Origin of the sequence: Celerinatantimonas yamalensis, assembly GCF_046054155.1 — a bacterium.
GTDB classification, from domain to species: domain Bacteria; phylum Pseudomonadota; class Gammaproteobacteria; order Enterobacterales; family Celerinatantimonadaceae; genus Celerinatantimonas; species Celerinatantimonas yamalensis.
This window is the reverse complement of the sequence record NZ_JBEQCT010000013.1, coordinates 1-57671: the sequence shown is the minus strand read 5'-3', so window position 1 is coordinate 57671 and position 57671 is coordinate 1. Positions and strand designations below refer to the sequence as shown.

The 57671-nt window shown below is 45.9% G+C and carries 50 protein-coding genes and 1 pseudogene; 20 read left to right on the top strand and 31 right to left on the bottom strand.

Annotated elements, in window-relative coordinates; genetic code table 11:
- Positions 1–38: 38 nt before the first annotated feature.
- The 4 genes from ABUE30_RS18090 to ABUE30_RS18075 all read right to left on the bottom strand — a co-directional run bounded on the left by ABUE30_RS18090 (position 39) and on the right by ABUE30_RS18075 (position 4527).
- Complete coding sequence (locus ABUE30_RS18090; RefSeq protein WP_408625245.1) at positions 39–1211, bottom strand: mandelate racemase/muconate lactonizing enzyme family protein; 1173 nt, start codon at positions 1209–1211, stop codon at positions 39–41.
- 12 nt (positions 1212–1223) lie between these two features.
- Complete coding sequence (locus ABUE30_RS18085; protein ID WP_408625244.1) at positions 1224–1529, bottom strand: PTS sugar transporter subunit IIB; 306 nt, start codon at positions 1527–1529, stop codon at positions 1224–1226.
- A gap of 64 nt (positions 1530–1593) precedes the next feature.
- A complete protein-coding gene (gene celB / locus ABUE30_RS18080; protein ID WP_408625243.1) occupies positions 1594–2937 on the bottom strand; it encodes a PTS cellobiose transporter subunit IIC in 1344 nt (447 codons plus the stop codon).
- Between the two features lie 267 nt (positions 2938–3204).
- On the bottom strand, positions 3205–4527 hold the full coding sequence (locus ABUE30_RS18075; RefSeq protein ID WP_408625242.1) for a 6-phospho-beta-glucosidase: 1323 nt from the start codon (positions 4525–4527) through the stop codon (positions 3205–3207).
- A gap of 109 nt (positions 4528–4636) precedes the next feature.
- Here ABUE30_RS18075 and ABUE30_RS18070 point away from each other — a divergent pair, with 109 nt between their 5' ends.
- Complete coding sequence (locus tag ABUE30_RS18070; protein WP_408625241.1) at positions 4637–5539, top strand: LysR substrate-binding domain-containing protein; 903 nt, start codon at positions 4637–4639, stop codon at positions 5537–5539.
- Positions 5540–5664: 125 nt separating this feature from the next.
- Here ABUE30_RS18070 and ABUE30_RS18065 read toward each other — a convergent pair.
- The 8 genes and pseudogenes from ABUE30_RS18065 to pepT all read right to left on the bottom strand — a co-directional run.
- Positions 5665–5833 (bottom strand): annotated as a pseudogene (locus ABUE30_RS18065) (IS481 family transposase); the annotation flags it as partial.
- A 296-nt stretch (positions 5834–6129) separates the two neighbouring features.
- Positions 6130–7083 carry a GGDEF domain-containing response regulator gene (locus tag ABUE30_RS18060; RefSeq protein ID WP_408625240.1) on the bottom strand — a complete coding sequence of 318 codons (954 nt, stop codon included), beginning with the start codon at positions 7081–7083 and terminating at the stop codon, positions 6130–6132.
- 4 nt (positions 7084–7087) lie between these two features.
- Complete coding sequence (locus ABUE30_RS18055; protein WP_408625239.1) at positions 7088–11860, bottom strand: CHASE domain-containing protein; 4773 nt, start codon at positions 11858–11860, stop codon at positions 7088–7090.
- A gap of 35 nt (positions 11861–11895) precedes the next feature.
- Positions 11896–13977, bottom strand: coding sequence for a two-component system response regulator (locus ABUE30_RS18050; RefSeq protein ID WP_408625238.1), 2082 nt, complete (start codon positions 13975–13977; stop codon positions 11896–11898).
- Positions 13978–14512: 535 nt separating this feature from the next.
- Complete coding sequence (locus ABUE30_RS18045) at positions 14513–15823, bottom strand: MATE family efflux transporter (protein ID WP_408625237.1); 1311 nt, start codon at positions 15821–15823, stop codon at positions 14513–14515.
- Positions 15824–16106: 283 nt separating this feature from the next.
- Positions 16107–16895 carry a cyclase family protein gene (locus tag ABUE30_RS18040; RefSeq protein ID WP_408625236.1) on the bottom strand — a complete coding sequence of 263 codons (789 nt, stop codon included), beginning with the start codon at positions 16893–16895 and terminating at the stop codon, positions 16107–16109.
- Positions 16896–16913: 18 nt separating this feature from the next.
- Positions 16914–18806 carry an ATP-binding protein gene (locus tag ABUE30_RS18035; RefSeq protein ID WP_408625235.1) on the bottom strand — a complete coding sequence of 631 codons (1893 nt, stop codon included), beginning with the start codon at positions 18804–18806 and terminating at the stop codon, positions 16914–16916.
- Between the two features lie 161 nt (positions 18807–18967).
- Positions 18968–20197, bottom strand: coding sequence for a peptidase T (gene pepT, locus ABUE30_RS18030; protein ID WP_408625234.1), 1230 nt, complete (start codon positions 20195–20197; stop codon positions 18968–18970).
- A 256-nt stretch (positions 20198–20453) separates the two neighbouring features.
- Between pepT and ABUE30_RS18025 the strand changes: the two genes are divergently transcribed.
- Both ABUE30_RS18025 and ABUE30_RS18020 read left to right on the top strand, forming a co-directional pair.
- Complete coding sequence (locus tag ABUE30_RS18025; protein ID WP_408625233.1) at positions 20454–21491, top strand: NADP-dependent oxidoreductase; 1038 nt, start codon at positions 20454–20456, stop codon at positions 21489–21491.
- Between the two features lie 244 nt (positions 21492–21735).
- The gene (locus ABUE30_RS18020; RefSeq protein ID WP_408625232.1) at positions 21736–22884 is read left to right on the top strand and encodes an esterase-like activity of phytase family protein; all 1149 of its coding nucleotides are present in this window, start codon (positions 21736–21738) and stop codon (positions 22882–22884) included.
- Between the two features lie 126 nt (positions 22885–23010).
- Here the strand turns inward: ABUE30_RS18020 and nadA are convergent, their stop codons facing one another.
- Genes nadA through nadB form a run of 3 tightly spaced genes read right to left on the bottom strand, consistent with a single transcriptional unit; the run spans position 23011 to position 26514 of the window.
- The gene (gene nadA, locus ABUE30_RS18015; protein WP_408625231.1) at positions 23011–24111 is read right to left on the bottom strand and encodes a quinolinate synthase NadA; all 1101 of its coding nucleotides are present in this window, start codon (positions 24109–24111) and stop codon (positions 23011–23013) included.
- Positions 24112–24121: 10 nt separating this feature from the next.
- Positions 24122–24952, bottom strand: coding sequence for a carboxylating nicotinate-nucleotide diphosphorylase (gene nadC / locus ABUE30_RS18010; protein ID WP_408625230.1), 831 nt, complete (start codon positions 24950–24952; stop codon positions 24122–24124).
- Positions 24934–26514, bottom strand: coding sequence for an L-aspartate oxidase (nadB, locus tag ABUE30_RS18005; protein WP_408625229.1), 1581 nt, complete (start codon positions 26512–26514; stop codon positions 24934–24936). The genes nadC and nadB overlap by 19 nt, the downstream gene beginning before the upstream one ends.
- Before the next feature lie 95 nt (positions 26515–26609).
- Between nadB and ABUE30_RS18000 the strand changes: the two genes are divergently transcribed.
- Both ABUE30_RS18000 and ABUE30_RS17995 read left to right on the top strand, forming a co-directional pair.
- A complete protein-coding gene (locus ABUE30_RS18000; RefSeq protein WP_408625228.1) occupies positions 26610–27749 on the top strand; it encodes an IscS subfamily cysteine desulfurase in 1140 nt (379 codons plus the stop codon).
- Positions 27750–27759: 10 nt separating this feature from the next.
- A complete protein-coding gene (locus ABUE30_RS17995) occupies positions 27760–28296 on the top strand; it encodes a transcription repressor NadR (protein ID WP_408625227.1) in 537 nt (178 codons plus the stop codon).
- Between the two features lie 145 nt (positions 28297–28441).
- Here the strand turns inward: ABUE30_RS17995 and ABUE30_RS17990 are convergent, their stop codons facing one another.
- Positions 28442–29149: a glycerophosphoryl diester phosphodiesterase gene (locus ABUE30_RS17990; protein ID WP_408625226.1), complete on the bottom strand. Its 708-nt coding sequence runs from the start codon at positions 29147–29149 to the stop codon at positions 28442–28444.
- Positions 29150–29355: 206 nt separating this feature from the next.
- Between ABUE30_RS17990 and ugpB the strand changes: the two genes are divergently transcribed.
- Genes ugpB through ABUE30_RS17970 form a run of 4 tightly spaced genes read left to right on the top strand, consistent with a single transcriptional unit; the run spans position 29356 to position 33531 of the window.
- Positions 29356–30660: a sn-glycerol-3-phosphate ABC transporter substrate-binding protein UgpB gene (gene ugpB / locus ABUE30_RS17985; RefSeq protein ID WP_408625225.1), complete on the top strand. Its 1305-nt coding sequence runs from the start codon at positions 29356–29358 to the stop codon at positions 30658–30660.
- A gap of 43 nt (positions 30661–30703) precedes the next feature.
- A complete protein-coding gene (gene ugpA, locus ABUE30_RS17980; protein WP_408625224.1) occupies positions 30704–31591 on the top strand; it encodes a sn-glycerol-3-phosphate ABC transporter permease UgpA in 888 nt (295 codons plus the stop codon).
- On the top strand, positions 31591–32436 hold the full coding sequence (gene ugpE / locus ABUE30_RS17975) for a sn-glycerol-3-phosphate ABC transporter permease UgpE (RefSeq protein WP_408625223.1): 846 nt from the start codon (positions 31591–31593) through the stop codon (positions 32434–32436). The genes ugpA and ugpE overlap by 1 nt, the downstream gene beginning before the upstream one ends.
- 3 nt (positions 32437–32439) lie before the next feature.
- Positions 32440–33531, top strand: coding sequence for a sn-glycerol-3-phosphate import ATP-binding protein UgpC (locus tag ABUE30_RS17970; RefSeq protein ID WP_408625222.1), 1092 nt, complete (start codon positions 32440–32442; stop codon positions 33529–33531).
- Here the strand turns inward: ABUE30_RS17970 and thiM are convergent.
- The 7 genes from thiM to ABUE30_RS17935 all read right to left on the bottom strand — a co-directional run bounded on the left by thiM (position 33509) and on the right by ABUE30_RS17935 (position 38454).
- Entirely contained in the window at positions 33509–34321 is an 813-nt protein-coding gene (gene thiM, locus ABUE30_RS17965) for a hydroxyethylthiazole kinase (RefSeq protein WP_408625221.1), read from the bottom strand. The genes ABUE30_RS17970 and thiM overlap by 23 nt on opposite strands.
- Positions 34322–34689: 368 nt before the next feature.
- The gene (locus ABUE30_RS17960) at positions 34690–35514 is read right to left on the bottom strand and encodes a Cof-type HAD-IIB family hydrolase (RefSeq protein WP_408625220.1); all 825 of its coding nucleotides are present in this window, start codon (positions 35512–35514) and stop codon (positions 34690–34692) included.
- 91 nt (positions 35515–35605) lie between these two features.
- Positions 35606–36538, bottom strand: a complete 933-nt coding sequence (locus ABUE30_RS17955; RefSeq protein ID WP_408625219.1) for an alpha/beta fold hydrolase — start codon at positions 36536–36538, stop codon at positions 35606–35608.
- Between the two features lie 116 nt (positions 36539–36654).
- Complete coding sequence (locus ABUE30_RS17950) at positions 36655–36972, bottom strand: hypothetical protein (RefSeq protein WP_408625218.1); 318 nt, start codon at positions 36970–36972, stop codon at positions 36655–36657.
- A complete protein-coding gene (locus tag ABUE30_RS17945; protein ID WP_408625217.1) occupies positions 36972–37295 on the bottom strand; it encodes a DUF1820 family protein in 324 nt (107 codons plus the stop codon). Before ABUE30_RS17945 ends, ABUE30_RS17950 begins: the two co-directional genes overlap by 1 nt.
- Before the next feature lie 186 nt (positions 37296–37481).
- Entirely contained in the window at positions 37482–38279 is a 798-nt protein-coding gene (locus ABUE30_RS17940) for a PhzF family phenazine biosynthesis protein (protein ID WP_408625216.1), read from the bottom strand.
- Positions 38280–38310: 31 nt separating this feature from the next.
- Entirely contained in the window at positions 38311–38454 is a 144-nt protein-coding gene (locus ABUE30_RS17935; RefSeq protein ID WP_408625215.1) for a hypothetical protein, read from the bottom strand.
- Between the two features lie 284 nt (positions 38455–38738).
- Between ABUE30_RS17935 and ABUE30_RS17930 the strand changes: the two genes are divergently transcribed.
- Positions 38739–39179, top strand: a complete 441-nt coding sequence (locus ABUE30_RS17930; protein WP_408625214.1) for an Rrf2 family transcriptional regulator — start codon at positions 38739–38741, stop codon at positions 39177–39179.
- Entirely contained in the window at positions 39166–39531 is a 366-nt protein-coding gene (locus ABUE30_RS17925) for a SirB2 family protein (protein WP_408625213.1), read from the top strand. Before ABUE30_RS17930 ends, ABUE30_RS17925 begins: the two co-directional genes overlap by 14 nt.
- Before the next feature lie 12 nt (positions 39532–39543).
- Here ABUE30_RS17925 and ABUE30_RS17920 read toward each other — a convergent pair whose 3' ends face one another.
- Genes ABUE30_RS17920 through def form a run of 5 tightly spaced genes read right to left on the bottom strand, consistent with a single transcriptional unit; the run spans position 39544 to position 45236 of the window.
- The gene (locus ABUE30_RS17920) at positions 39544–40992 is read right to left on the bottom strand and encodes a TrkH family potassium uptake protein (RefSeq protein WP_408625255.1); all 1449 of its coding nucleotides are present in this window, start codon (positions 40990–40992) and stop codon (positions 39544–39546) included.
- A 2-nt stretch (positions 40993–40994) separates the two neighbouring features.
- Complete coding sequence (gene trkA, locus ABUE30_RS17915; RefSeq protein WP_408625212.1) at positions 40995–42371, bottom strand: Trk system potassium transporter TrkA; 1377 nt, start codon at positions 42369–42371, stop codon at positions 40995–40997.
- 57 nt (positions 42372–42428) lie between these two features.
- Positions 42429–43727, bottom strand: a complete 1299-nt coding sequence (rsmB, locus tag ABUE30_RS17910) for a 16S rRNA (cytosine(967)-C(5))-methyltransferase RsmB (RefSeq protein WP_408625254.1) — start codon at positions 43725–43727, stop codon at positions 42429–42431.
- Between the two features lie 5 nt (positions 43728–43732).
- The gene (gene fmt / locus ABUE30_RS17905; RefSeq protein ID WP_408625211.1) at positions 43733–44686 is read right to left on the bottom strand and encodes a methionyl-tRNA formyltransferase; all 954 of its coding nucleotides are present in this window, start codon (positions 44684–44686) and stop codon (positions 43733–43735) included.
- Positions 44687–44723: 37 nt separating this feature from the next.
- Positions 44724–45236, bottom strand: a complete 513-nt coding sequence (gene def / locus ABUE30_RS17900) for a peptide deformylase (RefSeq protein WP_408625210.1) — start codon at positions 45234–45236, stop codon at positions 44724–44726.
- 255 nt (positions 45237–45491) lie between these two features.
- On the opposite strand from def, the gene dprA reads away from it, so the two are divergent.
- The 3 genes from dprA (at position 45492) to ABUE30_RS17885 (ending at position 47708) form a co-directional block, all read left to right on the top strand.
- Positions 45492–46592, top strand: a complete 1101-nt coding sequence (gene dprA, locus ABUE30_RS17895; RefSeq protein ID WP_408625209.1) for a DNA-processing protein DprA — start codon at positions 45492–45494, stop codon at positions 46590–46592.
- Positions 46592–47065: a DUF494 family protein gene (locus ABUE30_RS17890; RefSeq protein ID WP_408625208.1), complete on the top strand. Its 474-nt coding sequence runs from the start codon at positions 46592–46594 to the stop codon at positions 47063–47065. The genes dprA and ABUE30_RS17890 overlap by 1 nt, the downstream gene beginning before the upstream one ends.
- Before the next feature lie 61 nt (positions 47066–47126).
- Positions 47127–47708 carry a DNA topoisomerase family protein gene (locus ABUE30_RS17885; protein ID WP_408625207.1) on the top strand — a complete coding sequence of 194 codons (582 nt, stop codon included), beginning with the start codon at positions 47127–47129 and terminating at the stop codon, positions 47706–47708.
- On the opposite strand, the gene ABUE30_RS17880 is transcribed toward ABUE30_RS17885, so the two are convergent.
- The gene (locus ABUE30_RS17880) at positions 47709–48842 is read right to left on the bottom strand and encodes a 5-(carboxyamino)imidazole ribonucleotide synthase (RefSeq protein WP_408625206.1); all 1134 of its coding nucleotides are present in this window, start codon (positions 48840–48842) and stop codon (positions 47709–47711) included. It lies immediately after the preceding gene.
- A 2-nt stretch (positions 48843–48844) separates the two neighbouring features.
- Positions 48845–49330, bottom strand: a complete 486-nt coding sequence (gene purE / locus ABUE30_RS17875) for a 5-(carboxyamino)imidazole ribonucleotide mutase (protein ID WP_408625205.1) — start codon at positions 49328–49330, stop codon at positions 48845–48847.
- 355 nt (positions 49331–49685) lie between these two features.
- Between purE and ABUE30_RS17870 the strand changes: the two genes are divergently transcribed.
- From ABUE30_RS17870 to mdoH, 6 genes are all read left to right on the top strand, one after another.
- Entirely contained in the window at positions 49686–50243 is a 558-nt protein-coding gene (locus tag ABUE30_RS17870; RefSeq protein ID WP_408625204.1) for an L-threonylcarbamoyladenylate synthase, read from the top strand.
- An 18-nt stretch (positions 50244–50261) separates the two neighbouring features.
- Positions 50262–51188: an oxygen-dependent coproporphyrinogen oxidase gene (gene hemF / locus ABUE30_RS17865; protein WP_408625253.1), complete on the top strand. Its 927-nt coding sequence runs from the start codon at positions 50262–50264 to the stop codon at positions 51186–51188.
- 114 nt (positions 51189–51302) lie between these two features.
- Entirely contained in the window at positions 51303–51662 is a 360-nt protein-coding gene (maoP, locus tag ABUE30_RS17860; RefSeq protein ID WP_408625203.1) for a DUF413 domain-containing protein, read from the top strand.
- A 110-nt stretch (positions 51663–51772) separates the two neighbouring features.
- On the top strand, positions 51773–52591 hold the full coding sequence (gene aroE, locus ABUE30_RS17855) for a shikimate dehydrogenase (RefSeq protein WP_408625202.1): 819 nt from the start codon (positions 51773–51775) through the stop codon (positions 52589–52591).
- A 302-nt stretch (positions 52592–52893) separates the two neighbouring features.
- Positions 52894–54501 (top strand): glucan biosynthesis protein, encoded by a 1608-nt coding sequence (locus tag ABUE30_RS17850; protein WP_408625201.1) that lies wholly within the window; start codon positions 52894–52896, stop codon positions 54499–54501.
- 11 nt (positions 54502–54512) lie between these two features.
- Entirely contained in the window at positions 54513–56723 is a 2211-nt protein-coding gene (gene mdoH, locus ABUE30_RS17845; protein ID WP_408625200.1) for a glucans biosynthesis glucosyltransferase MdoH, read from the top strand.
- A 57-nt stretch (positions 56724–56780) separates the two neighbouring features.
- On the opposite strand, the gene ABUE30_RS17840 is transcribed toward mdoH, so the two are convergent.
- Entirely contained in the window at positions 56781–57314 is a 534-nt protein-coding gene (locus ABUE30_RS17840) for a gamma carbonic anhydrase family protein (protein ID WP_408625199.1), read from the bottom strand.
- Positions 57315–57671: the final 357 nt, after the last annotated feature.

Here is a 57671-nt window from a genome sequence, read left to right as displayed (position 1 = left end):
AAAATATAGGCTATATTAATTTAAAAGTAAGTTTGTAGTTAATTAACTGTAATTATATTGCACTTGTTCATAATGCCCTCTGGAATGTTTTGCCCAATTCCAGGCCCTTCTGGAACATCAATATAACCATTGATAGGTTGTATATCATGTTCGCCTAAATTTCTAGTGAAATCACTTAAATTACCTATATGGTGTTCATGTATACAAAAATTAGGAATGACTGCCTCTATTTGTAAGGCTGCTGCGTTGGATATAGGGCCACCACAAACATGCGGTTGAACTAAAACATCATATATTCTAGCCATATCGCATATTTTTTTAGCTTCAGATATACCACCACAAGTTGCTATATCTGGTTGAATTACATCTAATGAGCGATTTTCTAGGAATGGTTTAAAACCATATCGGGTATAAATTCTTTCACCCGCTGCTAAAGGAATATCTATCTTATTTTTCAACTCTTTAAATAGTTGAGGGTTAAGAGAACCACAAGGTTCTTCCATATAGTAAATGTTCAAATCATTAACTAAGCGACTAATTTGAAGTGCAGAATTAACATCTGTTTTAGCATGTAGCTCTAATATGATGTCAACGTCATCCCCAACAGACTCGCGAATTGCTACTAATCTATCTCTGCATAAATTTAATTTTTTTTGTGTTAAAAATCCATCATTTCTACGATTTTTATTACCATTTTCGTCTCTTTGTAATGGATCAACTTTAATAGCAGTATAACCTTCGTCGACAGCTTTTTTAGCAGCAATAGCTAATTTTTCAATCCCATCTAATGGTGTTTCTGTTTTGTCCCAACCGAACTGAATTTGACTTGCATATGCCCTGATTTTATCTCGAGTTTTTCCGCCTAATAATTCATAAACAGGAACATTTAACGCTTTGCCTTTTATATCCCATAGAGCAATGTCTATTGCACTCATAGCTGAAAATATAACTGTGCCACCACCTTGCCCCCAAAAAGTATCTCTATACAATTGGTCCCAAATTTTCTCGATGGTAAATGGATCTTGCCCAATAATTAGTTTTGAAAAATCTCTAAGTTGCCCAATTGCACCTTGTTTAGCTTTGCCGTATGCAACCCCAGCTTCACCAAAACCACTTATTCCACTATCAGTATTAATTTTAATGAAAATGGGCTCATTCGGCGACGATGGTTCAAAGTCAGCACAAAATATTTCTATATCAGTAATTTTCATATGAAATTTCCTTTATTTTGATATTTTTATGGCAAAATCTAAAACTTTTTTACCATTCATAGACCCATAGTCCATCATATTTATAACATCACAAGGAATGTTAACTTCATCACATATTTTTTTTATCTCTGGCAACTTATACTTAATTTGTGGCCCTAATAAAACTAAGGTGGTCCCATCTAAGTTAGATTTCAATTGATCTGCTGAAACTGCTTTTATTTCGCACTCTAAATTTATATCTTCAGCTGCTTTTTTCATTTTTGATACTAACATGCTGGTTGACATTCCAGCCATGCAACAAAGAACTATCTTTTTCATTTCATTTCACCTATATAAGCTAATGGTCTAAAGCTATTATTTATTTTTTTAAAAATTAAGTTTGTTAAGCTGTAATTTCATTTCCTTCTTTAACTTTATTCTCTTCTGTAACTTTTTGACGATCAAAAATTTTAAAGAATGGATAATAAATCGCTCCGATAATTGCTAAGTTAAACATAGTTAATGCAACCGCTAAAAAACTGCCATTTGTTGCTAAAAATCCGTATATCCCAATTGGTGTTGTCCAAGGTAATGTTACGCCTGTCAATCTAGGTACAAGATCTGTTGCCATAGCAAAATATGTGGTTGTTGTAGCAACAAGAGGAGCAATAATAAATGGAATTAATAACAATGGATTTAACACAATTGGTACACCAAATATAACTGGTTCATTAATATTAAAAATCCCAGGAATAATTGACAATTTACCAATTTCTTTTAAATGTTGTGATTTAGCTAAAAATGCCATAAAGAAAACTAACACTAGCGTTGAACCGGCTCCTCCCATTTTTGTTGAAAAATAAAAGAAGTCAAATGTCACGACATTAGGTATATGTTTGCCTGCTTCAAAAGCCACTCGGTTTTGATCCATAAGAGTAAGCCAAATAGGCATCATAACAGCTTGAACAATTGTAGAACCATGTAACCCTACAGCCCAGAGCAAACTGATAAATAGGGTTGTTAGCATGGCTCCCCAGTATGAACCACCAGCATGCAATAAAGGTTTTGATACAAATGTTTGAATTAAATTATGTAAATTTCCCCAAGGGGTTTGTTCGATTCCTACTCTTAACAATAATGAAAATAGTATGATAAAAAGAATTGGGATTAATGCAGTAAATGATTTTGCCACCGCTGGTGGGACACTATCAGGCATTTTTATTACTATGTTTTTTCTTATGAAGAATTTCATTATTTCTACTGAAATTACAGCCATAATAATAGCAACGAACATCCCTTTTGCACCCATATAGTCAAGGTTGATCCCTTTGACATCGACCGTTTTATCTAACCCTTTGATAAAAAATGGTATTTTATATGGGGACATAATCATAAGTGCAGCTACTGATGCCATAGAGGAAGTTATGGCATCAAGAGAATATTTTTCAGCTAAACGATAAGACACACCAATACATACAAAGAGCCCTAATAACCCGAAGGTTGCATCTACAGGGTATGATAATGCCTGTTTCCAGCCACTACCAAAAATAGAAGCCATAAAATTGAAATAACCTGGTATAGGAATATTTCCTATAATTAAAAATATCGATCCAATAATGATGAGCGGCATCGACATTATTAAGCCATCTCTTATTGCTTGTAAATGCCGTTGATTTGCAACTTTTGCTGCATATGGAACAAAGTATATATCCAAAAATGCAGTTAACTTATCCATGCTACTCGTCATAGCTTATTTCCTTATTAAAGGTGGTCGTTGTTTTATTTTATGTTATCGGGATTGTATATATATTTCTTTGATGAATATCTCATAAAGAATAAATTCATTTTAAAATATATCGATAATAAAAACTTTAAAAGTTCCATCAACAGAAAAAGGTGATATAAATATCACCAATTATTTTATAGATATAAAAATATTTTCATGTGTATATTACACAATAAAATTTAACTGTGCTATTAACTATAAAAATAGTCAGTAGATAACATGGGTTTGTTATTTAAACATCCATTTAAACTGAGGCATAAAATCTAAGTTTTCTTTGACGGTTTCTTTCAATGCTTCATCTAATATGGTGCCGGTGTTAACAATTGGATTCAAAATTAGTCCACGTTTTGCCACAACAAGATCACCCGTAACCGCAGCTTCAACTGTTAATGATTCAAATTCTTTCATCAATTGAATAAGGCGCAATGTGTCGGTTGGGAATGGTTCGACATTTAGAGGAAGCGGGCCACTTTTGGTAATAATAGAGCTAACTTCAACGGCACAGTCATCAGGTAATCCACTAATTGCGCCATTATTACGCGTGTTGACGTGCATAATAGTTCGCTTATCGTTGTGGATTGAAGCCATTAACTCACACGCTGCTTCTGAATAATATTGACCACCGCGTTTTTCTAATTCCTTCGGTTTTTCTGCTAAGTCTGGGTTTTTATAGATATCAAACAGGTTTTTTTCCATCGCTTTGACCACTTCACCACGAGTCCCTTCACCATCGGCTTCATGTTGTTCCTGCCGCATAATGTCATCGCTGGTATAGTAGTAACGCAAATACGCACATGGGATCATTCCCATATTCTGTAACAAATCTTTTGGCCAATCGAATGGAGGAATGTTTGATGGGACTAAAGGATCATTACCTTTAAGAATTTCGTTGATAACTAAATCGAGTTTATCTTTACCTTCATGTAAGATATGACGAGCCCAAATTAAATGATTTAATCCTGCCACCTGCATGATGAAATCATCTTCTTTAGCATTCAGTATTTTTGCAATACCCTTTTGCATAATAACGGGTACATTACATAAACCAACCGCTTTTACATTTGTGTGTTTGAGAATGGCTTCTGTCACAATACCCGATGGATTGGTGAAATTAAGTAACCATGCATCTGGGCATAATTCTTCCATATCTCGACAAATTTCCAATACAATTGGAATGGTTCGACACGCATTAGCAAAACCGCCTAAACCATTTGTTTCTTGCCCGATCATGCCATATTTCAAAGAAATACGTTCATCTCGAATACGCGCTTCTAAGCAACCTGCTCGAAACTGTGAACAAACAAAATCCGCCTTATCCAGAGCAGGGCGTCTATCAAGCGTGACTCTAACATCAATGTTTAATCCTGCTTTCTCGACCATCCGCCTTGTTAAGTTAGCAATAATGTTCACTTTTTCTAGGCCATCTTCAATATCTACTAACCAGAGTTCACCAATTGGCAGCTCATTTTTGCGTTTTAAGAGGCCTTCTATCAACTCTGGCGTGTAACTCGAGCCTCCGCCGATGACCGCAATTTTTAACTGTTTTTCCATTTCAATTCCCTCATTTGGATAAGCTGTGTTAATTTCACACTGAAATATGGGGGGGAACAAACCAAATGTTTCCTTTTATCTATTAGCCAAATTAATACATGGGCGCATTATGGACAATAAACAAAGCTTACTTGCTCAACTGTATACTTTTAGTGTGGTTGCTAAATTTCTGAGTTTTACCCTTGCAGCAGAAGAGTTGTGCCTAACGCAGGGCGCCGTTAGCCAAAGGATCAAAAAGCTGGAAGAAGAGCTAGGGTTTAAACTGTTTGTCCGTTTAACACGCAAGCTAGCATTAACAAAGGAAGGGCGGCGAATTTTGACCACTCTTACTGACTCACTCGACAGTGTGTTCTCAGAAATTGAAGATATTCGTTTTAACGAACTGCGCGGGGAATTATACATCGGTATTGCCCCTACTTTTGCCCACTTATGGTTAGTTCCTCGTCTTGCTAATTTCCAAACGATCTATCCATATCTTGATGTGAAAATTCGAGTCAAAGCCAGTAAGTTAGATTTTCAGAATCAACCTGTCGATCTCGCTATTTACTACGGAGATAACACCCACTCGGATTTTTATCATTATCGATTATTTGATGAATACTTATTACCTGTCTGCACCCCTGAATACGCTGAGCGTTTTGAGTTGTTAAAAGATGATACTAGGTTACATGAGACATGTTTTTTGCATTGTACCGAGTCGTTGGAGTTTCTTTCTCCTCAGACGGAATGGCTACAATGGCTAAAAGAGACTGGACGTGATACTAGTGTGTTGAAATACAAATATGTCTTTAACCATGAAGAATTGACGATGGTCGCGGCAAGACAATCAATAGGGATTGCTATGGGCCGTTATCAGTTGATTAAGCCCTATCTAGACAGTGGCGAGTTAGTCGCTCCATTTGAGCGTATCCCATCAGGATTAGGCTACGATCTAATTTGTCCGAAAGGGCATGAAACTCGTCCTAGATTTAGCGCTTTTTCTCAGTGGATTAAGCATAACCTTAAGACCTAACAGCATTCGGTTTGTCTAAACCGTACTCGCGTAGGTTTGATCGGACAGTCCCCTCATTTTGAACTGATCTATGTCAGTTTGAGCGGGGTTGAATTCTTTTCTGTCCAAAGCGTTTTGTTATCAAGTCATATTTCCTGTGGGGGCCTTCCACAACACATTTTGCCCTGATGAGTTGGGTCATTAGTGTTATAACCATCCTTTCGTCCAGATCTTTTGTAGAGCCGCTAAGTGAGCGTAGCGTGTCTTACGAAATGTCACCTGATAAAACTCATTCAACATCGTTTTATGGAATTGTAATGATCCAATAGAATGGGGGATTGATTAAGCCACGCTTTTCATCTGAATATATTGTTCGTGTGCAGTCAGGTCATATAGTCCGATGTGTCCGTCGTTTGTCATTGTAAAATGCAATGTCACTTTCATACGCTGATATCACCGTCTGGTGGTTGATAAACTTAAGCGCATCTCAGTATTCGAACTTCAATGTTCTAAATAACCTCCAGCGACTCATCTGTGTGACGCGGCAATGGGTCAGAAACATCGAATACCGTGTTGTGTTCGCTTGTCGCTATAAAAATTAAATTCACACTTCATTCGTTCGTCGTTAGTGTCGTTTCAAACATCTCATAGCGATGGCAGTTTCGTCCATTTTGTTTGGATTCTTCGAGTGCATGCTCAGCGACTTTGACAAGTGCCCACCAGTTATCAAAGTCGCTATCTGCTTGCGGATGGCTCAGAGTACTGTAGCCAATGGATAGCGTGACAAATTGCCTAGTTGCATTGGGTGCATGGGTAATTTTGAGCTGTTCGGCGCTGTTAAGCAGCGCTTGGAGCAGCTTCTCTGCGTCTTTTGCAGGGGTGTTCGGCAAAATAAGTGCAAACGTTGCCCCGCCATAGCGCGTGAGTCGATCCTCTGGTCGCTGGATACACTCCGCCAAGGCCGAAGCTATTCTTTTGATGCACTCATCTCCCTTGAGTGGTCCAAATTGATCGTTGTATTTCTTAAATTCATCGATGTCGATCACCGCGACCGTTAACGATTCTTGTCGTTGGCGGGCTTGCTTGAATTCAACTTGTAAGCGCTCAATAAAATCGCTTCGGTTAGCGAGGCCGGTCATCTTGTCTGTATGAACAAGCTCATCGAGTAACTGCTCGGCATGCTGATGCGCTAAATGCGTTTGTGTGCGAGCTAGAACGACTCTCGGGTGGAGTGGTTTAGTGATATAGTCACAGGCGCCGGCATTGAATACTTTCTCCTCAAAGCCATCTTCTGTGTGACTGGTGATGAAAATTACCGGGATGTCTGCCGTATCGGGATCCGCTTTTAACTGTGGGCATAACACCAAACCGTTCATATCTGGCAGTTCGACATCGAGTAATATTAAGTTTGGGCAATGTTCTTGGATTAACAAAAGCGCCTGTTTTGCATCGGATGCAAACCGGATCCGGCCAATTTTAGATAGTGCTTTATGTAAGGCCATAATTACTGCGCTGTCGTCATCAATAATCAAAATGTCAGGGCGCCCTGCATTGCTTGTTAGCATCTGTTTATCGCTCTCCAATCGTCTTTTTAAGAGGCTCCAGTAATGTGATGGCCTGCTGGTAGTTAAGCTTCATCAAGCAATCTTGGAGTTGATTAAAATCATCATCGCCTAGCGCTTCTCTAAATTCTGCACTATGTTTTTCTACTTCTTCCGGTGCATTTAAATCTTGCTCGGTGAGTAACTTCAAAATTTGCTGGAGAGTCTCAGCTTTAAGAGGCGTTGTATTTTGGCCCACTGTCGTTGCGACATGCTTCTCTTGTTGCCAAGTTGCTAACACTTCTTGGCTGGCTTGCTCTAATTCGTTGAGCGAGAGAGCAAGTTGGCTCAACAATTCCTTGGTGGGTGTATTTGGTGTTCGCAAGGCTTGTTCAGTTTGTGATGCAAGTTGTTGCATATTCTTAGCCCCAACCATTCCGGCATTACTTCGCAGTTTATGCACTTGAGCGGCGAGGCTTAGTCGCAAAGCTTCTGATTCAGGTGCATCGATATTCGACGTTGGCAGCTCTGCGAGGTTGGCGTGTTCTTGTAACAAGCCCTCTAATGTTCTTAGAAATAGCTCTTTATCGCCAAGCAACAGATTTTTAGCTTGAGTGTTATTTAGCCCTGTAATCGTTGGCCAGTTGTCGTTTGCAGTATCGACGGCATTGTCCGCATCTGCTGGGTCGATAGCCTCTAATGGGATCTCTTTGCCTCGGTATGCTTCATAAGAGGTTCGCAGCACATTAATGAGTTGTGACGCATTGATAGGTTTGGTGAGAAAATAGTTCATGCCAGAATCGAGGGCGCGTTTTTTCTCTTCTAACAGAGCGCCAGCGGTCAGCGCAATAATGGGTAACTCGGTTAAACCCAGTGAGTGACGAATCAGGCGGGTTGTTTCAAGACCGTCCATTCCAGGCATTTGTACATCCATCAAGACCGCATCATAGTCAGCAGCTCCCTCTTTGAGCCGTTCAAGCGCTTCTTGGCCGCTCGTGGCCGCATCGGTTATGGCCCCATTTCGCTCTAAAATGCTGCAAACTACTTCGAGGTTGATCGAGCTGTCGTCTACCACCAGCAAATTCATGTTTGGCAACCATTTTGCTAAGATCGTCTCGGTATTGGTGGATTGGAGAACCCGTTTGGAGTTACCGGTATGCTCGGTGACCACATCATTCACAGCGTTAAATAGTGCAGAGGAATCGACCGGTTTGTTTAAAAATTTGCTCACATAACACTCCGAGTCGAGTGGGACAATCGTTTCACGTTCGTAGGCGGAAATCATTAATACGGCGGGTAAATGTTCACGTCCAATTTGAGACGCCAGCAAATTTAGAGCATCTAAACCATCCATGATCGGCATCTGCCAATCGACCAGCAGAGCGTCCGGCGGACGTAAGTTATTCTCTTTGCGATGAGTGACTGTTTGAACGAGTTCTGCGCCATTATTGACGATTTGCGAGCGCCAACCTAGAGCGCGAGTCATTTTTTGCATTCGGCTTGCATCCGCAGGGTTATCTTCGGCAATCAGTACGAACAGGGTAAGGTTTTGATTTTCTTGCTCGGCAATGTCGTCAAGTGTTGGAACTTTAAGGGGTAAGTTGACCCAGAAGGTACTGCCTGCCCCCTCAGCACTCTCCATGCCCAGCGAACCCCCCATCAGATCAACTAATTTTCGAACGATCGATAAGCCCAGCCCCGTGCCACCAAAACGGCGCGTTGTGCTGGTATCGGCTTGCATAAATGGTTGAAATAATTGTTTTTGTGATTTGATCGGAATACCAATCCCGGTGTCTTTCACCTTGAAACGTATACCGATATGATTGTCGGATAACGGTTGTTCATGGGGTTGTAATTCAGCGCCGATCGAAATTTCCCCTGAATGGGTAAATTTAAGCGCATTACTGAGCAAATTCACCAAGATCTGACGCAGCCTGACACTGTCAGAGATCACCCAAGAAGGCAGATTAGGATCTATATTAAGATGAAATTCTAAATTTTTTGCCTCTGCTTGTATGTCGAAAATGCCAGCGACCTCTTCAATGAGCTCTTTTAACTCGACAGGTTTTTCTTCAAGGGCCATTTCGTTTGCTTCGATTTTCGACAAATCCAATACGTCATTAATAATGCCAAGCAAGGATTTTCCAGAAATCTGAATTTTGTCGACTAACTGATGTTGCCCCTCTGTCAATGGTTCTTTGTCGAGTAAATAGGTTAAACCAATCACAGCATTGAGTGGCGTGCGTATTTCGTGACTGGTGTTGGCCAAAAATACGCTTTTAGATTCAGTGGCTTGCTCTGCTTCTCGCAATGCACTACGTAGTTGATTTTCCATCGCTAGTCGGGTGCTGATATCGCGCACAGAAGCATAGACCAGTAATTGTTCATCGAGTCTTACGGCATTTAAGTTGATTTCAACAGGGAACTGATTGCCATCAACATTTAATCCAAAAAGCTCTTTGTTAGACCCTAATAATCGTGACTGAGGCTGCTGCATGTACGCTTTAACATGGTCTTTATGCGCTTGTCGGAAGCGGCCAGGTAGTAGCTTGTGGATCGGTTGGCCTTCAAGGTCACTGCGATCATAGCCAAACATGTGCTCAGCTTGTTTATTGACGATTTGAATGGTGCCTGCTTCATCAGTAATCAAGGTTGCATCGGGGGATGTCTCTAATAAGACTTTGAAACGTACCATATCTTTGGTGCGCTGAGCTTCTAATTGACTATGCCAAATCTCCCTCTGCCGTTTTATTGCCGTCAACCAAGCCCAATATTGGATCGTAATACTGACCACAACCAACATCAGTAGAAGTAAAATCACCATCCCAATCTGCAAGCCAATTTTTTTGATCACTGAGAATAGCGATCTCACACTATAAATTTGCAGCGCGCTCTTAGGTGAATGCTCTCTGAGTAAAAAGTGACCTTGCTTAACCAAAACATCCCCTTGTTGACTTTGAAAATGATTCAAATTGAACAAGCTTAAGTTTGGCCATAAAGCCGCAGGCGTAAATTCATCTTTCCAGCGATAGGAATGGCCATGTTCAAATGTAAATGTTTTTAATGGATTAGGGTGAAGCAAAAAATCACCATTACTATTGGTCACATAAAGCGTGTTTTCTTGCGGAATATTGTCTGAAAGTGTGGTTAAAAGACGGTCTGCACTGACATTGATAATAATGATCCCAAAGGGGCTTCCATTAGCATGAAATAGGGGCGTGGAAAACCGCCAGACAGGTTGGTCTGGGTTCGCTACTTTGCCAAATTCACGGTTAAGATTCATATCAGATACATATACTTTCCCTGTTTTCACTTGAAGAGTTTTAGCAATGTAAGGTTCGTTTCCTTTCGGCTGAAGTAATTCTTTTGGGAGCACCTCAAGTGACTCGCCCATCCGTTGTACTTTGACTGCCTCTTGCCACCCGTGGTTGGCTTCAATCAAGCGCACTTGATAAACATCCGGATTAGAGAGCATGTATGCCCTAAAGATGTCCGCTAAGCGCTTATCCCATTTTTGCGATGACAAGCGCCTCTGTGCATGATTGGCTGCGTGCTGATGCATCAGTGCTGTAATAGGGGACGAGTTCGTCAGAAAAAGGACATCACGGCGGTACTTAATTGCTTCTCGGTTGAGGCTCGAAAGAGTCTTCTCCTCTGCCTTCAAAAGATCGTTACTCACATTTTTAAAATTGTTTTTTACAATAAACCAGCTTGAGACTAAGAGAATTAGAAGGATGATTAAAGAGCCATATGGCCATGTCCGATTAAATTGAGAACTTTGAAAAAAAGTAAGGATGCTCTGAAAACCTATAGGATAAACGTCATCATTTTGAGCGTCAGTCAATGGATTTGGTTGTAATGCATTAATGGCTAACAAACTACCCAAGGTGAGCGTTAAACCCAAGACAATCACCCAGCCGATATCCCATGACTTGACGCGTTTGACTGCATCGACTGTAGGGATAATGATCATTTTCCAATGTTGGCCTAACACAAAAATATCGCGAATGACCTTTTCGGTGACTAAATCCGAGGCATCTGTATTTGAGGAACGGTAAAAGGGCTGAGACTCGGTCAAGTTGCTCAGACTCAACAAGGCTTGCTTGGTAATCGAACCTATATTGGCTAATACATCATCAATAATGACTGGTGCGTATGACCAGCCTAACACCGCCTTTTCTCTCGCCTCTGATGTATTTAACTGTACGCCCTTGGGGTAAATAGGCAGCAGTACCAGCGCTCCTCGATGTGATTGATTGTGATCCTGAACCAGTGAGATAGGTGCTGTGATGTATGCCTTATCATTCCTAGCGGCCAATATGGCAACTGTGCGGCGATTTTTCTCTGAGGCAATATCGAACCCCATCGCTTGTCTATTTCTTTTAAGCGGGTAGATATATTGGATGATAAATCTATCACCATGATGCGGCGTGAGTGTTCGGATGGTGAAATTCGGCGCACCATCGGTTCTTGCCTGCGCCAGAAACCGAGCCTCTTGGGCAACAGGAACGCGCCTTATAAAACCAAACCCCATGACACCGGGAAATTCATGCGGTATATCACGACTATTGATGTAGTCTTCGAATTGTTGGCGAGTGATTTTATCGACGCCCACGGTGACGATTGCACCACGTGTTCCTTTCAAAGCATGTTCAACGTGTTGAAAGCGCTCTTCTATCAGACTTTCTGCATTGTTGGCGAGCGTATTTGTGTATACATTCAACTCATATTCGTTTTGATAATTGAGAATCCATGCAACCGCAGCGGTCATTAAAAGACCAGCTAGTAAAGGAAACCACATGGTGGTGTCCCGAAGTTTTGCTAGCCTTCGAACATTCATATTGGGTACCTGCTCTTTATTTCATGAGCAGGAACAGGCCGAGAAAAGTAATAACCTTGGAGAAAAGAAACATCGAGCTCTTTGAGCCGCTGTGCTTGGAGTATTGATTCAACCCCTTCGGCCACTGATTTTAGCCCTATACTGTTTGCGAGTGTCGCAATGGTCTTCACGAGTATTTCATCCGGCTGCTCAATACTGAGCTGAGCGACAAACGACTTGTCTATTTTTAATACATCGACTGGCAAATCTTTGAGATAACTCAGGCAGGAAAACCCGGTGCCAAAGTCATCAATAGAGATGGATATTCCCAGTTCTCGAAGTTGCGCCATATCATGAGTCACTTGCTCTAAGTTTTGCAGCATCATGCTTTCTGTCACCTCAAGTTCAATCATTTTTGGATACACATTGTATTGATCAATGGTTTTCAGTAAGAAGGGCACAAAATGCGGGTCAAGAAATTGTATCGGTGAGACATTGATGCACATTCGAAGCTTTAATCCGCTAATGTTCCACTGCTGTAATTGAGCAAGAGCCAGCTGAATAACCCGCTCACCAAGCGGAATGATTAAGCGTGTTTCTTCAGCAAGCGCAATAAACTCGATGGGAGGGATAAGATCTCCATCTTCTCCTTGAATACGCACAAGCGCTTCTACTGCTTCTAATTGACCCGAGCTTGCGTTCACGATTGGTTGAAATAACACAACAATATTTTGATCGGTAATGGCACTTTTTAACTGAATGTAACGCTGTCGTCGTAATATAAAACTCGACTCCATATCTTCGGAGTAAAAACACAGTCCTTCATGGGTGACATCGTTTTTGGCTTTGTGTAAGGCGGCATCGGCATGAAACATCAATGATTGTGCATCCACTGAATCATCAGGATATATGCTTAATCCTATGCTGACAGAGAAGTTATCAATCTCGAAATGCTGTAGTGTCAGCATCATCACATTTTCTTTAATTATAACCGCCAAATTGGCTAAATCGCTGGGACGTTCAAGATCTGGAACCAACACGATGAATTCATCCGCATTGTGCCGGCTTAATGTCTCGTCATGCTGTAACTGAGATTTAATGTATTGAGCAATATTTTTCAGTAACACATCACCGAATTCAAAACCAAACTCTTCGTTTATTAGCTTGAAACGGTTTATATCAAGTAAGATTAAGCCGAGCTTGGAGCTGTTCTTTTTGCTGCGGTCCATCTCAAATGTCAGTCGTTCCATCAGCAAAAAACGATTAGGAAGGTTAGTCAACTGATCGTATTGAAGGGAACGAGACATCTTAAGCGCCATTGCATTAGACTCATTGATATCATCAAACACAATGACTGCGCCGATCACCTGATTTGTTTCCGAAATAAGAGGAGAGGCACTGTCTTCGACGGCGATCCAATGACCATTTCGTTGCATCATCTGACAGTTGATCGCCATACCAACAACCCGATTTTCTTCAATACAAATCCGTATGGGGTTGATATGTGGTGGGCCATTATCGCCAATTCGCAATGGCATGACATCTTCAATCTCCCGCCCCTCAGCTTCATTTAATGGCACCCCTGTCATTAATTCTGCCGCGGGATTCATATAGTTGACACGGCATGTTCGATCGGTCGTAATAACCGCATCGCCGATGGATTCTAAAGTGACTTTAGCATGTCGATATATGTCTAATAATTCACGCTCCCTCTTGCGTAACATAAGATGTGTTCGCACGCGGGCCGCAACAACATCGGGCTGCAGCGGCTTAACGATAAAATCAACGGCTCCTTCTTTTAAGCAGCGTAATTGATCTTCAATTGTGTCATGTGATGTAATAAAAATAACAGGTATATGGCATGTTAAGTCATTGCCTTTTAGCTGAGCCAAGACCTTGTGGCCGTTGAGACCAGGCATCTCTATATCCAGCAAGATGACATCAGGTAATATTTTTATTGCCTTGTTTAATGCAGCTAATCCATCTTGCTCAAAGAAGACCTGACCCACTTCGTTAAGAACTTTGTTTAATAACGTTATTTGGTTAACGTCATCATCAACCAACAAGATGCGAGGTAATATGTTATTGACTGAAAACATACACTTCCCTAGTTTACTCAGTGTCGTAAGTATCTTTTTGTTCTCATTTTAAAAAACTTGTTCTCGCTCGCTTTCACCACTTGGCATCGATTTTGTGTAATTGATATTACACTGACTCTAATTTTTAAAATAGACCAAAGAATTATAAAATCAAATACAGTCTATTCATTTTGTTTTTGTTGGGGTAATGTCCCTGAAAAAACTACGGGTTATAAGTAAATTTTATCGTAATCTGTAAGTGAACGATTCTAAATGAAAAATTAGAATTGAGTGACCGCTAGTTAGTCGCTATTTTCAAACACGCTGATGCGCAGCTCTCTGTTTTTGAGCTTTGCCGAAAATAAGGTAGAAGCTGCGCGACATGCTATAAGTAGCGTTTTAAATGGCGTGGAATAGCTACTTCTTAATGGGGCGCTTGAAAAAATATGAAGCTGTTTTCGCCAGTTAATACTGACTTCATCGGTTGTGATGCGGTCAGTATTATTAATAAGGTATGTGTACAAGCCAAAGCTATCTGTTTGGGTTTAGTTGCACTTTACCCATTATATTGATATTGCAGAGATTTGATGGTTCTTAAGTACACGCTATACGCTGCTATCCCGGCAAGTAGGTTGCCGGCAAACGCGCCCCAAAACGCGCCATGCACGCCACCTATATGCGCGCCGAGCCATAGGCTCGGTAGATAAAATACAAATAGCCGTAAGATTGAAATTAGTAGCGCAATATACGATCGGCCTAAGGCATTGGACACCGAGACCATCAGCATGCAAGTGCCAAGCAGGCCAAAGCCAAAGGGCACAATCGACAGATAGTGGTGCAAAAAACTGTTCACTTGCGCCCCATTGGTCATTATATTGGCTAAATGGGGCGCGATCAGGTAGGTGATACAGGCTATCCCCAGTTGAAAGATAATGACAAATATGACGGCGCAGTTGACGACATGGCGGATATCCGCCATTTTACGCTCGCCCAGTAAGCGTGAAACCAGTGGTGGCAGTGACATGGTCAGCGCTAAAATTGCGACAATTGAGAACAGCTCAAAGCGTGCGCCTAACGCCCAAGCTGCAATCGCCGCCGTGCCATATGAAGCCAATAGCTTGGTTGCTAACATGGCTGATAATGACGGCATCAACTGGCTGAGCATGGCTGGCCCCATGATATGAAAAATATCCAGCAAGCTGCGTTTGATTTTAAGATCGGACCAATCAAATAACACCCAATGTTGGGCAATCAGCTTGGGCGCGATCAGCAAGATGCCCGAAGTGAAAGCGATGATGGTGGCTATGGCTGCACCATTGATCCCTAAATGAAACACAAAGATAAACAAAGGGTCGAGCGCTAAGTTCAATAAGCTGGTTAACACCATCACCAGCCCTGGTAATTTAGTGTTGCCATTGGCGCGGCAGACACTATATAAAAAATAGATGCAGGCACTGAGCCAGACACTGGCTAGCCACCAAATCCAGTAACTATCGACGATAAGTTTCACCGAACTATTGGCGCCCAGCAGGGACAGAATTGGCCCACGGAGTAAATACAATACCAGCGCAAACACCGCCATAGCGATGCTGCCAAGGCCAATAATTAGCCCCCCCAACTGTTTGGCGTAACGAGCTTGCTTTGCCCCGAGGGCCTTGGCGATCACCGCAGTGGTGGCGATACCCAATCCCACCTGCAGGCCAATCATCACCATTTGCACCGGCATGGTAAACCCTTGCACCGCTAATGGGATCACCCCAAGCTGGCCGATAAAGGCACTGTCAATCAACTGAAAACTCATTAGCGAGAGCACGCCAAAGATCATTGGCCAGGTCATTTGGTAAAGTTGTTTCGCTAAGTGCGACATGCTGTGATTTTCTCAGTTTGGTTAGCGTGACCGACCTCGCATTGATGGGAACGCGATGAGCGGTGATAGATTAAGGACATGTATGATACATATTCAGCGAGGGATGTGAAACCAGGGGGCCCTGCTTTGATTTTAGCTCAGTGCTGGCGTTTAGAAAACGTGGTGAGAGTTTTTGAAGGGGTGGGTGTAAGTAGGCGTGAGATAAAGTGAGCGTGACGCGATAAAAAGCAATCGCGCCACGGATCAATATTTGAACCGTCAGCGGCCCAGCGAGAGACTAAGGCTAAGGGACAAAAGCGGTAATGGCAACGGGCGAACCCGAACCATCTTTGAGTCGCGGCAGGCCAATCACCATGGTTGTTCCTGTGGCCGGTAACTGAGTGAGGTTGGTTATGCATTCAATACTAATTTTATGCGCGGCCATCAGCTGTGTGTTGGTTTGATAGTTTTCATCTGCACTGGGATCAACCCCATGAGTATCAATACCGATACCAGCAATGTGACGCTGCTTTAATAAAAAGGTGGCTGTTTTTCCGCCCACACCTGGAAAATGCAGATGGCCATCCGCATCAATATTCAAGAATTTCTTCGGTTGATGCCAGTAGTTTTCCCAGCCGGTATAAAACAACACCATGCTGCCCGCGGGAATCGTGCCATGCTGGTGCTCCCATGCTTTGACATCGTCGATAGTAATCACATAGTCAGCATCGTGCAGTGTTTTTTTAGAAACATCAATGACTACCGCCTGATGAACGAGATCGGATGGCTGATAGCTATCAATACCTGCTGCCCCATTAATAAAGCTATTGGGCGCATTCATATGGGTGGCGCTGTGTTCGCCAATTGAAAACTCGCGCAGATAGTAGCCATCTTTGGCCATGGTGGCGACTGTCTTAAATTGCACTTGCGGATCGCCGGGCCAGAGCGGAATATCGGTCGTAATCCGATGACTAAGTGTAATAATTTTGTGGAACGAAATGGTGTTCATCACGGTTTGGTCCGCATAAGCAAGATTAGAGATACAAAAAATCAGCGCAAATAATCGGGCGATATAACTTCGATGTAGGTACATAGTGTCTCCTTGACATAATTAACTATCGGGGTAAGTGGCCATTTGCTGAGCCGCTCGAGTTAATGCTTCTCGCATCTTTTCTAGGGTCACCGGCTTAATCAATACATCATCCATGCCCGCTTGCAGATAGTGTTGGCGATCATCGCTATAGGCGTTGGCCGTATAGGCAATAATATAAAACGGGTGGTTATCTTGCTGGGCTCTAAGCTGCTTAGTGGCTTCAATACCGTCGAGATTTTGCATATTGATATCCATTAATATAACGTCAATGGGCTGGTTTTGACATAGCTCGATGGCCTGTTTGCCATCATGCGCTAAGAGAACATCATGACCAAGTTTTTCGAGCATAATTTTGCTGACCAATTGATTGGTTGGGCTGTCATCAGCAAGCAACACGTTGAGAGGGCGACTTTGCGGCAACGGCATCGGTGTTGGCACAACTGGCGCCGGTTCGTTTGATGTTTGGATCGGCAACTGAACGTAGAAAGTGCTGCCGTGGCCTAACTCGCTTTCAACTTGAATAGCGCCATGCATTGCCTCGACGAGTCGCTTACAAATGGATAAACCTAGACCTGAACCTTGATTGGACTGGGCTTGCGGTTCGATTTGTGAGAAGGGCTGAAAAAGTTGGCTTTGTTTGTCTTTGGCGATGCCAATCCCTGTGTCTTGGACCTGAAACTGCAACATTATTACGTCGTTATTCGAAGGAACTTTGGCAATGACCTCAACACGCAGTTCAATATGGCCATGTTGGGTGAACTTACTGGCGTTGCCCAATAGATTGATTAAAATTTGCTGGATGCGCTGTTCTTCGGCATAAATTTCCGTGGGGATATCGGCACCGAGATGTAATTGTAACTGCACATCGGGATGGCTGATTTGGGTGCGAATCATATCGACAGTGTGACGCAGCATCTTCGGCAAGTTAAAGGCATGGGGAAATAGCGTGAGTTTCCCTGCTTCCATTTTTGAGAAGTCGAGAATGTCATTAACTAGTGCCAAAAGGGTTTGATTGCTATTTTTTAAAATATCTAAGTATTGCAATTGCGCAGGAGTTGCATCAGGCAGATGTGCCAGTAGGTCGGTGGCTCCAATAATGCCGTTTAAAGGTGTGCGTATCTCGTGGCTAATCAGTCGCACAAAGTGGCTTTTGGCCTGATTGGCTTGCTCAGCTTCTTGCCTGGCGACAGCCAACTGCTGCGTTTTTTGTTTAACTTGAAACAAGGTGTAACGAATATAAGTTAAATAGATACCCACAAATAGGCTGAAATCGATGAATAAGAAAATCGCAAAGCCAGCAAGCTTGATCTCTTCGACGTGTAGGTGGTGATAATATTCATTGAGTGAGATCTCGGCGCCAGCGACGTAATAACTGCCATTTTTTAACGGCATTGGGACAAATACTGCTCTGAATCGACCCCAATGATCTTGGTAGTCGGTCCAAGTGGTTTGGTGCGTTTCAAAGCTGTTCAAAAGGGCTTGGCTGGCATCAGGATAGGGGTCATAAAAGCGCACATAACTACGGTTTTTAAGCTCCTCGGGGGTGGCACTGGATGAGGTTAAAATAGCTTTGCCATCGCGCTTAATCACGGTATAGATATAGGTCAGCCCAAGGTGTCGACTAAAATAAGTGAGCTTTTGAATGGTCTGCCAATCTTGCGCGTCAGTTTTGGCCCCTTTACCTGAAATATTCTCATTGTAATTATCGCCTAATGCAGCCACGGTGATTAAGGCACCATAATACAACTTATTATTAATTTGTGTATCAATAGTGGTTTTGGCTTGATGGTACAAGTACGAAATAAAAGTGACGCATGACACAACGTAAATAAATGAGAAGATTAAAAATTTTCGCATATCTGGCGATGCGGCTAGCTGCTGGAGTTTCGTTGATCGATTTGGCCGTCTCATTCGTTCATCTACAACTCAATATACGTAATTTATGATTATATACGATATCTTATTATGACAGATGTATCATTACTGAAAGTTTTGACTTGAGCATGTCATCTTGTCGCTCTCAATGGGTATGAAACGGCCTATCATCACTTACCAATGCTGAGTTGACGATGCTATTGATGCGCCCATTGCGCTGTTTTCTGGGCAATTTTAATGATCACATCCACGGCCTGCTGCATACCGTCGATCGTGATGCACTCATGGATGCCGTGGAAGTTATAACCGCCGGTAAAAATATTCGGACACGGCAGGCCCATAAATGATAGACGCGCGCCATCGGTGCCGCCTCGAATGGGTTTGATCAATGGCTTGATCCCAAGCTCCTGCATCGCTGTTTTGGCTATGGTAATAATCTGTGGATGTGGGGTGATTTGCTCGCGCATGTTGGCATAGCTGTCGGTGATTTCAACTTCAACCGAGCCGTGCTCAAGCTTGGCATTTAATTGGGCTACTTGCGTTTGGATGAAGGCTTTACGGCGCGCCATACCGTCTTGCTCAAAGTCGCGCAAAATATAGTGCAGCTCGGTGCGGGCAACGCTCGGTTTCAGTGTTGCTAGATGATAAAACCCGTCTCGTCCGGCGCTCGCTTCTGGGGTTTCATCGCTTGGCATCATCATCTGAAATTGCGCGGCAATATTCATTGCATTGACGAGCGTATCTTTGGCGCTGCCGGGGTGAACGCTCAGACCGTGACAAATGACCTTGGCGCTAGCCGCGTTAAAGTTTTCATATTCAAGCTCACCAACGGGTCCACCATCGATGGTATAGGCCCACTGCGCGGCAAATTTTTTGACATCAAAACGATCGGCACCGCGACCAATTTCTTCATCCGGGGTAAAACAGATACAGATATCGCCATGATCGATTTCGGGATGTTGCGTGAGATAGTCCAGTGCCGTGATGATTTCGGCGATCCCTGCTTTATTATCGGCGCCGAGCAAGGTCGAGCCATCCGTAGTGATGAGATCGTGACCGATGAGCTGATTTAAAAAAGGGTATTGCTCAGGGCTTAATCGTTCACCCTGATTGCCGAGCGCGATATCGCCCCCTTGGTAGTTGCTAATCAGCTGTGCGTGCACATTGTTGCCCGAGGCCTCGCTGGCGGTATCCATATGGGCAATGAACCCAATGGCAGGCACGTTCATGGTTGTAGCCGGTAGGCGCGCCATCAGATAACCATTCTCATCCAGTGAGACATCGGCCAGTTTAAGTGCGCTTAACTCTGCTTTGAGTTGCTCGGCAAGCGTGATCTGACCGGATGTACTGGGACATTGGGTTGATTCGCTGTTGGATTGGGTATCGATAACAATATAGCTTAAAAAACGTTCGACTAAAGACGACATACTTATCCTCGATTAGGGCAATGGGTGGCCACCTTGGCCATGCTGATCACGTGGCAAGGATGATACCTACTGCGATCGAGTCCAGTACTCGATTGGATCAAAATCGGGTGTCTGGGCTTTAATTCGCCGAGACGTTTTGAACCTTGAGGAGGAACCAGACGGGCATCGGTGCAAATGATCGCTTGCAGCGCACTGCCAGGTTGTTAGACTCAAGTAATAGACGACCGGTCTAATGTTTTATCCATAGGAGAAATTTATGACTCAACAAGCAACCGTCAACCGTCAGTGGCTACTCGCTTCTCGTCCACATGGCGCTCCAACCCGCGAGAATTTTAAGTTAGTTGAGCAACCACTTCCTGACGTTGCGCAAGGTCAGCTGTTATTGCGAATCGTGTATTTGTCGCTGGACCCGTATATGCGTGGGCGCATGAGTGATGCTGAATCGTATGCTGCACCCGTTGCGCTAGGTGATGTGATGGTGGGTGGTACGGTAGCGCAAGTTGCCAAGTCCAATCATCCTGACTTTGCGGTGGGTGATTGGGTGTTAAGTTACAGTGGCTGGCAAGACTATGCGATATCTGATGGCAGTGGTTTATTCAACCTCGGCGCGGATCCTGAGCATCCATCCTATGCCTTAGGTATATTAGGCATGCCTGGGTTCACTGGTTACATGGGCTTGCTTGATATTGGTCAACCCCAAGCGGGCGAAACCATTGTCGTAGCTGCTGCAACTGGACCGGTTGGTGCCACTGTAGGGCAAGTTGGTAAATTGAAAGGGTGTCGCGTGGTCGGTGTGGCCGGAGGGCCCGATAAGTGCCAACATGCGCTAGAAAATCTAGGGTTTGATGCCTGCATCGATCATCGCGCTGAAGATTTTGCCGAGCAGCTCAAAGCGGCTTGCCCAGATGGCATTGATGTCTATTTTGAAAACGTAGGTGGTAAAGTGTTTGATGCGGTGTTGCCACTGCTTAATACTTCGGCGCGTATTCCCGTTTGTGGCTTGGTTTCGCAATACAATGCGACCCAATTGCCAGATGGCCCCGATCGCCTCTCGCTATTAGTGGCAACCTTGTTGAAAAAACGAGCGCGAATGCAAGGCTTTATCATTTTTGATGATTATGGGTCACATTTCGGCGAGTTCTATCAACAGATGGGCGAATGGCTTGCACAAGGCAAGATCCATTACAAAGAACAAATTGTTGAAGGGTTTGAACAGGCGCCCGAGGCGTTTGCTGATCTACTCGAAGGGCGCAACTTCGGTAAGATGGTGATTCAAGTCGGTGAATCGGCCTAAAGTTGTTGTGCGGTTGTCTTTGCCACACTTTTTATTATTAAAGTGCTTTGGCAATCAATGCTAATAGGGCGTTGCCATCGCAATTCTTTTGATAAGGGTCTCGCACCGGCCCTTATTGCTATTGTGCGCTGTCCTATGTCATCACCGTTTATCTTTCTCGGCGTATATTTGTTGCCACATGACTGTCATGTGGGTGCCATATCTATAGGATAAATTAATCACTTTTAGCTGATAGGGAAATGCGATGCGCGTGGTGATAACAGGTATTTTGTTAGGTTGTGTCTTGGGGCTGTCGAGTTGCAGTAGCGATTTATCAGCGCAAACAACCACCCATTGGCCCATTAGCCAATTAGATTATATTGGTCAGACTGTCGTGGCTCATAATAGGGTGTTTGAACACACCATTGTGGGTGGATTATCGAGCATTGACTATGATAAACAACATCAGCAGTGGGTGATGATCAGTGATGATCGCTCCGAGGAAAGTCGAGCGCGGGCTTATGTTGGGAAGATGACGATTAGTGCTCACCAGGTCAGCCCAATGAAATTCACTCAAGTGATTACCCTTAAAGGCAAGTTAGAAAAGCCTTATCCAAATTTGCCAGAATATCTTTTGCACCACCAACAAGTTGTGCCCGATTTGGAGTCGCTGCGTATTGATCCGCAAACCCATTTGCTGCGCTATACCAGTGAGGGGGATCGCAAACTTGGGCTCAATCCCTTTATTCGAGATGCGAATTGGCAGGGTGAATACATCGATTCACTCGCGCTTCCCGCCGCTATTTTAAAATCCCCTCAGCATGGTTTTCGCGACAATCTGGCTCTTGAAGGCAGTAGCTTTAGCGATAATGGCCGCTACTATTTTACCTCTATGGAAGCGCCACTCATCCAAGATGGTCCTGTACCATCACTTACGCAGGGTGCATTTGGGCGAGTCTTGAAATACGATCGTGCCGGCGTGTTGCTTGCGGAGTATGTGTATCCCATTGATAAACTTCCAGCCAAACCGGGGTTGGGTCGACACGCCGATAATGGGGTGTCGGAGATGCTCGCCATCGATGATACCCATTTTTTAATGTTGGAGCGCTCGGGGATTCAAAATGCGGCGGGTCAATATCATGACTATATTCGTATTTATCAAGCTGATGCAACAGGCGCGACGAATGTGCGCGGCGAAGATAAGCTAGTTGCGGGCCATTTTCAACCGATGCGTAAACGTTTGCTACTGAATTTTGAGTCGCTGCATCTACCGCATATCGACAATATTGAAGGCATTAGCTTTGGGCCGCGGCTACCTGATGGTTCGCGTACCTTGGTGGTGATTTCCGACAATAATTTCAATGCCAGTGAGGTCACTCAGATTCTGGCATTTAAAGTGGTGATGGCCGATTAATGCGCTCGTGCATTGATCCACTTGATCATTTATGGCGAGCGGTTGATTGGGTTAGCAAGTGAGCCAAGCGGGCTTTCAACATAGCCCGCTTGGATGATAGCCGCTGAGCGCTGCCGACATTGATGGTTAAATTGTCAGCATTCGCGTCAACGCTTGACGCGCCTGCTCGCTGACTTGTGCTGGTACCTGAATCACGCCGACCGGATCGTTAGCCTCAATTTGCTCCAAGGACCACACAAGATGGGGCAGATCGATGCGGTTCATGGTCAGACAGGGGCACATATTGGGATTGAGCGAGCGGATTGGCTTATCAGGATGTTGCTGCGCGAGTCGATTAACCAAGTTCATCTCCGTGCCGATGGCCCATTGGGTGTGCGGCGGTGCTTGCGTGATAGTTTCGATAATAAACTTGGTTGAGCCTGAATAATCAGCGGCGGTGACCACTTCGTGGCTACACTCGGGATGAACAATAATGCGAGTCTCTGGCGCATCTTGGCGAATTTGCTTGATATTTTCTAACGAAAATTTCTCATGCACGCTGCAGTGCCCTTGCCAGAGAATAATTTTCAGATCACTGTGCGGCTGGTTGAGCAGCCGATTTTCGGTTGGACTCCAGATCGCCATCTGCGCGAGTGGGATCCCCAACGCATAGGCACTATTGCGGCCTAAATGCTGATCGGGTAAAAATAGCACCCGTTTTTTTTGCGCTAGTGCCCAGCGTAAAATGCGTTGAGCATTGGATGAGGTGACGGTCGCGCCGCCATGACGACCTACGAAGGCTTTGATCTCGGCGGTTGAGTTCACATAGGTTAATGGCAAGATGGTATCGCCATAGCGCAATTGTAAATGCTCCCACGCCTGATTAAGCTGAGTTAAATTGGCCATATCGGCCATGGTACAGCCAGCGCGCATATCTGGCAGCACCACCGTTTGCTCCACTTGGGTGAGCATGTCGGCCGTTTCAGCCATAAAATGAACCCCGCAAAATACAATATAGCGGGCCTGATGATTCGCAGATGCCAGTTGCGCCAGTTGCAGTGAATCGCCGATGGCATCGGCAAATTGGAATACTTCATCTTTTTGATAGTGATGCGCAGGGATAAACAAGCGCTCACCGAGTGCGTGCTTGATATCGCGCACTTGATCGATCATCTCGCTCTCTTGGCGATATTTATAATGTTCCGGCATGCCTGCAGCATGGGTGTTAATGATATCAGCTAATGCCATGAGCTCGTTCCTATAGATGTATATCCAGACTAATGTCTAACGCCTGAACCGAATGGGTTAAATAGCCGAGTGAGATAAAATTGACCCCGCTATGGCGGTATTGCGCTAATGTATTTGCCGTGATACCACCCGATGCTTCGGTGACGATGTGGGCTGGGGTGAGCGATTGGAAATGGGCAACTTGGGCTGGCGTACAGTTGTCGAACATGATGACATCTGCCCCAGCCGCGATGGCTTGTTGGAGTTGCTGCTGATCTTCAATTTCCACTTCTATTTTGACCATATGACCGATGTGGGCGCGAGCTTTCTCGACTGCGCGTGCAATCGAGCCACAAGCGGCAATATGGTTGTCTTTAATCATCACACCATCATCAAGACCAAAACGGTGGTTTTTGCCACCACCGGTTTTGACAGCATATTTCTCCAACATGCGTAATCCCGGTGTGGTTTTGCGTGTATCGCAGATTTTAATAGTGGGATCATCTAATCGGTCGATGGCCTGATGGGTGGTTGTGGCAATGCCAGATAAGTGTTGCAACAGATTGAGTAATACTCGCTCGCCGGTCAATATATCGCGCACAGACCCTTGGATTTGGGCAAGCACGGTTCCATGCTCAATGGGTTGACCATCGGTAATCAGTGGCTTGACGCTTAGCTTTTCATTGAGTAATCGGTAGCCGATACTAAGAATATCGGCCCCACAAAAAATACCTGCTTGTTTGGCAACGACCACGGCGTGGGCCTCTTCATGGCCAAAGACAGCATTGGCTGACAAGTCGCCATAGCCAATATCTTCTTGTAAAAAATGATTTAACATCGTTTTTAATGGCAACATGTGCATATGCGGGTAATCCTTGGATTGTGGATGATAGAAAGCTTGCCATATTGATGGATCAGCTGTTTGCCCTGCCATTTTGGATCCGGCTTTGGATAATCGTTGCGGTAGTGACTCCCACGGCTTTCTTGTCGTTGCAGGGCCGATTGACTCATCAATTTTGCCAGTGCCCAACAGTTGCTTTTCTCGATGGCTTGTTCATCGGCGTCTTGAATTAAAACCTCTTGGTAGGGCAGCGCTGCTAATTGGGCGAAGAACTTACTGAGCTGCGCGCCATTTCGTTCAATGGCTAGGGCACTCCAAATCTGCTCGCGTAGTTGCGACATCGAGATCTGTGGTACTTGTATGGTGGTGGTTAGCGTTGGTGTAAGCGGTTCATCGCCGCCTTGTTGTGATAAAGGTTGCTTCGATAGTGCGAGAGCGACTCGTCGGCCATAAACTAGCCCTTCGAGTAAGGAATTGCTGGCCAAGCGATTGGCGCCGTGCAGACCGCTACATGCAACCTCGCCGATGGCATATAAACCGGGCACATCACATTGCCCGGTTTCGTCGATGTAAATGCCGCCCATTAAAAAATGCATTCCTGGTGCTACCGGTATTCGCCCCTCCTCAAGTTGAACGCCAGCGCGCTGGCATAGCTGCGTGATTGTGGGGAATAGTGCTCTAAAATGGCTGACTGGCTTAATATTCAGGTAGATGGAATGCCCTTGTTGCTGCTCGTTATACATAGCCCGGGCGACGATATCGCGGGGTGCTAAATCTTGCAGCGGATGAATATGAGTCATGATGCGTCGACCGTGTTCATCTTCAAGAAAAGCACCTTGCCCACGCACCGCTTCAGAAACCAGCCCGAAGACGTGCTGCTGGTGGATGAGTAACGTGGGATGAAATTGGGTAAATTCTAAATCGACCAATTTTGCGCCAGCGCGATAAGCCATCATTAAGCCATCACCGGTGAGCGACGGATCATTGGTGGTCACCGAATAGAGCTGCCCACATCCGCCAGTCGCTAACACCACGGCATCCGCTCTGAGCGTTTCGAGCTGCCCGTGTTCATTTTTTAATAACACGCCTATACAGCGGCTATTATCAGCATTTTTGATGAGATCGATCACCTGCGTTTGTTCTCGGCGACGAATATTGGGGCCAAGCTGATGGCTGAGAAATTGCACCAGTACTTTGCCTGTTTGATCGCCTCCAGCATGAAAAATGCGGTTAAAATTATGGGCTCCTTCTTTGCCCAGTGACGGTTCGCCAGAACGGGTTTTGTCAAATGGACAACCCGCGAGAAGCAACTGACGGATAATGGTTTGCCCCTCCGCGATAATTGCTTTGACGCGCTCTGGTTCGTTATGCTCGGCACCAGAGGCCAGCGTGTCAGCGACGTGTTGATCGACACTATCGCCGGCCTGCCAGGCACTGGCAACCCCGCCTTGAGCGAGCATGGAATTGCTTTGATTGATGCTTTTTTTGGTCAATAGAGTCACGTCACATTCAGGTGCGACGTGAGCGGCGAAGGACAGTGCAGCGATCCCAGAACCGATGACAATAACGTGTTGGTTTGACACATGGCCTCTATGTAAATTTACAGGTGTCTTGACACTTAGCTTGTCATAGCTCTAGGATAAAAACAATCAAATTTACTAAACCGAGACTGACCCGATTGAATTATCTAGACTATGCGGCTTCAACCCCAGTGTGTACGCAGGCCTTGGAGTTGTTCTGTGAACTGAGTGTTAACCACTATGCCAATGCCAGTAGCTTGCATGATGCTGGCAGCGAGGCGAATGGTGTGCTTCGCTATTGCCGTGAGCAGTTGGCTGTATATCTTGAAGGCTGCGCTGATCGGGTGTTCTTTACTGGCGGAGGAACTGAAGCCAATATTTTTGCCATTATCTCGTTGGCCAAGGCGTTGCCAGCGCAGCGACGGCATATCCTTGTGAGTCAAATGGAGCATTCGTCGGTGCAGCATGCTATGTCGATGTTATCCGAGCAGGGATTCAGTGTGTCGATACTGCAACCGAATCAATATGGAATGGTTACCACTGAGCGGTTAGAAGCGCAGTTACGACCCAATACTGGACTGGTGTCGGTGCAACATGCCAATTCAGAGACAGGCATTATTCAGCCGATAGCGATGCTTGCTAAACGGCTGCGAAAAGATGGGATATTACTGCATACTGATGCGGTGCAAACGTTTGGTAAATTAGAGGTATCGCATGCGGTGCTTGGTGCCGATGCGATTACTCTGGCCAGCCATAAAGTGTATGCCCCTAAAGGGGTTGGCGTGGTGTCTTTGGGCCCAAATGTGGCTTGGCAACCGCTGTATCCAAGCTCATCCCATGAGGGTGGGTTTCGGCCTGGGACGGTGAACGTGCCGTTGATTGGTGCATTTGTCGCAGCTTGTGAAGCCATTTGGCCGAGCCGATCGGCGGATAGAGAGCATACTCGCTCGCTGCGCGATCGATTGATCGCAGGCATTGAGAAGCAATCGCTGCCGATAAGGTATTTTTCGCCGAGTGCGTATGACGTGTTACCGGGAATTTTCGGCGCATTTTATCAAGGCCTCGAAGGCCAATATGTTATGCTAACTTGTAATCGACACGGCGTTTGTATTGCAACGGGGAGTGCCTGTCGAGCCACTGAGCAAGGCCTGTCGCCGGCTCTCAAGGCGTTGGGTCTGTCACATCATCAGGGCGCACAGTATATTCGAATTTCGTTTGGGCGAGGTTCAACAATCGCTGACATCGATGCATTACTTGATGTATTGGCTCGATTAGCTCAGCACCAACATCAAAGATAGGTTTGGATAGATGGCAAAAAAATTGATCGGTGAACAGCGCCGGCAGCGGATTGTGGCGTGGTTGCAAGCAGAGAATGGCCCTTTAACGGGGACACAATTAGCGGATCTGACGGAGGTCTCGCGGCAGGTGATTGTGCAAGATATTGCACTGCTCAAGGCGAAAAACGAGCCGATTATTGCCACCACCCAGGGATATATTTATCAGTCTACAGTGGCTTTATCGTCGCAATATGAGCAGGTGATTGCCTGCCAGCATCACCCTGAACAGACTCAAGATGAGTTACAACTGCTGGTGGATCATGGTGTGACGGTGAACAATGTCATTGTTGAGCACGCTTTATATGGTGAAATCACCGCGCAGTTACACATTCACAACCGTAAAGATGTACAAGCCTTCATCCAAAAAATGCACTCAACGGGCGCATCTTATCTCTCTGAGCTGACTCACGGCGTTCATCTTCATACGCTGTGTGCTAATAGCCAAGAGCAGTTGGATCAAGCGATAAATTCGCTGCAAGAGGCCGGTTTTTTAGTCAGTGATGAATAACTGCCAACTGATTCGCAAGTTGGAGTGTAGTGGATTATCTAGAACCCATTTCTATTTTGAGTTATTGGCTCGAACTGAGCTATATGAGTGAACACAGCAGCTTGAGCGTGAATGCCCAAGCTGTTTGTTAGCCTTATTTAACAGTTTAGTAGAGATGGGCGTTATCACTAATCATCATATCCACGCCCCACTGCCAATGCTTTGCAACAGTGGTAGGGTCATTCGGCGTATAGGTGTAAAGCTCATAGCCTGCGCGTTTAATCGCAGCGGCTTGGATCTGGGTTAACCGTTGGTAATCGCAATGCACGCTAAAGGCGTCGATTTCACTCAACTGCTCGGCCCAATCATCAGGGATACCTTCCCACAAGTGGCCACGGCGAATCGAAGGCATCATTTCTTGACACTGCAGTAGCGCTTCATGACTAAAACTTGAAATGATCAACTGATCGGCTGCAAATGCGCTCTGTGCGAGCGTGTCGGCCACAGTTTGTACTAACCGTTTAATATCGTCCTCAGGATAGAGTTTGATCTCTAGATTTAACTTTAAGGCTAGCTCCTTACAGCATGCGAGTAGTTGCGAGAGGTTTGGGATCCGTTCCTGCTGATATTGCTCGGCAAACCAACTGCCAAAATCAAGTTGTTGCAGCTGCTGCCAGCTCAGTTCGCGCACCGACCCTGAACCATTACTGCAACGGTTGACGGTTTCATCGTGAATAATGACGGGTACGCCGTCTTGGCTAAGCTGTACATCAACTTCAACCCAACCAATATTGTGCTTAGCGGCTTGATGCACACCTGCTAAGGTATTTTCTGGTGCGATACCAGCTAGTCCTCGATGCCCTGCGAGTTTCATAAATTATTTATCTCCAAGTAAAGATCGTTTCAGAGTAGATGCCGAATGTTTCAAATAGGTGACACATTCGGGTGTTTTTGATTGGGTCATATTTATGTCATCTTTAAGTCATTTTTATGTCACTTAATTCTCTTAGTTTGTTGAGCAGTATTTATCATCCTAGCGCTCGGAAAATGGCCGCGGCGTTTCAACTGGAGAAATGATTTATGAAATTGCTCAAATGGACTGCCTGTGGTGTTGCCGCGTTGCTAGCAATACAAGCTCAGGCAGCGACGGAAATTCAGTGGTGGCATGCAATGGGCGGAAATTTGGGGAAAAAAGTAGACCAAATTGCAGCCGACTTTAACAAAAGCCAACATCAATACATCATCAAGCCCATTTATAAAGGTAACTACGCTGATACGATGACTTCGGCGATTGCGGCGTTTCGAGCCCATAAGCAACCTGCGATTGTCCAAGTGTATGAAGTAGGAACCGCGACGATGATGTCAGCTAAACAGGCGATTTATCCAGTCTACAAGCTGATGGCGAATACCCATGAGCCATTTAACCCGAAAGCGTATCTAGCTTCTGTAACGGGCTATTACACGGATAGCCAAGGGCATATGTTATCCATGCCATTTAACAGTTCAACGCCCGTCTTATATTATAACAAAACCTTATTTAAAAAAGCGGGCATTAGCGCGCCGCCAACCACGTGGGAACAAATGCCCGCTGTGGCAGCCAAGCTGCGTCAAGTGGGCGTGAAATGTGGCTTTACGACGGGGTGGCAATCATGGGTGCAGTTAGAAAACTTTGCGGCTCGGCAAAACTTGCCATTTGCCAGTGAAGACGACGGTTTTGCTGGTACCAACGTCAAGTTGTTATTCAACAAAGCTCCATTTGTTAAACATATCTCAGCGCTTGCCAAGTGGAGCAAAAACGGCACGTTCACCTATGGTGGTCGACGCTCTGATTCGGCCCAATTGTTCTATAGCGGTCAATGTGGCATGTATACCGGTTCATCAGCCAGCTATGCTGGGGTGAGAGATAATATCAAAGGCGGTTCATTTGGTGTTGCACCGTTACCTTATTGGACGTCGATGATTCAAAAACCGCAGAACACCATCATCGGTGGTGCTTCATTATGGGTTCTTCGTGGTAAATCTAAAGCGACTTATCAAGGTGTTGCTGCGTTTTTCCATTATTTATCCAGTGCTAAAGTGCAGGCCGATTGGCATCAATACACCGGTTATCTGCCCGTGACTAAAGCCGCGTATCTGTTGAGTAAAAAAGAAGGGTTTTATCAGAAAAACCCAGGCACTGATGTTGCGATTAAGCAGATGACGGCGGTTCAACCCACAGTGAACTCAAAAGGGTTACGTTTGGGGAATTTTCCGCAGATTCGTGACGTGATCAACGAAGAGCTGGAAAATGTTTGGTCAGGTAAGAAAACGGCTAAGCAAGCACTCGATAGCGCAGTTGCTCGTGGCGACAGGCTGTTAGCGCAATTCCACAGCATGCACGGTTAGTGTTCAATGAGCCCCGCTTATGCTGGGCTCTCTAGGTTGTATTATGGCTCAAAGTAAAAGCGTTTATTTTAAAGGCTGGGTATTCCCGGCTTTGTTGCTGACACCGCAATTATTGATTACTTGGATTTTCTTCATCTGGCCAGCGGCGCAAGCGATGTATCAGTCGACCCAGATGCAAGATGCGTTTGGGATTACAACGGTTTTTGTTGGTTGGAAAAACTTTATCAACTTGTTTACTGACCCGCTTTACTATCAATCGATGATTACCACGCTGGAATTTAGCTTTGCAGTGTCTTTATTAGCGTTAGCTGTGGCACTGTATTTAGCGTGTCAGGCTGATAAAGTCATTCGCGGGAAATATTGGTATCAGACCTTATTGATCTGGCCTTATGCCATTGCGCCGGTCGTTGCTGGGGTGATGTGGTTGTTTTTGCTCAAACCCCATGTGGGCATCCTCGGTCATTTTCTCAATAGCATTGGCATTGATTGGAACCCGCATACGAATGGCAGTGACGCAATGTGGATGGTGGTGATAGCAGCAACGTGGAAGCAAATTAGTTATAACTTTTTATTCTTTTTAGCCGGTTTGCAATCCATTCCTCGTTCGCTCATTGAAGCGGCGGCTATTGATGGTGCTGGGCCAACTCGACGGTTTTGGAACATTATCTTTCCCTTATTGTCACCCACTAGTTTCTTTTTATTGGTCATGAATTTGGTCTATGCCTTTTTTGATACTTTTGGCTTAATTGATGCCATGACCCAAGGCGGCCCTGGCAATTCTACCGATACATTAGTCTATAAAGTGTTTGCAGATGGCTACATCGGGTTGAATATAGGCTCGTCAGCGGCGCAATCGGTGATCTTGATGCTGCTCGTCGCAGGATTAACTGTCTTGCAGTTTAAATATGTTGAGAAAAAGGTGGCCTACTAATGGTTGAACGTAAATCTTATTCAACAATAATCGGCCACTTGAGTTTGATTATCGGGGTGCTGGTAGTGGTCTTTCCAGTGTGGATTGCGTTGGTTGTGGCCACGCATGATAACCACTCATTTATGTCCAGTGTTACTCCACTTTGGTTTGGTCATGAAGGGCTCAAAGTTTTTGCCCAACTGTTTGATGGATCTGCCGCTACAGGTGGGATAAGCGTGGGGCGAATGTTACTCAACTCTACGTTGATGGCCCTTGGGATCACCGTTGGCAAAATCACTATCTCAATCTTGTCGGCGTATGCTGTGGTGTTTTTCCGTTTTCGCGGCCGGATGGTTGCCTTCTGGCTGATTTTTATGACGCTGATGCTGCCCGTTGAAGTGCGTATTATGCCGACCTTTCAAGTGGTTGCTGATCTACATATGTTAAATTCGATGCAAGGGTTGATTATTCCGCTGATTGCTAGCGCCACCGCGACGTTTTTATTTCGACAGTTCTTTTTGACGGTGCCTGGTGAGCTGGTGGAAGCGGCTCGAATAGATGGCGCAGGGCCGATCAAATTTTTCTGGGACATTTTATTGCCACTGTCTCGCACTAATATTGCAGCATTATTTGTGATCACTTTTATTTATGGTTGGAATCAGTATCTGTGGCCGTTGATGATCACCACGGATGCGCGTTTTACCACCATCGTTGTGGCGATTAAGCATTTGATATCGGTCCCTGAAGGTGAGGTGATGTGGAATCAAGTGATGGCCACCACTATTTTGGCGATGCTGCCGCCAGTATTTGTGGTTATTGTCATGCAGCGCTTTTTTGTCAAAGGCTTAGTCGAGTCGGAGAAATAATTGATGGCGACGTTAACATTAAAACAATTAACTAAAACTTATCCTAACGGATATCAAGCCATCAAAGGGATCAACATGGCCATCAAAGATGGTGAAATGATCGTGTTGGTCGGCCCGAGTGGTTGCGGAAAATCGACCTTACTGCGTATGTTGGCAGGGTTGGAGACGATCAGCAGTGGTGATCTAAACATTGATGAAAAGCGAGTCAATGAGATGGAACCTGGCGAGCGGGATATTGCGATGGTATTTCAAAACTATGCGCTCTATCCGCATATGACCGTTTTTAACAACATGGCTTATGGATTGAAAAACCGCAAAGTACCTAAAGATATGATTCGCGAGAAAGTTGAAGAGGCGGCTCAGTTATTAGAACTGGATCATCTACTAGAGCGCACCCCACGCGAACTATCGGGTGGGCAGCGTCAACGAGTAGCGATGGGGCGAGCGATTGTTCGCCAGCCCAAAGTGTTCCTCTTTGATGAACCGTTGTCCAATTTAGATGCCAAGCTACGAGTGCATATGCGCTTAGAAATCCGTCGCTTACAGCGTCAGTTTCACACTACGTCGGTTTATGTGACCCATGATCAGGTGGAAGCTATGACCTTAGCGGATCGCTTAGTTGTTCTCAATGCCGGCCATGTTGAGCAAGTGGGCACACCGATCGACGTATATGAAGATCCAGCTAGCGTGTTTGTGGCAACATTTATTGGCTCACCAGCGATGAATATTATTCCCATTGAAGTCGAAAAAGGGGTGATGCATCTGCCTGGTGGCCAGACTTTGTCGATTGATGAAGATTACTGGCAGCTGTTTGGTCCACAGCAATTAGGTATCCGCCCAGAGCACATTGAACTTAAAGGCCATGGTGAGGGGATTGAGTTAGATGTGCTTCTGACTGAGCCACTAGGAGCCGATACGTTGGTATATACGCATCTTGCGGGCAGCAAGCAGCAAGTGGTACTGCGCCTAAGTGGCCATCGACAGTATGCTGAGGGTGCACAGCTATATGTTTCTTGGCCAAATAATGTGCGGCGCTTATTTAATGTAGAGGGTAAACGATTACGCCCCAAGGCTAAGACACCCATTCTAAGTTAAGATGCTGGTGCATTTGCTCAGCGCTGAGCTGATAGATAGTATCAATTAACAGTTGCTGTAAAGCCGCTGGGCCTTGCACCTGCGACGCTGCTATTTCACCGGCAATACTCATGACCGCGGCGCTGGTTAATAGCCCTGCTGGATGGGTGCTTCGATATGCCGCAGTGAGTGCGCTCAAACTGCAACCCGTGCCGGTAATGTGTGTCATCATCGGATGGCCGTTGGTGATTTGGTAGTGTTGATCGCGCAAAATAAGCTGATCGCAAGCACCAGAGATGGATATTTCCAATAACGGTTTGTGTGGCCATTGTTGCTGCAAGAATTTTGCCGCGGCAATGGCCGCTGTGCTGTCATCACCGCTGTCAACGCCTTGGCCTTGACGGGGTCGATCTGCCAGCGCCAGCAGCTCAGAGGCATTGGCGCGAATCACCAGATGATCAGTGCATTCAACAAAATGTTGCGCAGTTTGAGTGCGATACTGGCTTGCTCCGCAACCGACCGGATCGAGCACCACTAGTTTTTGATAGCGATTAGCCGCATCGATAGCCATTTGCATGCGCGCTACGCGTATTTCATCTAGGGTACCAATATTGATCACGACGGCTTGGGCTTGGGCAATCAGTTCATCAAGCTCACGGCGGCTATGGGCCATGATCGGTGATGCCCCGCAAGCCAGTAGCATATTGGCACTGACATTGGTGACCACATCGTTGGTTAGGTTGATGATCAGGGGATTGTGCTCACGCACTTGGCGTATATTTTCAATTAAATCCTCGCAGTGGAAGAGCATACTAAGTTCCTTGAATTTACCTATATGAATCGTGTTGGATATTTGTGTGGCTACCAGCTTCGCGTGCACTGGTTTTTCTATTGATGTTCTATCAAGATAGTTTTATCAAATGGATTCACAAATGACACGGTCTATTTAATGATCGCGAGCTCAGCGAATGCTGCAAGCCCTTGGCATAGTGCGCATTGCGACTCACTACAATGATGCTTGGTAATCGTGCATATGCCAGGTTGATCTGATCTTCTAAGCTTGGTCTTTTGTTACACATATCGAGTTACGCTATCTCGTTTTTCGCTTTGCCAGCAACCTTGTCAAAATGAACAAAATATAATCTCAACACATCAACACCTGATACATAGAATTAGTAACTACGTGTTGGTGAGTACGTCGTGTGGTTTTGCGCTAAAGTCGATTTTAGCTAAATAAGCGGCTACGCCATCACGGTCATGATTGAGGGTTTGAGGATGGTCGGGCAGCAAGGACTTCAGGCGCTGATCGGCATTTGCCATCACCACACCAGTCCCTGCAAGCTCTAACATCTCTTTATCATTGAGGCCGTCACCAAAGGCGATCACTTGATCACGAGTGAGTACAAGGCGCTCTAATACGGCTTGCAAGGCACTGCCTTTGTGCACATTGGGACCCATAATTTCTAAACAGGTGGGGAGCGAAAAGGTAATGCTAAGGGATTGTCCATAACGTTCAAGCAATACCCGCGCTAACACATTGAGCTCGTCAGAATCGCCAATAAATAGCATTTTACTGATTCCTTCACGGGTGACTTCGGAAAAATCAGTGTGGGTATAACTAAACCCTGATACGTGAGTGTAGCTCAGGACGTGATCATTGTCTGCCTCGACGAACCAATGATCATCGTGATAGAGGTTCCGATAAAATGTGCAACCTTGCGTCAGTCGTAAAATATCATCCACAGCAGTTTCTGGGACGTCATGCTGGACTATTTTTTCCCCATTTGGGCTGTGAACTCGCGCGCCATTGGAAGTAATCAAGTACATTGGAAAGCTAAACTGCTTGGCTATTTGGCTAGCATCTTGATAATGACGACCCGTAGCGATGAGGAAGTTGATCTGTTGGTTATGTAAGCGTTCGAAAAGTTCTATGGTTGTCGGCGAAACTTGGTGGTTACGGTTGAGTAACGTGCCATCGAGATCGGAAGCTATCAGTCGGTACATCGGTCACATCCTTTATACTGTTTCTCATATAATACTAAAAAAAAGTACACAGAGCTTGTGTCAATGTGTTGAATATATCGGCAATGTTAGATTATTTATTATCGATAAAAAAATCAGTGATCAGCTCAATACAGTGTTGACGTATGGGTTCTTGTTCTTGGAGCAGTTCATGATAAGCGCCGCTTATGACATGATGACTTATATCCGCCCCTTGTTGACGCTGGTGCTCAACAAAGTGGGTTTGTGCGCGATTATCGACAATACAATCCTCTTTGGCGCTCAGAAGCAACATGGCTAATGGCAGCTTTGGTAAACGGGCAATTGCCGCCATGGCCTGAAAACTTTCATTCAGCCAGCGATTGCTCGGCCCCCCGATACCTAATTTAGGATAAGACTCAAAGAGATGGCTCAGCGCTTGATAACGTGATTGACTGTGGGTGATGATATTTTGTGTAAATGGCGGCCAGCGGAATGGTCTTTGCCCTGGTGCATAGTGGTTCTGTTTGCGCAGCTTATCGCGGGTTCGCATCACTCTTATTTGCCAACGGACTTGCCAAAGAGGCGATTTGCCAAGGTGTATCGCAAACATCGGACTGAGCAGTGCTAACTTTTGAAAATCATCTGGGTAACGTGCCGCATATAGAGCTGTGATGGCGCCGCCCATCGAATGTCCTAGCAGATAACGTTGTGAAAAACGCCCTAGTTGGCAATGCTGATAGAGCGCTTTGAGATCATCTATATAAAACTGAAACTTTTCAACATCGCCCAACATGGGGTCACTATTAAGGCGTTCTGAAAAACCTTGCCCGCGATGATCACACACCACAACGGCACATCCATACGAGGCCAGTAGATGTGCAAAATCGGTATATTTTAAACCTGTTTCATTGCGGCCAACGGCGATCAGCACTAACGTGCGGTTGCTATCATCTAATGGCGTATGACAATAAAATATTTGGCGTCCACACGCCCCTGTGACATAGTCTGCGTGGCTAAAGGGTGCAGGTAACGCAAGGCTCTGCATTAATAAAGATTACTCCGGCTGTGTTGAGACACGGATTGATGAACCTGTTTCGTTTATCCAGTCTCTGGATGCTTTGATCATAACCCACATAATGCGAAGAAACACGCTATCTTGGATTAATGGTCGCGATAATGGCGCACTTGTATCAGTAACGATTGGTAATACTCTGCGACGTTGGAAAGCTTGTCTTGATACTCGCCTGGTGACGCCTTCGCTAAGTTTTCACAGGCGCCGGTCAGCAAGGGATCATGGAGCAAGCTGGCAATGCCACTAAACAAAGCAACTACTTGTACTTTAAGCTGCTCATCTACGTGGGCTTTGGTGAGCAAATCAAGCTCTTGCGGAGCTTGTGTGATTAACTCATCGAGCCAAAATTGCAGTTTTTCCTTGCAACCAAATAGCCAAGCCAGCTTGTCCCAATCAACAGATTCCATCAGTCGGGATTTCTCGTATAAATAGCGTTTGGAAATGGATGAACTTTATCGCTAACGTCGGTCAGCTTGACTGCTCCGGGTTTACTAACGCGATCAATTCGCAGCACGTTGTGCATAGGGATAAATGAGCTTTCAACATCGGCAAACTCGATTTTCAGCTTTTCTTCGCTGGGGTCAACGACGACCGTAGAATTGCTATTAAAGACAAAATCACTGACTTCAATAAAGCCGAAGAGGCTCCCTTGGCTCACGTTTTTAGCATACAGTTCATAGTATTTGCCATTACTGACAAACTGAATTCGATAGACAGATACGGTGCTCATAAAGTCGATTTTCTTTTCATCAGATCAAAGTGGCTATTCTATAGCGAGTTGCTGAACGGTTCAAAGAAAAGCCACTTTATCGACTTCATTAACTGGCAAAACATAAAGTTGGCTAAAATGAACAATGAAGTCTCAACGCCAACGGTACTTTGTTGTTGCTTAACTGTTTGTTATCAACAATGACCACTAAACGTATGCGGTGCCTTTCATATATAGCACACTAAAACCCGATACTAAAACCCGCTCATTAATGACGTTACAAAATACAACACCACCTCGTTGAGAAGCTTGGTAAGCAACTAAACTTGATTTAGAAAGCTGTTTCGCCCAATACGGAGCAAGAGCTGAATGTATGGAACCTGTCACGGGGTCTTCATCGCCACCGTTTGCAGGCCAAAAGTAGCGTGATATGAAATCGTATTCATTCGCCTTAGCGGTGACGACAACATCAAATGGGGCCAACAATTTAAGGTGTTCTGATTGATAATGCAGACGTCTAACGTCATCTTCTGATGACATAACCGCAAAGTAGGCTTGGCGATTTTTTAATACTTGCAAGGGCTGATGAGATAGGCCCGCAAGTAATGCTGGAGGTATATTCACGATCGGTTCGGGGCATTGATTAGGAAAATTCATTTCAATTTTCCCGTCATTAAGTTGATTGACTAATAATGCACCGACTTCAACCTCCGATGTCAAAAACTCAATTTCACCTTGACCGCCCAACTGATTGAATATCACAGATGAGGCTGCCAACGTAGCATGTCCACAAAAATCGATTTCAGTTAACGGAGAAAACCAGCGAATTTCATATTTATTTGGAGTTAATGCTTTGATAAACGCGGTTTCTGAAAGGTTATTTTCTGTTGCAATTGCCTGCATTAGTTCGGGTTCTAGCCAACTGTCTAGCGGAAAAACTGCAGCTGAATTCCCCTTGAATTGCTGCTTCGTAAAAGCATCAACGATAAAAAAATCCAATTTCATTCCGACCAATCCTTTTGGTGTTATATCAGCATTATTGTTCTTGTCGCTGGCGCTGCAGTTGTTTTGCTTGCTGGTGTGATAAGCCAATTCGCTGACAAGCTTGGATAAAGTCTAGCCCAACATGGAGCATCAAAAGATCAATGGCAGGCAGCAAAGCGCGTTGTTGTTGAGACATTTTAAGACCTTTATCACAGAGGGAATGAGGATAAACGATAACATAAATTTTATGTTATCAATTTGATCTATTCCACAAAATTATAGTTTAACAAAATGTTGTCAGATTGTAAGTTGCGGCCTCTTCAGTAAGACAAGGTAAATGATACCTTTGAATAGCGACTTAAACTTGATGCAGATTCAGATTTATCCAGAATGCATCTGCTATGTTCAGAACCTTAATTTAAAAAAAGTGTGACAGACGATGTTGATCGCTGTCGACGGGCCAAATCATTAGGGGGTTCTATGCAACTGACACTTTTTACGGATTACTGTATCCGTTCGCTGATCATGGTTTCGACGCGCCCTCCTGAGCAGTTAACCACCATTAGCGAAATTGCTGATAAATATCAACTCTCACGGAACCATGTGGTCAAGGTGGTGCACCGTTTAGGGCAATTGGGTTATCTGTATACGCAACGTGGAAAAAATGGTGGCATGCGCTTGGCTCGTCCTGCGGAAGAAATCCATATTGGTACATTGATTCGCGATGTTGAACCCCACCACTCGTTGATGAACTGTAGCGCGCCGCATTGTTGCTTAACCCATCAATGCCGAATGAAATCGATCTTAGCTAAGGCCAGCCAGTTATTTTACAATGAGCTTGACCGATACTCGCTGGCCGATATTATCAAAGAACCTGAAGCCGTCTTTGAGATATTAAACGTTCATGATGAATTTTTTTAAACCGTTAGTCGATATTCATATTGTTAGTGCCATCGTTAGTATTGTTGGTTTTGTTTGGCGTTGGCAGTTGGCATTACGCCAGTCGAGCGTGTTGCAGCATAAAGCGGTTAAGATTGTGCCGCATGTTGTGGATACCGTGTTACTGGGAAGTGGGATTTGGATGTGTGTACTCATTGATGAGTACCCATTTATAGCAAACTGGCTAACGGCCAAATTGGTGTTGTTGGTGGTTTATATTGTGTTGGGCACCATTGCGATTAAACGAGCGAGAAGTCAACACCAACGTGTGCTCAGTGGGTTGCTGGCGATTATTGTATTTGCTGCGATTGCAGTGATTGCTTATTGCCATTAACGGTTTAAGCCGTTAGACATCGCGCCAATAGGCAGGGAAAAATAGCACGACTACGGTTAAAATTTCGAGCCGCCCCATGAGCATTCCGCCGCTGAGTAACCATTTAGACGGATCGGGGAGTGAGGCGAAATTACTACTGGGTCCGATGATCTCGCCTAGACCTGGGCCGACATTCGCCACCGCCGTAATTGCACCACTGATGGCGGTGGTGGGATCAGATCCTAAATAGCTTAGTCCTGCCGAAAGAACAATGATTGTCAATCCATAGGCCACGGTAAATGCCACCACTGAGCGAACAATATCATCGTTGACCGGACGGCCGTTATAACGCTGCGGGAAAATCCCTCGCGGATATAATAGTTGACGAACTTGCTTGTGAAACAAAGTGGCGGCTATTTGCAGGCGAAATATCTTGAGTCCACCTGCGGTGGAACCGGAGCAAGCGCCAACTAGCATCAAAAAGACAAATAACGTGGTCGTAAAGTGCCCCCATTGACTAAAATCAGTCAGGCCAAACCCAGTGGTTGTGACGATCGATAATATATTAAATAAGCTGACTCGTAACGCATCGATATAGGGCAGTGCACTATGTCGCCATAGCCATAAGCTCATTATCAAAGTGACTCCAGCAATCAAGAGGAAAAAGCCGCGAACTTGTGCATCTTGGGTGAGTTGGCTGAGTCGCCGTTGTCGCAGTGCTTGGACAAAAAGGAGGAAGGGCAGCCCTCCTAAGAACATAAATAGAATGCCATTCCAATGAGCCAGTTTACTAAAATGGGCCATCGACTGATCAGAGGTAGAGTATCCCCCTGTAGACAGCGTTGTCATGGCGTGATTGATGGCCTCAAACCAACTCATGCCTGCCAATCGATAACCTACGGCACACAGAATACTCAAAACCGTATAAACCGTTAAGATATTGGCCGCAATATGTTTGGTTCGCGGCGCACTTTTTTCTGACCAATCGGATGATTCGGTTTGAAATAGGCGCATCCCACCAACATTAAGAAACGGCAAAATCGCCACGGCTAGCACGATGAAACCAATCCCTCCCAGCCATTGTAACAATGAGCGCCATAACAGCAGCGCAGGAGGCAGTTTGTCTAAACCTGATAAAATTGTTGAGCCAGTGGTGGTGAGCCCTGACATGGTTTCAAAATAGGCATCGGTGTAACTGGTATGCCCTAAAAACATGATGGGTAGTGCGCCAAATGCGCAACAGATCACCCATACGGAACTGGTGAGCAAAAACATCTCACGGGCTTTCATCCGAGAGTGACTCATTCTGCCGAAATGGAGCATTAACAAGGAAACTACATGGGTGATCAGAATCGCTTCAATAAATTGAATTGAGCCGGGCGTACCAGTAAAAAAGGCGAGCGCCGCTGGCACATACATAAACAGTGCCAGCTTAGAGAGAACTAACCCGTTCACAAAGACAATTGGCTTGAATTTGACGATCATTATAAAAAGAACGGGCTAGGTTGGAACAGTTTTTCAACATCTGGAACGTATTTTTTGTCGACTAAAAACATCACCACATGATCATTTTGCTCGATGCGGGTGTCGTCGTGGGCAATCAGCACTTCATCGCCACGAACGACTGCCCCGATGGTTGTCCCTGGGGGTAAGCTTAGTTCACTGACGGTGCGACCAACCACTTTTGAGGTGTGTTCATCGCCGTGGGCGATTGCTTCAATGGCCTCGGCAGCGCCGCGGCGCAGTGAATAGACATTGACGATATCACCCTTGCGCACATGCGTTAACAGTGCTGATAACGTGGCTTGCTGCGGCGAAATGGCAATATCAATGACGCCGCCTTGGACCAGATCCACATACGCTGAGCGCTGGATCAGGACAATGGCTTTTTTCGCCCCCATTTTTTTAGCCAGCATCGCCGACATAATGTTGGCTTCATCATCATTGGTGACGGCAATAAAAACGTCCACTTGCTCGATATGTTCTTCACGTAGTAGCTCTTGATCAGAAGCATCACCACAGAACACGATGGTATTGTTAAGCATTTCGGAGAGTGACTCGGCGCGCTCGAGTGTTTGTTCGATCAGCTTGACGCTATATTGGGTTTCGAGTCGCTGGGCGAGTGCTGCGCCAATGTTCCCTCCGCCGACGATCATGATGCGCCGGTAGGGCTCTTCGAGGCGCTGTAGTTCACTCATTACTGAGCGAATATGCTCACTGGGTGCGATGAAAAAGACCTCGTCATCTGCTTCAATAACGGTAGTGCCTTGCGGGCGAATCGCATGATCGCGGCGAAAAATAGCGGCAACACGCGTTTCAGTATTGGGAATATGATCGCGCAGGACCGATAATGCATTGCCCACCAGCGGCCCCCCATAATAGGCTTTGACCGCAACTAATCCGACTTGGCCATTAGCAAAGTTCATCACTTGCAGTGCACCTGGATAGTCAATTAAGCGACTAATATAGTCGGTGACCAGTTGCTCTGGTGCAATCAAGTGATCCAGTGGAATCGCTTCAGGACGAAACAACTTATCACGCTCAGCTAAAATAGCTTGCGAGCGGATCCGCGCCACTTTATTAGGTGTATTAAAGAGGGTGTAGGCTATCTGACAGGCAATCATATTGGTTTCGTCACTGTTGGTGACGGCCACTAACATGTCCGCATCTTGGGCTCCTGCCTCACGTAGCACATCGGGGTTTGAGCCATAACCTTGCACGACCCGCAAATCGAACTTATCTTGCAGATCACGCAATCGCTCGTTATCGGTGTCGACCACCGTGATATCGGATTTTTCGCCGACTAGGTTTTCAGCCAGTGTGCCACCGACTTGCCCGGCACCGAGAATGATAATTTTCATAGAATTAACAAGGTGATTAGCCTGTGACTCAATATAGTTTGGACTGCCCCAAATGGTTTAGCCAGCATTGGGACGCTTTTGTAACCGCGCATAATAAAAACCATCTTTATGTAGTTCTCCAGGCAGTATCTGCCAACCGGGTGACTGGGGTGTTTCATCGATGTGAATAGGTAATAACTGGGCATCGCTATGATCGGCTAAAAACCCAGCGATCTGTTGGTTGTTTTCTGCTGGTAATATGGAACAGGTTGCGTACAAAAGAGTGCCGCCGACTTTGAGTTCACCCCATAGCGCCGTTAAGATCTGCTGTTGTAGTACAACTAAAGCCGCAATGTCTTCTTGGCGACGCAACCATTTAATATCAGGATGACGACGGATGACGCCTGTCGCAGAGCATGGCGCATCGAGTAAAATTCGATCATAAGGTCCATCGCTCCACAATTGTGGTTTGCTCGCATCGGCTACGCGCAAGATTGCCTGCAAATTGAGCCTGTCTAAATTTTCTTGTACGCGCGTGAGGCGCTGCGCATCCACATCAATGGCGGTTAATTTGATGCTGGGTTGACGCTCGAGGAGATGACAAGTTTTCCCGCCAGGCGCGGCGCAGGCATCTAAAATTTTGTCATTTGGTTGTGGATCGAGCAGGCGTGCGGCCATCTGTGCAGCCCCATCTTGAACAGAGACCCAACCCTGATGAAAACCCGGGAGCTTAGTTACGCCAACCGGATGCTCTAAGCGCAGTCCATCGGGCGTATCTGGGCAAGGGAAGGCAGAAATATCTGCTTCTACTAATTTAGCTAGGTATTCGGTGGTTGTGATCGCGTGCTGATTCACCCGCAGCCACATTGGCGCGCGTTGATTGTTGGCCTGCAAGATATCGTGGTATTTTTCGGGATAAGCTTGCTCAATTTGCTCACTGAGCCATTTGGGATGACAACTTTGCAGTGATGGCTGCTGATTAATCAGCTCCATTAACTCATCATGGCGGCGCTCAGCATTGCGAAGTACGCCATTGATCAATTTGCTAAATTGACCCAGTTTCAGTTCTCGGCTCGCTTGCACCGTTTCACTGACGGCGGCATGTGCGGGAATGCGCATGTAAAATAGCTGATAAAGACCGGCGAGGATCAAATAATGCCCCGTGCGATATTTGCCTTTCAGCGGTTTATCCATCAGTTGTCTGGCCCAATAATCGAGCCGCGGTAGCAGACGAATCACGCCATAACAGAGTTCTTGAGTTAAACCACGGTCCTTGAGCGAGCAACGAGCTAACTCACGATCAAACAGGCCATTGAGTGACTGACTTTGTTCGATGACTTGAAAAATAATGGAGGCGCTTAATGCGCGCGAAGTCACCAGCTTCATGAACGACTCACTAGTTGGCTGTCGAGCGTAAACCAATCGCGCCGCGCATTCAGTAAGTCAACCACTCCTAAAGGTTTTTTGCCGGGGATCTGCAGCACCTGCAGTTGCAAGGCTTGCTTACCGGTCGCCACCACAATACCAGATTTATCTGCTGAGAGAATGGTCCCAGGTGCAGCGACTTGGGTAGTTTCAACCACTTGAGCTTGCCAGACTTTAATGGCTTGATCGTGCAGCGTAAAGTAACTCACCGGCCACGGGTTAAAAGCGCGAATGCAACGCTCAATCTGCACCGCGTCATCATGCCAGTCAATCTGCGCCTCTGTTTTGGAGAGCTTCTGCGCATAGCTGGCTTGCCCATCATCTTGAACAGTGGCACTGAGTTTATCTTCTGATAGCTTATCCAAGGCATCTATAAGTGCCTGTGGACCAATTTCAGCCAACTTGTCATAGAGTGATGCGCTGGTGTCATCATGGCTAATGGCAATGGCGCTGGTCTGCAGCATTGCGCCGGTGTCGAGCCCTTCATCCATCTGCATTACGGTGACACCCGTTTGCTCATCGCCCGCCCATACTGCCCGTTGGATAGGTGCGGCGCCGCGCCAGCGAGGTAGTAATGAGCCATGAACATTGATACAACCACGCTTAGGTGTGTCTAATATGGCTTTGGGTAAAATCAGGCCATAAGCCACTACTACCATCACATCAGCCTCAAACTCGGCTAATTGCGCTGCGGCTTGTGGCGAACGTAGTGATGTCGGTTGGCAAATAGAGAGTTGGTGCTGCATTGCTAATTCTTTGACTGGGCTGGCGGTGAGTTTTTTGCCGCGCCCTGCGGGGCGATCAGGCTGAGTGTAAACCGCGACCACTTGATGGTCGCTATTCATTAATGCTCTAAGATGACGCGCAGCAAAATCAGGCGTGCCAGCAAAAATAATACGCAATGGTTTCAAACCAAACTCCTATTAGTTGTCTTCTTTGTTGCACGTATTATGTACGTGTTTCACGTTTGGCTAGCTTTTCCATCTTCTGTTTCACCCGTTGGCGTTTCAGCATCGAGAGATAATCAACAAATAACTTCCCTAGTAGATGGTCCATCTCATGCTGGATGCAAATAGCTAATAGCCCTGTGGCATTGAGCTCAAACGGGTTGCCGTCACGATCAAGTGCCTTAATCGTCACTTCGGTCGCGCGCTCAACATCGGCGCGATACTCAGGCACCGATAAACAACCTTCTTCATTCATCGCAACACTGTCAGAGCGCTGAATCACTTCTGGATTGATCAGGACAATCCGCTCATCACGCGTTTCAGAACAATCCATCACAATGACTTGCTGATGAAAATCGACTTGCGTTGCGGCCAATCCAACACCCTCTTCAGCGTACATGGTATCGAACATATCATCGACCATCTTTTGGATCTTCGGCGTGACTTTCGCAACAGGTTTTGCAACGGTACGCAGCCGCTCATCGGGAAATTTTAAAACATTGAGAACTGCCATAAAGTTCGGTCACCTTCTTATCATTGATAGTGTTTACTAGCGAAAAAGCCACTTTTATTGATAATAACAATAAAAATATCTGTTCAACATGCAATAGACTTTCCTCATTTTAGTCATTTCTGCTACTAAAAAACAGCATTAGGCGAGTTTGCTCGATTGCTTTTCATCATCGGTTCTATTTGTTAGCTCAATATATGACGGATGATCGCACTTTCTATACACTAATGATATGAATGTAATTAGTGGAAGAGGTTTATGAATACCGGGGCGATTTCACACATACTGTTAAGATTGGTGGCCGTTGCTGGCATTGGACCAAAACGCTTACAACGTGTGCTGGAGCATATTCCCATCGATCAACTCTCGCAGGTCAGCGCCGCGCAGCTGTATGAGTTGGGTTGGTCAAAGCGTCAAGTCGGCAACTTTGAACAAGGTTGCCAAGAGCTCGAGCAGGCCCAAAACTGGCTCGCTCAGTCGAGTACGCATCATCTGGTCACGTTGGCTGACGTTGAATATCCAGCACGCCTTAAAGAGATCCCACTGCCACCGCCCGTGTTATTTGTGCGCGGTCATGTAGATTGCTTAAGTGCGCCGCAAGTGGCTATGGTGGGAAGCCGTCAGGCGGGCTATAGCGCTAAGGAACAAGTTCGGCGTTTAGCCTATGAACTTGCGGAGGTCGGGTTGGTCATTACCAGCGGTTTGGCGCTGGGGATTGATAGCGCAGCGCATTATGGGGCATTACTGGCTGGTCAGACCATTGCCGTGATGGGAACAGGGATTGATCGTATTTATCCAGCGCGGCATCGACAGCTCGCTGAGCAAATTTGTCAACAGGGTGCGTTGGTCAGTGAATTTCTTCCTGGTTGTCCGCCCAAAGCGCAGCAGTTTCCGCGGCGTAACCGGGTGATTAGTGGGTTAAGTATTGGGATCGTTGTGGGGGAGGCGGCTGCGCGTAGCGGTTCGCTGATTACCGCGCGTTATGCACTTGAACAGAATCGAGAATTGTTTGCTATTCCTGGAAATATCGACAATCCTTTAAGTGAAGGACCGCACCAGCTTATTCAGCATGGGGCTAAATTGGTTACATCGACTGCCGATATACTCAATGAGCTTATCTGGTTAATTCCAGATTTTTTGGACAATAAATGCGCACCATCAGATAATAGTTGTCAACAGCAATTGCCAAGGGATGAATTGTTGGATAACGTAGGTTATGAGACGACAACACTAGACCAAGTTGTCGAACGCAGCTTACTGCCTGTGGAATACGTCGTCGGGAAATTGATTGAGCTGGAAATAGCCGGTGAGATCGCATCCGTACCCGGCGGTTATGTCCGATCGAGGAGGAACCCGTGATGTTTGATATCCTCATGTATCTTTTCGAGACCTATATCCACAGTGATGTTGAACTGCTGATGGATCATGATGAACTCACCGATGAGCTCTCTCGTGCAGGGTTTCGTAAAGAGGAGATCTATAAAGCTCTGGACTGGCTAGAGCAGCTGGCTGCACTTCAGGAAAGTGATATTCACCCCTACCTGAGCCCGTCGGCAACCTCAGCCATTCGCATATTTACTCAGCCAGAGATGGCTAAGCTAGATGTCGAATGTCGTGGTTTTTTGATGTTTTTGGAGCAGATCAAGGTATTGATGCCAGAAACCCGTGAAATGGTGTTGGATCGGGTGATGGAATTGGATAGTCCAGAAATTGAGCTCGATGATCTAAAATGGATCATCTTGATGGTGCTGTTCAATGTCCCTGGTAGTGAATCTGCATATCAGCAAATGGAAGAGCTGATTTTTGAAGTAGGAGATGGCATCTTGCATTAGCTGCAGTTTAGCTCGGTGATGCAATGGCTATCCGAGTTAACTCGTTGTTACTAAGAGACTTATGGCTAAGATTGATCCAAAATTGTTTTCTGCACATAAACATGCGCTGGAAGGACCGGTAGATCCTTGTCCAAAGTGTGGTGCTGAGCTGGTTTACCAACATCGTAAAGGCGGCTCATTTATCAGCTGTAGCCGACACCCAGGGTGTGATTATACCCGCTCGTTACATGATGATAATGCGCGGATTGAAAAACTGTTGCCCGGTACCGAGTGCCCAGAGTGCGGTCAGCAATTAATACTGCGCAGCGGTCGTTATGGGCTGTTCGTGGGCTGTAGTGGGTTTCCTGAATGTGAGCATATTGAACGTTTAGATAGCCCCCCTGAAGAGGTTCAGGTGAGTTGCCCAAGCTGCCATCAAGGGCAAATTGTGCGCCGTCAATCTCGCTTCGGTAAAACCTTTTATGCCTGTAACCAATACCCGAAGTGCAAATTCGCGCTCAACTATCCGCCGGTGGCTCAACGCTGCCAGTTTTGTGGATTTGAGTTGTTGGTTAAGCGCAAAATGGCCAGTGGTGAACAGCTCTATTGCGCCAGTAAAAAATGTGGGAAGTTACAGCCGGAGCCAGAAGGCTCCGACGAATAGTTAGTCTTGTTGCAAATACAGATGCAATGCTGGAAATTGCTCGGCAGGTAATTTGCGTGCAAGCTCAGTGATGTGCTCAGTGAGCTGTTCGCGGCTGGGAGCACTTAAATTGATATGTCCCATTTTACGTCCTGCACGTTTATCTTTACCATACCAATGGACTCGGCAACCGGGTAGCGCATAGACGGCAGGGTCGAGCGTATCTTCACCAAGAATATTCACCATAGCCGTTGGTTCTCGCAGCGACGTATCACCGAGTGGTAACCCGGCAACGGCGCGCAGATGGTTATCAAACTGGCTAATAAATGCACCTTGCTGGCTCCAATGCCCTGAGTTATGAACACGTGGTGCAATTTCGTTGACCAGCAGCCGTTCACCTACCACAAAGAATTCAATCGCTAACACCCCAACATAGTTAAGCTGCTTGGCTATGGCATGAAACATCTGTTGAGCTTGCTGCTGCAGGGCACCGGGTAGACTACCGTCAACAATCGAGAGATTAAGTACCCCTTGATGGTGATGGTTTAGCGCGAGCGGATAGCTAACAATATCGCCGTCGTGGCTGCGAGCACCCACCAATGACACTTCATAATCAAATGGGATCATTTGTTCGGCGATCAATGCCTGTTGCGGGTTGTCATGCAAGAACGCTTGTAGCGTTGGCCACAGTTTTTCGGCTTCAGCTAACGTTGCTAATCGCCATTGTCCCTTGCCATCATAGCCCGCCAATGCACTTTTAAGCACGAGTGGTAAATCAAGCTGGGTGAGGGCTTGCTCGAACCCAATTTTATCGTTGACGATTAGATGCGGCGCATTAGCCACTTGGGCTTGCTCGAGCAGCTCTTTTTCCAGTCGGCGATCAGCGCCCGCTTTAATGGCACGGGCATCTGGATACATTTTGCCGCTTTGCTCGCAGGTCTCCAGCACATCATAGGGGATATGCTCAAATTCGCTGGTAATCACATCAGCCCACGCAATTGCATCGTTAAGTGATTGTGGATAAATCTGTTTAGTGAGAGGGTCAACGACCTGTTTGGGCCCTACATCATAGGCGCGCAGAGAGAGCTCTAATACCCATCCATCGAGCGCCATCATGCGCGCGAGTTGACCCGCCCCCAATACTAAGATATTCATGACTATGCCTCACTTGGATCGGGGTGTTCGAGCACTTGCTGAGTTTGTTTGGCGCGAAAGGCATCCACTTTTGCTAATAGATCAGTATCACTGGTCGCTAAGATCTGGGCGGCTAATAGCCCCGCATTCGCAGCACCTGATTCACCGATGGCCAATGTCCCAACTGCGACACCTTTAGGCATCTGAACGATGGAGAGTAGTGAGTCCATTCCTTTTAATGCACGTGATTGAACGGGTACGCCCAGCACTGGCAATGAGGTAAACGCGGCGCACATACCGGGTAGATGAGCCGCTCCGCCAGCACCAGCAATAATAACCTTTAAACCGCGCTGCTGTGCACCTTGGGCGTAATCTGCCAGTAGTTGAGGGGTGCGATGGGCTGAAACGACCTGAGTTTCATAGGCAATACCAAATTGATCTAACATTGCTGCGGCATGCGACATTGTTGGCCAATCGGACTTTGAGCCCATGATGATTCCAACTTTCATTTCCGACTCCTGTTGAGTTGCTGCGTTATTGAAATGGGGGAGGGCATTATAACCTGAATCATGAAAGCTTATGAAATATTCAAATGTATTGACATGTGATAACTGGCAAAATCGGCAAATGCTCGGGCGAATGTGAAGCCGCAGTAGGTTTTGCAATGGTGTTTAGCGCCTTGAATCTGTTTTTGGAGACAGACGTTATGAGTCTATGATTCTATGATTCGACTCAGTGGTGTTGGACTTGGGGAAACGCATCGTGATGGCGCCGCGTAACGCTTATTAGGCCATGCTGGCGAGTGACTTCCGAGAGTTAAATAAATCAGGTAAGGTGATATCAAAGTATAAAGGAGAATTTAGCGTGAGCAGTTTAGAGCAGACCGTCAATGCGTTACATCAAGGGCAGGTGATTGCTTATCCGACCGAAGGGGTGTTTGGTTTAGGGTGTGATCCTGATCGACCACAGGCCATTGAACGACTCTTAGCGATTAAGCAACGCCCAAAAGAAAAAGGCCTTATTTTGATTGCCGCCGATTTTAGCCAGCTTGAATTATACGTGGATCTGGATCGTTTAACGAGCGTGCGCCGCGAGCAAATTTTTGCCAGTTGGCCGGGCCCCATAACCTGGGTTCTTCCCGCTTCTGATTTAACCAGTCGCTGGGTCACCGGACAGTTTGACACAGTGGCGGTGCGAGTCAGTGACCACCCACTAGTGGTATCGCTGTGCGAAGCCTTTGGCAAACCGATTATCTCGACCAGTGCCAATTTATCGGGTCAACCAGCGGCGCTGCATGAAGCAGAGGTTGAGCGCCAATTCGGGGGACAGATAGCTGCCATTTTAAGTGGTCAAACGGGCGGGCGGAATAAACCTAGTCGGATTATGGACGGCTTAACGGGTGACGTTTTACGTGAAGGTTGATGATATAGGGGTAAAGCGATAGTGGGTAGGCAGCAAGTTATCGATTTTTTAATTGAGCTTCAAGAGCGGATCTGCCGCCAGCTTGAAGCACTCGATAACGTTAAATTTAATATTGATCGCTGGCAGCGTGAGCCCGGTGCCAAAGGGCTGAGCGGTGGTGGGGATAGCCGAGTGCTCTATGGTGAGACATTTGAGCAAGCGGGGGTGAATTTCTCTCATGTGCATGGTGCGCAATTGCCGAGTGCAGCAACTCATAATCGTCCTGAATTAGTCGGACGTAGTTTTGAGGCGATGGGGGTGTCGTTAGTGATTCATCCTCGTAACCCCTATGTCCCAACCAGCCATGCGAACGTGCGTTTTTTTATTGCCGACAAGCCGGGTGAAGAGCCTGTTTGGTGGTTTGGTGGCGGGTTTGATCTGACCCCTTTTTACCCATTTGATGAGGATGTACGTCATTGGCACCAAGTGGCGCATGATCTTTGCCAGCCGTTTGGCGCGACTCGCTATGCAGAGCATAAACGGTGGTGTGATGAATACTTTTATCTGCCGCATCGCGGTGAAACGCGAGGCGTAGGTGGGTTATTTTTCGATGATCTTTGTCAGCCTGATTTTGCGACCTGTTTTGCCTACATGCAAGCGGTTGGGGAAGGTTTTACCCGAGGCTATTTACCGATTGTCCTGCGACGAATGGATATGGACTATGGTGAGCGCGAGCGGCAGTTTCAGTTATATCGTCGAGGTCGCTATGTGGAGTTTAATTTGGTTTATGATCGTGGGACTTTATTTGGCTTACAAAGCGGTGGTCGCACCGAGTCTATTTTGATGTCGATGCCACCGTTAGCCCGCTGGCAATACGGGTATCAAAGTGAGCCTGGTTCAGCTGAATCGCGGTTACTGGATTACTTAACCGCGCAAGATTGGCTTTCGATATCAAAGGAAAATTGATTTTTATTAAAAATTCATGATTTTTTACTTGCATGTTATGGGGGTTTGGATTATTTACTCAATTGCATATAGGCTAGATGCAATGCATCATTTTAGATAGAGATGAAGCTAGTTATGAGTGGATCTTTTGCAACGAACCGTCGATTTTTCGACGACAAACATTTCCCCCGCGGTTTTTCTCGCTCAGGGGTTTTCACAATCAAAGAAGCGCAGGTGTTAGAGAGCTTTGGCTTTGCGTTTAAAGAGCTGGACGAGCAACTTAGACAACCTAGTGATACGGTTGAACAGCGCTTTGTGGCTGTTTGTCGTGGTGAACAGGCGGCTGAATCAGCCGAAGAAAAAGCTTGGCTCAAATTCAAGCAGCGAACAGGACGTCGTCGCTTTCATGCACTAGTTGGATCACCGAAAGTAGTGGCTAGTGATGATGAGGTGAGTAGCAGTAGTGATGACGAAGATTTAGTTATGGAAGACTAAATAGAATAATACAGTGGCTTTGGCCACTGTATTCTAATTGTTTCTCGATATTGCCGATAAAAATCGCTATGGTTAATAGAGTTTTTTAATTATTCGAGTAGAGGCACATCGTGGATCGTTATGCAGTGATTGGCCATCCGATCAACCATTCTAAATCCCCTTTCATTCACACTCTTTTTGCCCGCCAAACGCAGCAACACATGTGCTATGAAGCAATTGAACTCGCCAAAGATGGATTTATCGCAGGTGTGAGTGAATTGTTCGCTAACGGTCTTCGCGGATGCAACGTGACGGTACCGTTTAAACAGCAGGCGTATCAATTTGCCCATCAGTTAACTGACCGAGCACGTGTGGCCCATGCGGTGAATACGCTAAAAATGACCGATGATGGTTTAATTCTTGGTGATAATACCGATGGGGCTGGTTTGCTGACTGCGCTGGATCTTGAGTTTGGTTCGCTGGCTGATCGGTGTATTTTACTGCTAGGCGCTGGCGGCGCGGCGCGGGGGGTTATTGGGCCGCTTTTAGCTGCAAACCCTCGGTCACTAGTGATTGCTAATCGCACCCACGACAAGGCGCAGGCGCTTGCCGAGCAATTTAGCACCTTGGGGGGGATAGAGGCAATGTCATTGACCAATCTCGATGGTCGTTTTGACTTGATTATTAATGCCACCTCTGCCAGTTTAGCCGGTCAGCGGTTGAGCTTACCTGCGCGGGTGATCCATCCCCAAGTGTGTTGTTATGACATGATGTATCAGGTGGGTATGACCGAATTCAATCAATGGGCCAAGCAGTTAGGGGCACGGCAGACCATTGATGGCTTAGGAATGTTGGTCTCTCAAGCCGCGGAAAGTTTTGCGATTTGGCGTGGTATTCGCCCCGGCGTGCGACAAGTGATAAGTGAAATGCGGCGGAATATGAACGTTTAGTCGGCAAAAAAGACTTTTATCCCTCATCAAGGAAAACCGATACCTACATTTATGGATTTTTTTCTTGCTAAAGCTCCATTATATTAGCCCATAAGTTACAGATAGACTTAAGAATATGATGATTTTTCCATCATAGAATTGGCCTCATGGTGTGAATTGGCGTAGCGTTAACGCGTTAACTCAACCGCCGGCGTTTTGTGATGCTATCGTATTACTAACTGACCATTTTAGAGAATTGCACGTGTTGTGGCGATGGTTTGATATAAATCAAGGCTATTGGTGTGTAGAGGAAGGTGTATTTGATGAAGAACAGACAGATTAGTCTGATGACTCGCATGGTAAAACGAAGTGGGTATGCACTTGTATGTGCATGCGTCTATTTGACAATGGCGAGTCGCGCGGTTTATGCAGATGATGCAACAAATAGTGATGCGCCCCCACAACCTTATATTCAGTATACGAAAAACGGCCCATCTGATCGCAACTCGGTGATTGAACTCGCTAAAAAACTAGCGCAATCGCCTTATCAAGCACCGAGCGAACCACTGCCAAAATCATTGGCGGGTATGTCATTGGCTCAGTATAAAAGCATTTTATTTCAACCCAATCAAGCGGTGTGGGCCAAAGATAACTTACCTTTTCAAATGCAGCTGTTGATGCGCGGTTCCTATTTTGATGCGCCAGTTGAAATTGCTACTGTAGATAATGGTCAGGCAAACCATTTGCCTTTTTCCCCTCAATTGTTTACCCATAGTTCGGGGGAGCCGCTGACTCTGCCTGATCAAGATATTGGCTTTTCTGGATTAAGCTTCTATTATCGCCTGAATCAACCTGAGACTTATAATAAAGTCATCGAATTTCAAGGGGCTAGTTACTTTAAAGCGATCGGAAAAAATGAGCATTGGGGGGCTTCAGCCCGAGGTTTAGCGATTGATACGGCTGATCCCAAAGGTGAAGAGATCCCCGTATTTCGCGCTTTTTGGGTTGAGAAACCCAGCGATAGTAGCAACAGCATTGTGGTCAATGCCCTTTTAGATAGTCCGAGTGTGACGGGGGCTTATCGGTTCACCATTCGCCCTGGCGATACCACCACAATGGATGTCGAGGTATCATTATTCCCTCGCAAAGATCTCAGCAAAGTGGGTTTGGCTCCGATGAACAGCATGTATATGTTTTCGACCAATGATCGACAAAATTTTGATGATTACCGCCCAGAGGTGCACGATTCCGATGGATTGCTGATGGTTAATGGTAAGGGGGAACGGCTATGGCGGCCATTGACGAATCCGAAAACTCTGCAGATGAGCGCATTTGTGGATGAAGCCCCTATTGGTTTTGGTTTGATGCAACGTGATCGCAACTTTTCTGATTACCAAGATCTTTCAGAACATTTTCAAGACCGACCCAGTCTTTGGGTTGAGCCTATTGGCAACTGGGGTAAGGGCAGTGTTTCACTGATTGAAATTCCCTCTGATAGTGAAATCCATGACAATATTGTTGCTTATTGGGCCCCAAAATCACCTTTAAAAGCTGGTAGCGAGTATGATTATTCATATCGCTTACATTGGGGACAAGATCCTCATCCGGCGAGCAATACTTACGTGATTTCTGGCACCTATGCCGGCCGGACCGCGGAAAGTAAAAATAGTAGCCATCGCCACTTTGTGATCGATTACCGCTCGCCCAATGCATCGATACCAGCAACGGCCTCTATGCCGATGGTCAATGTTATTACCTCAAAAGGGAAAATTACCGATGTTCAGGTCGTGAAAAACGCCTATACGCCAGGTTATCGAGTCAGTTTTAATCTCGATGGTGAGGGCATCAGTGCGGCTGAATTACGTGCAGAATTAACCTTCAACGATAATCGCAAAGCCGAAACTTGGTTGTATCGTTGGACGTCGAGCTAATGGTGGGGATGATGTCCGTGAAGTCAAATACCTGCGAGCCGGGAATGCCATTGGAGCAGTCTGCTGCCATGCCAGTTCAAGATCTTAAACATTTTATCCCCATGCAGGTGCGTCAGCCTATCAGTAAAAAGGCGCTTCATTCTGCGCCATGGAAACGTATTTTGGTGCTAGGTGGGGCGCTTTTGATCTCCGCCTTGGCGATTAATGAAATGCGCGCTGTGTTAGGGGTCGGTGGACTGACCCCGATTGAATATATGGTGCTGATTTTATTTGCGTTAACATTTTGCTGGATCACGGTGGCTTTTACCGGTTCGATAGCTGGTTTTGTGTGTGTGCTCAAGCGAACCAACAAAGAACCGCAATACTCAGATGAGCCATTTAATACTCGTACTGCTGTGTTAATGCCCACTTATAATGAGGATCCAGCGCGTCTTTTCGCTGGATTAGAGGCCATGGCCAGAGAAGTGCTTGAAGCTGGAGGCGGAACGCATTTTGATTGGTGTATTATCAGTGATACAACCGATGCTGAGATTGCCCGTAAAGAGCAGCAGGCCGTACGGCTTATTCGTCAACGGTTAGCCGGATCGTGCCACGTTTACTATCGTCGGCGGCGTAAAAATATTGCTCGTAAATCGGGGAATGTCGAAGATTTTTGTGTGCGTTGGGGGAGTCGCTATGATCATCTGTTGGTACTCGATGCTGATAGTTTAATGAGCGGTCGCGTCATGGCTGAGATGGCTCGGCGTATGCAAAAGAATCCAGACTTAGGCTTATTGCAAACCATTCCTCGGTTAATCAATGGAACCACCTTAGTCGCGCGCCTACAGCAGTTTGCTGGACGAGTCTATGGGCCAGTTGTTGGTTCAGGATTATCATGGTGGACGCAAAAAGAGGGTAACTTCTGGGGACATAACGCGATTATTCGCACCCAAGCATTTATGCAATCAGCAGGGTTACCGAAATTGCCCGGCAAACCACCATTTGGTGGGCATATTCTTAGCCATGATTTTGTTGAAGCTGCGCTGCTGCGTCGTAGTGGCTGGGCCGTTGAGATAGCCGATGATCTCAGTGAGTCTTATGAAGAATCACCGCCATCTATTGTGGATTTAGCGGTGCGTGATAGGCGTTGGTGTCAGGGCAATTTGCAGCACAGCCGCGTGATTGGTGCGAAGCGACTACACTGGGTGAGCCGCATGCATATCTTAACGGGGATCATGTCGTATGTATCGTCGCCCTTATGGTTGATGCTGATCATCACCGGGCTGATGCTGGCGCTGCAATATCAATTTGTGCGCCCAGAATACTTTCCGCAAGGTTTTTCATTATTCCCTACTTGGCCCTTGATGGACCCCGAGCGAGCATTACGATTGTTCGCGATTACGATGGGGATTTTATTTGGTCCGAAGATTTTGGGGCTTCTCTCTTTTTTGTGTGATCGCCAGCAGCGCCATCAATCAGGCGGCGTTGTCAGAATATTTATAAGTTTCATCGTCGAAATGATTGTGTCGGCATTAATTGCACCGATCATGATGTTGATGCATAGCGGGGCGGTTACATCTATTTTACTTGGCAAAGATAGTGGTTGGAATCCACAGCGGCGCGATGATGGCCAAATTCCTTGGAAAGATCTATGGCATCGTCATCATTGGCATGTCATCGGCGGTATTATTTTGGCGATTGCTTCGTATATTATCTCACTGGATGTATTGGCGTGGTTGTCACCTGCCATCATTGGCATGATCTTAGCGGTTCCATTGTCATCATGGACGGGGTCTAATCGAATCGGTCGGCGTATCAAACAGGCGGGGATTTTAAAAATTCCAGAAGAGAGCCAAATGCCTGCAATCTGGCAGTTGATGGAGTCGCAGTTGCCGCACTATCAAGATCAACTCACACATACGCCATCACTGGCGGATATCGCCAGTCATCATGAGTTACTGCAAGCGCATCTGCAATTAACGGATCGTCTAATGCCGCGTCCTGCTGGTGATATCGAAGCAATAGATGCCACGGCTGCGATTAAAATTGCTGATGCCCAGTGTATAGAGCAAGCGGTCACTTTTTTAGATGATAAAGAGCAGGCTCGGGTGCAAAACACGCCCGCTTTGATGAAAGCTTTAGCCGCTTTACCTAAAACAGCGCAGTTGCAACTCGAGGTCTCTCGCCAACAGCTGCAACCGCGAGAAAATCAGCGACTGGTTCAATTATTTCGCGAACTCTAAACAGCATCGCCAATAAACTGTGTTTCCAGCATTAATATTAAAAGATGACAGATGATATTAATGTTGGGCCAGATACTCATCTTTTAGTTGTTGATAGTTAAGCGCTGATTGGCGTAAAAATTCGATCTCTTCTGCGGATAACTTGCGAGCTCGAGTGACTGGACTGCCCAGATAGAGATAACCCGACTGGAGTCGTTTGCCCGGTGGTACTAAGGCGCCGGCTCCGAGCATGACGTCATCTTCAATGATCACTCCATCGAGTACAATCGCCCCCATTCCAACTAAAACCCGATTGCCAATCTGACAGGCGTGTAGTGTCGCATTATGGCCGATAGTCACGTCATCGCCAATGGTGAGTGCAAGTCCCTGAGGGTATGTATTGCTAGGGCGGGTTACGTGCAGCACGCTACCATCCTGAACATTAGAACGCGTCCCTATCGTTATCGTGTTTACATCAGCACGAACGACGACTAAAGGCCAGATACTGCAATCATCTGCTAAGGTTACTTTTCCGATAACAACAGCACTGTCATCGATCAATACGCGCTGCGCTAATTTAGGAAAGTGTTCTTTGTAGGATTTTACTGTCATAACAACCTATGGTTAACCGTTATTGATAAGGGAGTCGTGCAGAACTTCTGCGTACGCTTAAATCAATAGATGATTCAAGCTTAGATGCACAGAAAAGGTGTGCACGGGTTTAAAGACGATCATCACCGTTCTTTATGAACAGTCAATTGTCATCAGACTAACTTTTGACCCGAGTCAATACTCGTTGTCTCCACGAATATAGCAACCAACAAAGCGATAGCCTAAAAACGATGAAGTTGACTATTTTTAGCACAAAGTACGAGCTTTTGTGTATATAGTGAGCGTCTTTGGATGAAATCTCTACAAACAGTTAAAAAAACGCAAAAAAACATAAAAAAGGGTTGCGTAAAACCGAGC

What these genes read in the sequence shown, in the direction of transcription:
- pepT (WP_408625234.1), bottom strand. Translation starts at nt 20,197, where the DNA reads ATGTCGTCTTTAGTCGAACGTTTTTTAAGCTATATTGTTATCGATACC.
- ABUE30_RS17930 (WP_408625214.1), top strand. Translation starts at nt 38,739, where the DNA reads ATGCAACTGACACTTTTTACGGATTACTGTATCCGTTCGCTGATCATG.
- mdoH (WP_408625200.1), top strand. Translation starts at nt 54,513, where the DNA reads ATGTCCGTGAAGTCAAATACCTGCGAGCCGGGAATGCCATTGGAGCAG.
- ABUE30_RS17970 (WP_408625222.1), top strand. Translation starts at nt 32,440, where the DNA reads ATGGCGACGTTAACATTAAAACAATTAACTAAAACTTATCCTAACGGA.
- ABUE30_RS17955 (WP_408625219.1), bottom strand. Translation starts at nt 36,538, where the DNA reads ATGCAGAGCCTTGCGTTACCTGCACCCTTTAGCCACGCAGACTATGTC.
- ABUE30_RS17925 (WP_408625213.1), top strand. Translation starts at nt 39,166, where the DNA reads ATGAATTTTTTTAAACCGTTAGTCGATATTCATATTGTTAGTGCCATC.
- ABUE30_RS18060 (WP_408625240.1), bottom strand. Translation starts at nt 7,083, where the DNA reads ATGCTAACAAGCAATGCAGGGCGCCCTGACATTTTGATTATTGATGAC.
- ABUE30_RS17995 (WP_408625227.1), top strand. Translation starts at nt 27,760, where the DNA reads ATGGCAAAAAAATTGATCGGTGAACAGCGCCGGCAGCGGATTGTGGCG.
- ABUE30_RS17885 (WP_408625207.1), top strand. Translation starts at nt 47,127, where the DNA reads ATGGCTAAGATTGATCCAAAATTGTTTTCTGCACATAAACATGCGCTG.
- trkA (WP_408625212.1), bottom strand. Translation starts at nt 42,371, where the DNA reads ATGAAAATTATCATTCTCGGTGCCGGGCAAGTCGGTGGCACACTGGCT.
- ABUE30_RS17880 (WP_408625206.1), bottom strand. Translation starts at nt 48,842, where the DNA reads ATGAATATCTTAGTATTGGGGGCGGGTCAACTCGCGCGCATGATGGCG.
- ABUE30_RS17890 (WP_408625208.1), top strand. Translation starts at nt 46,592, where the DNA reads ATGTTTGATATCCTCATGTATCTTTTCGAGACCTATATCCACAGTGAT.
- ABUE30_RS18070 (WP_408625241.1), top strand. Translation starts at nt 4,637, where the DNA reads ATGGACAATAAACAAAGCTTACTTGCTCAACTGTATACTTTTAGTGTG.
- ABUE30_RS18020 (WP_408625232.1), top strand. Translation starts at nt 21,736, where the DNA reads ATGCGCGTGGTGATAACAGGTATTTTGTTAGGTTGTGTCTTGGGGCTG.
- def (WP_408625210.1), bottom strand. Translation starts at nt 45,236, where the DNA reads ATGGCAGTTCTCAATGTTTTAAAATTTCCCGATGAGCGGCTGCGTACC.
- nadA (WP_408625231.1), bottom strand. Translation starts at nt 24,111, where the DNA reads ATGGCATTAGCTGATATCATTAACACCCATGCTGCAGGCATGCCGGAA.
- ABUE30_RS18045 (WP_408625237.1), bottom strand. Translation starts at nt 15,823, where the DNA reads ATGTCGCACTTAGCGAAACAACTTTACCAAATGACCTGGCCAATGATC.
- nadC (WP_408625230.1), bottom strand. Translation starts at nt 24,952, where the DNA reads ATGCACATGTTGCCATTAAAAACGATGTTAAATCATTTTTTACAAGAA.
- dprA (WP_408625209.1), top strand. Translation starts at nt 45,492, where the DNA reads ATGAATACCGGGGCGATTTCACACATACTGTTAAGATTGGTGGCCGTT.
- purE (WP_408625205.1), bottom strand. Translation starts at nt 49,330, where the DNA reads ATGAAAGTTGGAATCATCATGGGCTCAAAGTCCGATTGGCCAACAATG.
- ugpA (WP_408625224.1), top strand. Translation starts at nt 30,704, where the DNA reads ATGGCTCAAAGTAAAAGCGTTTATTTTAAAGGCTGGGTATTCCCGGCT.
- ABUE30_RS17960 (WP_408625220.1), bottom strand. Translation starts at nt 35,514, where the DNA reads ATGTACCGACTGATAGCTTCCGATCTCGATGGCACGTTACTCAACCGT.
- ABUE30_RS17945 (WP_408625217.1), bottom strand. Translation starts at nt 37,295, where the DNA reads ATGAGCACCGTATCTGTCTATCGAATTCAGTTTGTCAGTAATGGCAAA.
- ABUE30_RS17850 (WP_408625201.1), top strand. Translation starts at nt 52,894, where the DNA reads ATGAAGAACAGACAGATTAGTCTGATGACTCGCATGGTAAAACGAAGT.
- ugpE (WP_408625223.1), top strand. Translation starts at nt 31,591, where the DNA reads ATGGTTGAACGTAAATCTTATTCAACAATAATCGGCCACTTGAGTTTG.
- ABUE30_RS18040 (WP_408625236.1), bottom strand. Translation starts at nt 16,895, where the DNA reads ATGTACCTACATCGAAGTTATATCGCCCGATTATTTGCGCTGATTTTT.
- ABUE30_RS17990 (WP_408625226.1), bottom strand. Translation starts at nt 29,149, where the DNA reads ATGAAACTCGCAGGGCATCGAGGACTAGCTGGTATCGCACCAGAAAAT.
- ABUE30_RS17840 (WP_408625199.1), bottom strand. Translation starts at nt 57,314, where the DNA reads ATGACAGTAAAATCCTACAAAGAACACTTTCCTAAATTAGCGCAGCGC.
- ugpB (WP_408625225.1), top strand. Translation starts at nt 29,356, where the DNA reads ATGAAATTGCTCAAATGGACTGCCTGTGGTGTTGCCGCGTTGCTAGCA.
- ABUE30_RS18075 (WP_408625242.1), bottom strand. Translation starts at nt 4,527, where the DNA reads ATGGAAAAACAGTTAAAAATTGCGGTCATCGGCGGAGGCTCGAGTTAC.
- ABUE30_RS17940 (WP_408625216.1), bottom strand. Translation starts at nt 38,279, where the DNA reads ATGAAATTGGATTTTTTTATCGTTGATGCTTTTACGAAGCAGCAATTC.
- ABUE30_RS18035 (WP_408625235.1), bottom strand. Translation starts at nt 18,806, where the DNA reads ATGAGACGGCCAAATCGATCAACGAAACTCCAGCAGCTAGCCGCATCG.
- thiM (WP_408625221.1), bottom strand. Translation starts at nt 34,321, where the DNA reads ATGCTCTTCCACTGCGAGGATTTAATTGAAAATATACGCCAAGTGCGT.
- ABUE30_RS18055 (WP_408625239.1), bottom strand. Translation starts at nt 11,860, where the DNA reads ATGTGGTTTCCTTTACTAGCTGGTCTTTTAATGACCGCTGCGGTTGCA.
- ABUE30_RS18090 (WP_408625245.1), bottom strand. Translation starts at nt 1,211, where the DNA reads ATGAAAATTACTGATATAGAAATATTTTGTGCTGACTTTGAACCATCG.
- ABUE30_RS17935 (WP_408625215.1), bottom strand. Translation starts at nt 38,454, where the DNA reads ATGTCTCAACAACAACGCGCTTTGCTGCCTGCCATTGATCTTTTGATG.
- celB (WP_408625243.1), bottom strand. Translation starts at nt 2,937, where the DNA reads ATGACGAGTAGCATGGATAAGTTAACTGCATTTTTGGATATATACTTT.
- ABUE30_RS18025 (WP_408625233.1), top strand. Translation starts at nt 20,454, where the DNA reads ATGACTCAACAAGCAACCGTCAACCGTCAGTGGCTACTCGCTTCTCGT.
- maoP (WP_408625203.1), top strand. Translation starts at nt 51,303, where the DNA reads ATGAGTGGATCTTTTGCAACGAACCGTCGATTTTTCGACGACAAACAT.
- ABUE30_RS17950 (WP_408625218.1), bottom strand. Translation starts at nt 36,972, where the DNA reads ATGGAATCTGTTGATTGGGACAAGCTGGCTTGGCTATTTGGTTGCAAG.
- ABUE30_RS18050 (WP_408625238.1), bottom strand. Translation starts at nt 13,977, where the DNA reads ATGTTTTCAGTCAATAACATATTACCTCGCATCTTGTTGGTTGATGAT.
- ABUE30_RS18085 (WP_408625244.1), bottom strand. Translation starts at nt 1,529, where the DNA reads ATGAAAAAGATAGTTCTTTGTTGCATGGCTGGAATGTCAACCAGCATG.